The 49,516-nt window shown below is 53.5% G+C and carries 48 protein-coding genes, 2 tRNA genes, 1 pseudogene and 1 other annotated feature; of the genes and pseudogenes, 26 read left to right on the top strand and 25 right to left on the bottom strand.

The window, feature by feature from the left end; translation table 11 throughout:
- Positions 1 to 902: efflux RND transporter permease subunit (locus IM290_RS18510; protein ID WP_193354487.1), on the top strand; the 902-nt coding region annotated here is incomplete at its 5' end.
- Between the two features lie 55 nt (positions 903 to 957).
- Here IM290_RS18510 and IM290_RS18505 read toward each other — a convergent pair.
- Positions 958 to 1,377 carry an Rrf2 family transcriptional regulator gene (locus IM290_RS18505; protein WP_109231158.1) on the bottom strand — a complete coding sequence of 140 codons (420 nt, stop codon included), beginning with the start codon at positions 1,375 to 1,377 and terminating at the stop codon, positions 958 to 960.
- 29 nt (positions 1,378 to 1,406) lie between these two features.
- Here IM290_RS18505 and IM290_RS18500 point away from each other — a divergent pair, with 29 nt between their 5' ends.
- On the top strand, positions 1,407 to 1,862 hold the full coding sequence (locus tag IM290_RS18500) for a hypothetical protein (RefSeq protein WP_306344578.1): 456 nt from the start codon (positions 1,407 to 1,409) through the stop codon (positions 1,860 to 1,862).
- Between the two features lie 327 nt (positions 1,863 to 2,189).
- Here IM290_RS18500 and IM290_RS18495 read toward each other — a convergent pair whose 3' ends face one another.
- Complete coding sequence (locus tag IM290_RS18495; RefSeq protein WP_022065304.1) at positions 2,190 to 3,134, bottom strand: AraC family transcriptional regulator; 945 nt, start codon at positions 3,132 to 3,134, stop codon at positions 2,190 to 2,192.
- Positions 3,135 to 3,331: 197 nt separating this feature from the next.
- On the opposite strand from IM290_RS18495, the gene IM290_RS18490 reads away from it, so the two are divergent.
- From IM290_RS18490 to IM290_RS18475, 4 genes are read left to right on the top strand one after another with little or no spacing between them, the layout of a single operon-like run.
- Complete coding sequence (locus IM290_RS18490; protein WP_177332130.1) at positions 3,332 to 4,075, top strand: SDR family oxidoreductase; 744 nt, start codon at positions 3,332 to 3,334, stop codon at positions 4,073 to 4,075.
- Between the two features lie 34 nt (positions 4,076 to 4,109).
- Positions 4,110 to 4,877: an SDR family NAD(P)-dependent oxidoreductase gene (locus tag IM290_RS18485; protein WP_193042602.1), complete on the top strand. Its 768-nt coding sequence runs from the start codon at positions 4,110 to 4,112 to the stop codon at positions 4,875 to 4,877.
- 35 nt (positions 4,878 to 4,912) lie between these two features.
- The gene (locus IM290_RS18480) at positions 4,913 to 5,770 is read left to right on the top strand and encodes an SDR family oxidoreductase (protein WP_117108903.1); all 858 of its coding nucleotides are present in this window, start codon (positions 4,913 to 4,915) and stop codon (positions 5,768 to 5,770) included.
- 58 nt (positions 5,771 to 5,828) lie between these two features.
- Positions 5,829 to 6,386 (top strand): flavin reductase family protein, encoded by a 558-nt coding sequence (locus IM290_RS18475; protein WP_193042603.1) that lies wholly within the window; start codon positions 5,829 to 5,831, stop codon positions 6,384 to 6,386.
- Positions 6,387 to 6,548: 162 nt separating this feature from the next.
- Here the strand turns inward: IM290_RS18475 and IM290_RS18470 are convergent, their stop codons facing one another.
- On the bottom strand, positions 6,549 to 7,454 hold the full coding sequence (locus tag IM290_RS18470) for a LysR family transcriptional regulator (RefSeq protein ID WP_193042604.1): 906 nt from the start codon (positions 7,452 to 7,454) through the stop codon (positions 6,549 to 6,551).
- Between the two features lie 143 nt (positions 7,455 to 7,597).
- Here IM290_RS18470 and IM290_RS18465 point away from each other — a divergent pair, with 143 nt between their 5' ends.
- A complete protein-coding gene (locus IM290_RS18465; protein ID WP_193042605.1) occupies positions 7,598 to 8,527 on the top strand; it encodes an aromatic alcohol reductase in 930 nt (309 codons plus the stop codon).
- Positions 8,528 to 8,548: 21 nt separating this feature from the next.
- Positions 8,549 to 8,755, top strand: coding sequence for a DUF1471 domain-containing protein (locus IM290_RS18460; RefSeq protein WP_193042606.1), 207 nt, complete (start codon positions 8,549 to 8,551; stop codon positions 8,753 to 8,755).
- Between the two features lie 361 nt (positions 8,756 to 9,116).
- Here IM290_RS18460 and IM290_RS18455 read toward each other — a convergent pair whose 3' ends face one another.
- Entirely contained in the window at positions 9,117 to 9,446 is a 330-nt protein-coding gene (locus IM290_RS18455; protein ID WP_193041878.1) for a YciI family protein, read from the bottom strand.
- 102 nt (positions 9,447 to 9,548) lie between these two features.
- On the opposite strand from IM290_RS18455, the gene IM290_RS18450 reads away from it, so the two are divergent.
- Positions 9,549 to 10,442: a LysR family transcriptional regulator gene (locus tag IM290_RS18450; RefSeq protein ID WP_193041879.1), complete on the top strand. Its 894-nt coding sequence runs from the start codon at positions 9,549 to 9,551 to the stop codon at positions 10,440 to 10,442.
- Between the two features lie 353 nt (positions 10,443 to 10,795).
- Here the strand turns inward: IM290_RS18450 and IM290_RS18445 are convergent.
- From IM290_RS18445 to IM290_RS18435, 3 genes and pseudogenes are all read right to left on the bottom strand, one after another.
- Positions 10,796 to 10,966, bottom strand: a pseudogene (locus IM290_RS18445) (L,D-transpeptidase); the annotation flags it as partial.
- A gap of 62 nt (positions 10,967 to 11,028) precedes the next feature.
- Complete coding sequence (locus IM290_RS18440; RefSeq protein ID WP_193041880.1) at positions 11,029 to 13,722, bottom strand: cation-transporting P-type ATPase; 2,694 nt, start codon at positions 13,720 to 13,722, stop codon at positions 11,029 to 11,031.
- A gap of 47 nt (positions 13,723 to 13,769) precedes the next feature.
- Entirely contained in the window at positions 13,770 to 14,201 is a 432-nt protein-coding gene (locus IM290_RS18435; protein ID WP_003859525.1) for a universal stress protein, read from the bottom strand.
- Between the two features lie 472 nt (positions 14,202 to 14,673).
- On the opposite strand from IM290_RS18435, the gene IM290_RS18430 reads away from it, so the two are divergent.
- The 3 genes from IM290_RS18430 to IM290_RS18420 are packed head-to-tail and all read left to right on the top strand — an operon-like array spanning position 14,674 to position 19,783.
- Entirely contained in the window at positions 14,674 to 15,759 is a 1,086-nt protein-coding gene (locus IM290_RS18430) for an efflux RND transporter periplasmic adaptor subunit (RefSeq protein WP_032104796.1), read from the top strand.
- Positions 15,759 to 18,821, top strand: coding sequence for an efflux RND transporter permease subunit (locus tag IM290_RS18425; protein WP_109937516.1), 3,063 nt, complete (start codon positions 15,759 to 15,761; stop codon positions 18,819 to 18,821). The genes IM290_RS18430 and IM290_RS18425 overlap by 1 nt, the downstream gene beginning before the upstream one ends.
- A gap of 38 nt (positions 18,822 to 18,859) precedes the next feature.
- Positions 18,860 to 19,783, top strand: coding sequence for an acyltransferase (locus IM290_RS18420; protein WP_026080612.1), 924 nt, complete (start codon positions 18,860 to 18,862; stop codon positions 19,781 to 19,783).
- On the opposite strand, the gene pagP is transcribed toward IM290_RS18420, so the two are convergent.
- Positions 19,780 to 20,355: a lipid IV(A) palmitoyltransferase PagP gene (gene pagP, locus IM290_RS18415; RefSeq protein WP_125183008.1), complete on the bottom strand. Its 576-nt coding sequence runs from the start codon at positions 20,353 to 20,355 to the stop codon at positions 19,780 to 19,782. The two genes, IM290_RS18420 and pagP, sit on opposite strands and share 4 nt — an antisense overlap.
- Positions 20,356 to 20,611: 256 nt before the next feature.
- Here pagP and shiA point away from each other — a divergent pair, with 256 nt between their 5' ends.
- Positions 20,612 to 21,928: a shikimate transporter gene (shiA, locus tag IM290_RS18410; protein ID WP_017383305.1), complete on the top strand. Its 1,317-nt coding sequence runs from the start codon at positions 20,612 to 20,614 to the stop codon at positions 21,926 to 21,928.
- A gap of 76 nt (positions 21,929 to 22,004) precedes the next feature.
- Positions 22,005 to 23,459 carry an AMP nucleosidase gene (locus IM290_RS18405; protein WP_015572404.1) on the top strand — a complete coding sequence of 485 codons (1,455 nt, stop codon included), beginning with the start codon at positions 22,005 to 22,007 and terminating at the stop codon, positions 23,457 to 23,459.
- Between the two features lie 119 nt (positions 23,460 to 23,578).
- Here the strand turns inward: IM290_RS18405 and IM290_RS18400 are convergent.
- Positions 23,579 to 23,654 (bottom strand) — tRNA-Asn (locus IM290_RS18400).
- Between the two features lie 103 nt (positions 23,655 to 23,757).
- Positions 23,758 to 25,176: a multidrug efflux MATE transporter EmmdR gene (gene emmdR, locus IM290_RS18395; RefSeq protein ID WP_023294986.1), complete on the bottom strand. Its 1,419-nt coding sequence runs from the start codon at positions 25,174 to 25,176 to the stop codon at positions 23,758 to 23,760.
- Between the two features lie 226 nt (positions 25,177 to 25,402).
- On the opposite strand from emmdR, the gene IM290_RS18390 reads away from it, so the two are divergent.
- Positions 25,403 to 25,478 (top strand) — tRNA-Asn (locus tag IM290_RS18390).
- Positions 25,479 to 25,623: 145 nt separating this feature from the next.
- Here IM290_RS18390 and IM290_RS18385 read toward each other — a convergent pair.
- The 4 genes from IM290_RS18385 to dacD all read right to left on the bottom strand — a co-directional run bounded on the left by IM290_RS18385 (position 25,624) and on the right by dacD (position 29,021).
- Positions 25,624 to 25,959 (bottom strand): DUF496 family protein, encoded by a 336-nt coding sequence (locus IM290_RS18385; protein ID WP_000450410.1) that lies wholly within the window; start codon positions 25,957 to 25,959, stop codon positions 25,624 to 25,626.
- 147 nt (positions 25,960 to 26,106) lie between these two features.
- The gene (locus tag IM290_RS18380) at positions 26,107 to 27,165 is read right to left on the bottom strand and encodes an FUSC family protein (protein WP_017693112.1); all 1,059 of its coding nucleotides are present in this window, start codon (positions 27,163 to 27,165) and stop codon (positions 26,107 to 26,109) included.
- 91 nt (positions 27,166 to 27,256) lie between these two features.
- Positions 27,257 to 27,730, bottom strand: coding sequence for a DNA gyrase inhibitor SbmC (gene sbmC / locus IM290_RS18375; protein WP_017383302.1), 474 nt, complete (start codon positions 27,728 to 27,730; stop codon positions 27,257 to 27,259).
- Positions 27,731 to 27,848: 118 nt separating this feature from the next.
- Positions 27,849 to 29,021 (bottom strand): serine-type D-Ala-D-Ala carboxypeptidase DacD, encoded by a 1,173-nt coding sequence (gene dacD / locus IM290_RS18370; protein ID WP_047740833.1) that lies wholly within the window; start codon positions 29,019 to 29,021, stop codon positions 27,849 to 27,851.
- A 191-nt stretch (positions 29,022 to 29,212) separates the two neighbouring features.
- Here dacD and sbcB point away from each other — a divergent pair, with 191 nt between their 5' ends.
- On the top strand, positions 29,213 to 30,649 hold the full coding sequence (sbcB, locus tag IM290_RS18365; protein WP_370532105.1) for an exodeoxyribonuclease I: 1,437 nt from the start codon (positions 29,213 to 29,215) through the stop codon (positions 30,647 to 30,649).
- A gap of 127 nt (positions 30,650 to 30,776) precedes the next feature.
- On the opposite strand, the gene IM290_RS18360 is transcribed toward sbcB, so the two are convergent.
- The 4 genes from IM290_RS18360 to IM290_RS18345 all read right to left on the bottom strand — a co-directional run bounded on the left by IM290_RS18360 (position 30,777) and on the right by IM290_RS18345 (position 34,202).
- The gene (locus IM290_RS18360) at positions 30,777 to 32,135 is read right to left on the bottom strand and encodes an APC family permease (protein ID WP_006811203.1); all 1,359 of its coding nucleotides are present in this window, start codon (positions 32,133 to 32,135) and stop codon (positions 30,777 to 30,779) included.
- Complete coding sequence (gene yoeI / locus IM290_RS18355) at positions 32,125 to 32,187, bottom strand: membrane protein YoeI (protein WP_099458931.1); 63 nt, start codon at positions 32,185 to 32,187, stop codon at positions 32,125 to 32,127. The genes IM290_RS18360 and yoeI overlap by 11 nt, the downstream gene beginning before the upstream one ends.
- A 219-nt stretch (positions 32,188 to 32,406) precedes the next feature.
- Entirely contained in the window at positions 32,407 to 33,336 is a 930-nt protein-coding gene (locus tag IM290_RS18350) for a LysR substrate-binding domain-containing protein (protein ID WP_193041881.1), read from the bottom strand.
- Between the two features lie 41 nt (positions 33,337 to 33,377).
- Positions 33,378 to 34,202 (bottom strand): SDR family oxidoreductase, encoded by an 825-nt coding sequence (locus IM290_RS18345; protein WP_017383300.1) that lies wholly within the window; start codon positions 34,200 to 34,202, stop codon positions 33,378 to 33,380.
- Positions 34,203 to 34,374: 172 nt separating this feature from the next.
- Here IM290_RS18345 and hisL point away from each other — a divergent pair, with 172 nt between their 5' ends.
- The 9 genes from hisL (at position 34,375) to hisIE (ending at position 41,591) form a co-directional block, all read left to right on the top strand.
- The gene (hisL, locus tag IM290_RS18340; RefSeq protein WP_099516347.1) at positions 34,375 to 34,425 is read left to right on the top strand and encodes a his operon leader peptide; all 51 of its coding nucleotides are present in this window, start codon (positions 34,375 to 34,377) and stop codon (positions 34,423 to 34,425) included.
- Positions 34,401 to 34,524 (top strand) — a sequence feature (His leader region). It overlaps the preceding gene by 25 nt.
- 45 nt (positions 34,525 to 34,569) lie before the next feature.
- The gene (gene hisG / locus IM290_RS18335; RefSeq protein ID WP_000886595.1) at positions 34,570 to 35,469 is read left to right on the top strand and encodes an ATP phosphoribosyltransferase; all 900 of its coding nucleotides are present in this window, start codon (positions 34,570 to 34,572) and stop codon (positions 35,467 to 35,469) included.
- Positions 35,470 to 35,474: 5 nt separating this feature from the next.
- Entirely contained in the window at positions 35,475 to 36,779 is a 1,305-nt protein-coding gene (gene hisD / locus IM290_RS18330) for a histidinol dehydrogenase (protein WP_023294991.1), read from the top strand.
- A complete protein-coding gene (gene hisC / locus IM290_RS18325; protein ID WP_193041882.1) occupies positions 36,776 to 37,837 on the top strand; it encodes a histidinol-phosphate transaminase in 1,062 nt (353 codons plus the stop codon). The genes hisD and hisC overlap by 4 nt, the downstream gene beginning before the upstream one ends.
- On the top strand, positions 37,834 to 38,901 hold the full coding sequence (hisB, locus tag IM290_RS18320) for a bifunctional histidinol-phosphatase/imidazoleglycerol-phosphate dehydratase HisB (protein WP_193041883.1): 1,068 nt from the start codon (positions 37,834 to 37,836) through the stop codon (positions 38,899 to 38,901). The genes hisC and hisB overlap by 4 nt, the downstream gene beginning before the upstream one ends.
- Positions 38,901 to 39,491: an imidazole glycerol phosphate synthase subunit HisH gene (gene hisH / locus IM290_RS18315; protein WP_015572396.1), complete on the top strand. Its 591-nt coding sequence runs from the start codon at positions 38,901 to 38,903 to the stop codon at positions 39,489 to 39,491. The genes hisB and hisH overlap by 1 nt, the downstream gene beginning before the upstream one ends.
- Positions 39,491 to 40,228, top strand: coding sequence for a 1-(5-phosphoribosyl)-5-[(5-phosphoribosylamino)methylideneamino]imidazole-4-carboxamide isomerase (gene hisA / locus IM290_RS18310; protein WP_015572395.1), 738 nt, complete (start codon positions 39,491 to 39,493; stop codon positions 40,226 to 40,228). Before hisH ends, hisA begins: the two co-directional genes overlap by 1 nt.
- Positions 40,210 to 40,986: an imidazole glycerol phosphate synthase subunit HisF gene (hisF, locus tag IM290_RS18305; protein WP_003859481.1), complete on the top strand. Its 777-nt coding sequence runs from the start codon at positions 40,210 to 40,212 to the stop codon at positions 40,984 to 40,986. The genes hisA and hisF overlap by 19 nt, the downstream gene beginning before the upstream one ends.
- A complete protein-coding gene (gene hisIE, locus IM290_RS18300) occupies positions 40,980 to 41,591 on the top strand; it encodes a bifunctional phosphoribosyl-AMP cyclohydrolase/phosphoribosyl-ATP diphosphatase HisIE (RefSeq protein WP_193041884.1) in 612 nt (203 codons plus the stop codon). The genes hisF and hisIE overlap by 7 nt, the downstream gene beginning before the upstream one ends.
- 39 nt (positions 41,592 to 41,630) lie before the next feature.
- On the opposite strand, the gene wzzB is transcribed toward hisIE, so the two are convergent.
- Entirely contained in the window at positions 41,631 to 42,611 is a 981-nt protein-coding gene (wzzB, locus tag IM290_RS18295) for an LPS O-antigen chain length determinant protein WzzB (RefSeq protein WP_193041885.1), read from the bottom strand.
- A 191-nt stretch (positions 42,612 to 42,802) separates the two neighbouring features.
- Between wzzB and IM290_RS18290 the strand changes: the two genes are divergently transcribed.
- Positions 42,803 to 43,807, top strand: a complete 1,005-nt coding sequence (locus IM290_RS18290) for an NAD-dependent epimerase (RefSeq protein ID WP_032619359.1) — start codon at positions 42,803 to 42,805, stop codon at positions 43,805 to 43,807.
- Positions 43,808 to 43,855: 48 nt separating this feature from the next.
- On the opposite strand, the gene ugd is transcribed toward IM290_RS18290, so the two are convergent.
- The 6 genes from ugd to pssD form a co-directional block, all read right to left on the bottom strand.
- Positions 43,856 to 45,022, bottom strand: a complete 1,167-nt coding sequence (ugd, locus tag IM290_RS18285) for a UDP-glucose 6-dehydrogenase (RefSeq protein ID WP_003859477.1) — start codon at positions 45,020 to 45,022, stop codon at positions 43,856 to 43,858.
- 239 nt (positions 45,023 to 45,261) lie between these two features.
- The gene (rfbA, locus tag IM290_RS18280) at positions 45,262 to 46,143 is read right to left on the bottom strand and encodes a glucose-1-phosphate thymidylyltransferase RfbA (protein ID WP_017693099.1); all 882 of its coding nucleotides are present in this window, start codon (positions 46,141 to 46,143) and stop codon (positions 45,262 to 45,264) included.
- Entirely contained in the window at positions 46,144 to 47,229 is a 1,086-nt protein-coding gene (gene rfbB, locus IM290_RS18275; protein WP_193041886.1) for a dTDP-glucose 4,6-dehydratase, read from the bottom strand. It lies immediately after the preceding gene.
- Between the two features lie 89 nt (positions 47,230 to 47,318).
- A complete protein-coding gene (gene gndA / locus IM290_RS18270; protein WP_023303973.1) occupies positions 47,319 to 48,725 on the bottom strand; it encodes an NADP-dependent phosphogluconate dehydrogenase in 1,407 nt (468 codons plus the stop codon).
- 128 nt (positions 48,726 to 48,853) lie between these two features.
- A complete protein-coding gene (pssE, locus tag IM290_RS18265; RefSeq protein ID WP_193041887.1) occupies positions 48,854 to 49,312 on the bottom strand; it encodes a PssE/Cps14G family polysaccharide biosynthesis glycosyltransferase in 459 nt (152 codons plus the stop codon).
- A partial coding sequence (gene pssD, locus IM290_RS18260; RefSeq protein ID WP_255517538.1) for a PssD/Cps14F family polysaccharide biosynthesis glycosyltransferase occupies positions 49,309 to 49,516 on the bottom strand: 208 nt, incomplete at its 5' end. The genes pssE and pssD, both read right to left, overlap by 4 nt.

The following is a 49,516-nucleotide window of genomic DNA, read 5'->3' as shown; positions in this document are numbered from 1 at the left end:
ATATAAATGATTTCAATATAATAGGTCGTGTATATCAGGTAAGAATGCAGGCCGACGCAGAGTTCAGGGCGACCCCGGAGGATATACTGAAACTACAGACCCGAAATGCCGATGGCAATATGGTACCGCTGTCTGCCATAGCCCATATTGAGCCGACACACGGTCCTGAGCTGGTTACCCGTTATAACGGTTTTACAGCAGTCGATCTTAGTGGCGCTCCTGCTCCAGGCTATTCTTCAAGTCAGGCGATGGAAGAGATTGAACGTATAGCGATGAAAACACTTCCACCCGGCGTAGAGTATGAGTGGACAGACCTGACCTACCAGCAAATTCTTGCAGGCAACAGTGCCGTCTGGATTTTTCCACTCTGTGTATTATTGGTATTCCTGGTACTGGCTGCCCAGTATGAAAGCCTTACGCTCCCTTTGGCTGTCATTATGATTGTCCCAATGAGTATCCTTTCTGCACTTACCGGGGTGTGGCTGACTCATGGGGACAATAATATCTTTACGCAAATTGGATTTATCGTCCTGGTCGGGCTCGCATCTAAAAATGCCATTCTTATCGTTGAATTTGCCCGTGAACTTGAGCTTTCAGGTAAGTCTGCCGTTAACGCGGTGAAAGAGGCATGCCGTCTCAGGCTGCGTCCAATTCTAATGACCTCACTGGCTTTCATCATGGGTGTAATCCCCCTGATGGTATCGCATGGAGCAGGCGCTGAGATGCGTCAGGCAATTGGGATATCAGTATTCTTTGGCATGCTCGGCGTCACCCTTTTTGGCTTGTTTATGACCCCCGTGTTCTACCTCTTAGCCCGACAAATATCAGGGAAAACACTGCACTCGGCCACTTTACCGGACGCACCTGAGGAACGGCCGGTAACAGAACAGGCTTCAGACTAAAAATTCATGATGACCTTTCAACAGCCGGACACTATATGATGCCCGGCTGTTGAATTTATTTATGTTTAAGGACTTCCGGCACAAGCTTATCAAGGGTAAGTTCAGCAAAGCGGTTCGTAATCAGACGTCTCGCCTCTTCAAGCGTATCACTTATTTCATTGTTAACTGCATCCTCTATCAGGCATTTGTCATGCTCAGTCGCCCAGCCTATTGAAAAAAGTTCAGTGCTGCCAATAGCGTGGAAAACCTGAAGGAGAGTGATGTCTCCGAGAGGTTTCTGGAGTGTCCAGCCACCTCCATGCCCTTTTTCAGAATGAATGATACCCGCCTGTTTGAGCCCCTGGAAAAGGCGTCTGACCACAACCGGATTCGTATTAATCATCGAGGCTATATCTTCGGAGGTAACGGGATCGCGGATTTTATCCATATGTATCAGCACGTGTAATGCACGGGACAGCCGATGGTCTTTTCTCATTTTTAATCCTGTTTGCTGCGGAATTTCTTATGAAACTTTCGTTGTTGCATAAGTGGTGGGATATCATGTATCTTATACTATTACATGATATCCATACAGAGAGTATTTTTATGTCATTCGAAAATGTGTCAGAACAGTTATGGGTCTGCCTCGTCATTGCACTGATGTCCAGTTGCATTTCAATCACCGTCACACAGCAGGAAATGTTTCGCCCGTTGCGTGAATGGATGGTCAAAAAAAATGCCATGATAGGCTACCTTTTCAGTTGTTTTTATTGTTTTAGTCACTGGGTGGTTTTTGCCGGTGTTGCAATTTACAGGCCCGTTCTTGTTCATTCAGGCTTCTGGTTAATTGACCTTGCGGTTACGGCATTCTTTACCATCGGTTTAACGGCCATGTTCAGCGGGATCATTCTGAAAGTGATGAGAAACGCTATTGCCAAGGCGATTGAAGAAAAAGAAATGAAAGACAAGCTGGGTTTGTAACTCGAATGGAGCCTGAAAACCTGGTGATGAAAGCAGGACGGTTAGCCCGGCAATCTGCGCATATAAATGGCAGGACTGCTTTACGCTTTCACACCAGGTTTTGCGATGTTTTTACATTCGTCTTCCACGCAGCTCACAGATGTACAGGTACAAACTGGTTCTGGCTGCCGGTGTTGATGTGCCGGCAGGTGTTGCTGACATTTTTGTTACGAACGAAAATCCCACAGGTTATTCAGATAAACTTAATATCAGCATGAACTGTTAGCGTCCTGGCGTCTCAGTCCGGTTTGCAGTGAACGTTTGCGCATGAATATCGACAGTTGCAGATTAGTGTGTCGACGTCGCTGCTTCGAGTTGCGCAGGTTCCATCAGTGCGAATGCTGTGCGCATTTTACGCGTCTCCTCTCCGGGGCTGCGACCAAACAGTCTTTTGAACTCCCGATTGAACTGCGACGCACTTTCGTAGCCGACCCGCGCTGCTGCCCCTGCTGCAGTAACGTTGTCCCGTATCATCATCAGTCGCGCCTGATGAAGACGCACTGACTTGATGTACTGGATGGGAGAAGTCGCCGCAACGGCTTTGAAATGCGCATGAAAAGCCGGTACGCTCAGGCCAGCTTCGTGCGCAAGTGAAGCCACATCCAGTGGCCGGGCGTAATCGAGGTGGATACGCCGTAACGTACGCGCAATACGTCCAAAGTTGCCATGACAGGCCAGCGCAGCACGAATGGCTCCGCCCTGTTCACCCAGCAGAACACGAAAAATCAGCTCTCGCACAATCCCCGGCCCCAGAACCCGCGCTTCAAGTGGTGAAAATAATACCTTCAGAAGACGAACTGTCGTATCTGCCAGCGTGTCGTCAAGTGGTGTGGAGACAATGCCAACGGGTGAACCTGATGCAGTGGCATGGTGATCGACAGCCATAACCAGGTCTGCCACCGCTGTCATATCCAGACGAATGGACACAGCAAGCAAAGGCTCTGCCGGGCTGGCATCTGTCTCGCTTGAAAATGGCAGAGGTACTGACAGCACCAGGTAGTGCAATGGGTCGTAGTGGTAAACCCTGTCAGCCAGGTAACCTCTTTTGTGCCCCTGACAGACAATAACAATGCCTGGTTCGTACAACACGGGGGTACGCCCCAGTGCGCCGTCAGCACGCATCAGACGCACGCCATCCAGCAACGTACGGGTGTGACCTTCATGTGGGGCGAGCTGGCAAATCATAGCCGCCATTTCGGACTGTTGAGATATGGAGGGCAATCTTTCTGGCATACAGCAGACCTGCTAATTGAATTTAATGATTATATTTTCACTCCCTGCATGCTTAAAAATCAATAAAGAAAATAGGATTAGGCAATGATGCAAGAGAGTCAGGCCTGTCGTCGTATATGTCCTCTCTTTATGATACCAGCCTGTTTGATATTCCAATGACATTCCCTGTCCCGCCCGGTGACAGGCAAGGAGGAGTGATGAAAACAGTGGTATCAGAAACGTCTAAAGTGGTCATTCTTACCGGTGCCAGTAGTGGTATAGGTGAGGCCACAGCCCGTCATCTTTCCCGGAAGGGGCATCATTTGTTTATCGGTGCCAGACGTATTGAAAAACTGACCGCACTGGCGACAGAGTTGCGGGCAACGGGGGGTAATGTTGATGCCATGGCAATTGACGTCACACGACCAGAAGATTTGCAACGCATCGCAGCCAGGGCGCTGGAGAAGCACGGACGCATTGACGCGCTCATAAATAACGCTGGCGTTATGCCACTCTCACCGCTGGCAGCGTTGAAGGTCGAAGAGTGGAACCGCATGCTGGATGTCAATGTTCGGGGCGTTCTGCACGGGATAGCCGCCGTCCTGCCGATCATGCAGGAGCAGGGTTATGGTCACATTATTAACATTGCCTCTACAGGCGCGTATACGGTCTCGCCCACAGCCGCTGTCTATTGCGCCAGCAAGTTTGCCGTGCGCGCTATTTCTGACGGGCTTCGGCAGGAGACCGACGCGATCCGGGTGACGCTGGTCAGCCCGGGAGTGGTCGAGTCAGAACTTGCCGATCATATTACGGACGAAACAGCCCGGGCTGCCATGCGCGAATTCCGGCGCATCGCCTTACCTCCGGAGCCCGTGGCGCAGGCAATTGCCTATGCCATCGAACAACCCGCTGGCGTTGATATCAGCGAACTCATCGTCCGTCCTGTGGCCAGTCCTCATTAACCGTAAACATGTTTTCATTTATTCAGGAGTGTTCATGTCAGAGTCAGGCTCTTTTTCCAGGGCTATGCCCTTTGCAGGCCGTGTTGCGATCGTCACCGGTGCCGCCAGCGGTATCGGCCTGGCGACCGTCGAACTGTTGCACCGCCAGGGTGCTCGTATCGTCGCAGTTGGCCGGGGGGATAATGTCAATGCGCTAGCACGTGAAGGCATTGTCCCCGTTGTCGCCGACGTGACTCAGGAAGCCAGTGCGGAACTGGCTGTGCGGACTGCAACAGAACAGTTCGGTCGCCTCGACGTATTAATCAACAATGCTGGCATCATCATCAACCAGCCGGTGGCAGAAATGACGCTCAGGGAATGGAACCAGGTCATGGCTGTTAATGCCACGGGCGCATTCCTTTTCTCAAGGGAAGCCATGCGCCCAATGATGGCGGCAAAATCGGGTGCAATCGTTAATATTGGTTCTTACGCCTGTTATCAGTCTTTTCCCGGTATCGCCGCCTATGCAGCTTCCAAGGGGGCGCTGGCACAGTTAACCCGTACACTCGCGCTGGAAGCTATCACTCACGGTATTCGTGTTAATGCAGTCGGCTCCGGAGATGCGGTGACAAACATCACGAATACAATCCAGCCCGACGGGCAGGCATATCTGGCAGAGCATGGTCGTAAAGCGCCTGTTGGTCGTGCAGCCCACCCCGATGAAATCGCAGAAGTCGCCGCCTTTCTGGCGTCAGACAGTGCCAGTTACATTGTCGGCGCAGTAGTTATGGCCGACGGTGGCATGAGTGTCGCCATTCAGTGATGCAATTCATTTTTCAACAACAGGAGTCTTCATCAATGCAACAACAAACCTCCCCTGCAAAAGTCTGGTTTATCACCGGCGCTGCTCGTGGTATTGGTCTTTCGCTGGCACGCCAGTTACTGGCGCGAGGCGATGCCGTAGCCGCAACCTCCCGCACCCTGACCAGTCTGCGTCAGGCATTCGGCGACGATAACGCGCGACTGCTGGCGCTGGAGGTGGACCTGGTGAACGAAGCCAGCGTTCAAAAAGCCATCGACAGCACCATTACCGCCTTCGGGCGCATTGACTGTGTGGTCAACAACGCAGGCTACGGCCAGCAGGGCACCATTGAAGCATTAACCGACAGCGAATTGCGTCGCAATTTTGATGTTAACGTGTTTGCTCCCCTGCATGTTCTGCGCCATGCCCTGCCGCATATGCGTACGCGGCGCAGCGGCCATATCTTCAACGTGGCGTCGATCGTGGGCTTTCAGGGCGGTTACGCGGGCTGGGGCAGCTATGTCGCCAGCAAATTTGCACTGGCCGGTCTGACCGAAACCCTGGCGGCCGAACTGGCCGAGCTGAACATCAGAGCCACAGTGGTCTATCCTGGACCGGTGCGCACCGGGTTCCTGTCGAAGGAGACGCTGGTCGTGGCCCAGCGCACAATCGCTGACTATACCGAAGCTCAGGCCTCGCTGGACCTCCATCTGAACGGTCTGGACGGCAAACAGGCGGGCAATCCTGATAAAGTCGCTTCTCTGATACTGCAGGCGGCCAGTGCTGACGCCCCACCCGTGCATCTTTTTGCAGGTAAGATTGCCAACACCCTCGCTGAACAAAAAATGCATGCAGTGAGTCAGAACCTTGATGTCTGGCGAAGCGCGTCAGACGCCACGGATTTTGAAGAGTAATAACCCCCGGGGACATGTGAACCACACTGTCCCTGATTTTCTTTCTGGAGGATATCTCATGCATGACAGCCTGCCTGCGGAAAAAGCGTACCGTATTCTTGAAGCTGGTCCCGTTATTCTGGTGTCCACCAAGGGGACAGATGGCCGGACAAATCTGATGACCGCAGGTTTTCACATGATGATACAGCATGCCCCACCGCTGGTCGGTGTGATTATCGGCCCCTGGGATTACAGCTATCAGGCGCTGTCAGATACCGGGGAATGTGTTCTGGCTGTACCGCCAGCCGCGATGGCAAAGGCCGTTGTGGACATCGGTAATTGCTCGGGAGAAACAGACGACAAATTTGCGCGTTTCGGCCTGACGCCTATTGCCGCGCAATCGGTCAGTGCGCCTCTGGTAGATGAATGCCTGGCTAACCTGGAGTGCAGAGTGGTGGATGACAGCCAGGTGCGGCGCTATAACCTGTGGGTGCTGGAAGTTCGGCGGATTTGGCTTGACAGCGCATGGCAGGAACTGCGCCTGCTCCACCATCAGGGCGATGGCTGTTTCAGTGTCGACGGAGAGACGCTTGACCTCAGTGACAGGATGGTAAAATGGCGCGACCTGATGAACTGAATTTTATTCCATTCTGACTACTAGTGCTTGCTGGTAATACATTACCGGGAAAAGCCGGTAATGTATTACCATGAAAAAGGACGCACGACTGGTGATCCATCCTGTATCAGCAGGTGACGGCCAACAGAATGAAAATGTACGCTAAAAAAGTTAACTCTCTTTTTACGGACGATTATCCTGATGACTTAACGTTGCTCTGCTCCAGTCATAAAAAGCGCGAACCGAGGGCGGTATATACTGGCTATACGGATATACCAGGGACAGAGGTAACTCAAAGGTATAATTCTCAAGACAGGAAACCAGCTCCCCGCTTTGCAGGTAAGGAGTGACCAGATAACTGGCAACACGGATTAACCCAACCCCAAGTATTCCGGCCTGAATATAAGCATCGGTATCGTCAACAACCAGTGTTTCTTTCATACGGATCGCCCGGTCCCCCTCCTCAAGCGTAAAAAACCATTCAGTGGTGCGCCCGGTGCGGTGATTCAGATAGCCAACCGCGTGATGCTTTTCCAGTTCATCCAGTTTTTGCGGTTTTCCAAAGGTGTCAATGTAAGCAGGCGCGGCCAGAACAACCCAGGTAAAGTTGGGCAGTGGGCGGGCAACCAGAGTAGTTGAATCTTCGATCCTGCCGGTGCGGATCACGCAGTCATATCCTTCCTGAATGATATCTTCGACATTATCGCTTGAGCACAGAATCACTTCCAGTCCGGGGTACTGGCGGAGAAACACCGGGAGTTCAGGGATAATGCAATGCCGGGCGAGGGATTGGGGCATCCCGACTTTGAAACGACCGCTGGGCTGCTCAGAACGGATGGAAAAAGACGACTCCATGGCAGCAATATCTGTCAGTATCCGTTTGCATTCATTATAGTAGCGCTTCCCCCCCGCCGTGACGCTGAGCTTGCGGGTGGTACGCTGTAAAAGCTGGATCCCAAGCCAGGATTCCAGTTCCCGGATAACCCTGGAAACCGTTGAACGTGGCAGGCCAAGCACTTCTGCTGCCTTTGCAAAGCCATGCGAGTCCACCACACTGACATAAACCTGCATTGCTCCCAGTTTATCCATCCCATCCTCTCTTGCCTGTACACGTTTATTATCCCATAACAGCGAATAGTCTAACCCGGTTCCGTGATCTTATCGAAGGTACATCGCTGCCTTACACTTACTCCCACACAATGAACAAGTCTGAAAGCGTATAAGGAACCAATATGGCAGAGCATAAATTACACTCAGGTGAAAAAGTACTGGTGCTGGGCGCCGGACAACTCGGGGCGGCTGTACTGCAGCATCTGCTCCCGGTAGTCACTCAGCGCGAGGGCACTGTGTGCGTTATCGTTTCGCCTCGTGCCTGGGATGAACAAGGTCAACTGAGAGCTTCCACGCATCAAAAATATGTCGATGCCGGTGCAAAATTAATCCCTCTGGATATCGCCGCCTGCACGACGGACTCCCTGAAGGATCAATTTAAAGAGTTTGATACCGTTATCAATTGCATGGGGTTTGTTGCAGGCGCAGGTACTCAGATAAAAATCACCCGCGCAGTGCTGGAAGCCGGAGTTAACCGCTACTTTCCATGGCAGTTTGGTGTTAACTACGATGTCGTTGGCAAAGGCAGCGGCCAGCCGGTCTGGGACGAACAGTATGATGTAAGAACCTTACTGCGAGAACAACACAATACCGAATGGATCATTATCTCCACCGGTATGTTTACCAGCTTTCTCTTCGAGCCTGCATTCGACGTGGTGAATTTATCCGCACGCACTATCAATGCGCTGGGGGGATGGGACACACAGGTTACAGTAACTTCTCCGGAAGATATCGGCCGACTCACCACCGATATTTATCTACATCAGCCGCGTATTGCCAACGAAGTAGTTTTTGTTGCCGGAGAAACGACTTCCTATGGTGAACTGGCAGAAACGGTCGAGCGAGTGACACAACAAACCTTTGCAAAAAAGGTTCTGACCCTGCCAACCCTGCTGGAGGAATTACAGGCCAACCCGGATGACCAGATGCTTCGCTATCGTGCGGCCTTCGCCCGAGGAGACGGTATGTGGTGGCCGATGAACGACACCTGGAACGTGCAGAACAATATTCCCACGCAGAATATCGCAGCCTGGCTTAAGTCATCCATTTAATTATTAATGAAGGGATTATCAATGAAAAATATCATGACGTTATTCCTCTCTATAATCCTGCCTTTTTCAGTCTGTGCTCAAACCGTGACGGCAACAGGCGATACACTGGAGCAGACGGAAGAAAAAATTCGCCAGCAGGCCGACAAGCTGGGTGACAGGGGGTATAAAATCACGGAAGCCCGCATGGGAAATAAAGTACATATCACAGCAGAAATCCTGCCGGAATAAATCGAACTGGATGATACAGCCCTCTTGAATTTACCTGGTAAGACTGTCGGCGTAATCAAGGATATTTATATCTGTATTACATACTGAAGGTTTTTATTTTGATTCATCAATAAATTTATAAAGTATAACGGGGGGTTACTGAGAGTTTTCCCGTACGTATCAGGTAAAACTCCCCACCATCGTGTACAGCAGCGCCAGTCTCCCCCTGGCAGCGGCGGATACCTGGTCCGGAAAAATGCGTATAATTTATATCCCCGGCATTTCTGAATGACCTGTTCTGAATGCCAGGGGGCTACTTACCTCATACCCGGTATATGAATACTCCAGGATACTGATAGTATTTTTCTCGGGGCTCAAATTTTCAGCCAATTAAGTCCTGCAACTCACTGACCGTATTGTGGCTTGCGTACCTGTCAAGCTGACCAAACAACGGGTCCCATTCATGGATTTCAAGCTTATCTATGAGTCCTTCACGTGCAAAAGGGTCCGCACTGATCATGGACTGGACTTCATCGCGCGTTTCAGCCCTGAAAATAAGAAATCCCGCCCGCAGTGGCGTATTTTTGAGCGGACCGGACGCTAACAGTTTGCCCTGTTCTATCAGACCCTTCAGATAAATCACATGCTCGCGCACAAAGGTATTCCACCCGCTGCCGTCCGGATGGTCCATTCTGACAATATAAATGTGCATCGTTTTCGCTGTCCTGTTCATGAGACAAAAAATAAGCATAATAAGTATTAGCAGTTTTTAAAATTCGCCAATATTGAGTTCTGAAACAACCAGGAGTAGCGAATGCTTGATAAACTTACCGGAATGCGGGCCTTCGTGGTTGTGGTTCAGACAGGCTCTTTTGTCGCGGCCGCAGACAGACTCGGTATGTCGCCTCAGATGGTGGCCCGCCATATCGCCACACTTGAGAAGCAGCTTGAAACGCGCCTGCTTAACCGAACGACGCGCAGGCAAAGCCTGACGCCGGCAGGATCGCTGTACTACAGGCGTTGTGAAACAATTTTACAGGCCATCGACAGCGCTGACCGGGAAGCAAGCAGTACGAGCGGAGTTCTTGCAGGTACGCTGCGGCTGAATGCGCCGGTAACGTTCGGCCGTTATGTCCTGGTGGATTTTTTGAGCACATTTCTTGAGCGCTACCCGAAAATGCGTATTGAACTTGTTCTTACTGATGACGTCATTAATCCTGCTTCAGAAGATTTTGACCTGGTGATACGAATCGGCGAGCTTGATAAGAAACTCCGGCTTGCGGCAAAACCGTTGCCTGCATACCGATTTATTGCATGTGCTGCTCCTCAATACCTGACAAAGTACGGTCATCCAGAACAACCTTCTGATCTGAAACATCATGAGTGTCTGGTTTTTGCACCCTGGTCTGCGGGGTTAACCCATTACTGGCCTTTTGCCAGCACTGAAGGTCCTGCTGAAGTGATGGTAAACTCTCGCCTGGCGATTAACGACTGGGGAGCAATCCTTGAGGCGGCATTAAGAGGTACTGGCTTGCTATTTGGTTATGAAAAGGGACTTGAACGATTTATTAAAATGGGAAAACTCGTTCCTGTTCTGGAAGATTTTAATATTCCCCCTCGGGAAATGCATTTATTGTATGACCCTTCTCGGGCTAAAGAAAACCGGTATAAAGTTTTTATTGACGAATTGTATGAACATCTTAGCTAATTATTCCGCTAAGCCTTTTAATAACAGCAATCTCACTTAGGCATCACTGCTGTCAGTCAATTTCACTGCAGATGCGCAATAGCCTATCTCATTGGGCTATTTATTTTGCCATTAGGAACGAACATTCACCTGAAATCTGAGATGAAATTTCTTTTTTATTTAAGACACCTGACTTGTCTTGAAGTAAGGCTATCTCCTCTGTTCAGGTGGTTAAATTCAATCTGCCATTACAAAACCAGCAGAACGGTGTTAGAAGTGAGGGATTTTTGAAGTGCCCCCCTCCCTGGACATTCTCAGAATGGGCAGTACCTGCAATTTTATCCGTTGGAACAGACATCTGACTTAAACCGGTGTCCGTGCTGCGCTGCAAACGCTTCGAGCGGCAGAGTATTGCCCTCAGGCACGGTGATGGTGATCGGCGCCCCCACCAGACGGCTGCCCTCGGGAGGGAGGGGGTAGGTTACAGCAGATGCAGCGGGAACCAGAATACCAAGCGTAAAAACGAACGAGGCAAATCGAATCATAGTGTTCTGTACTCAGTCAAAGAGAAAGCCTGCCGGTGGGCAGGCTTAGCCTACTCATTCAGTCATCTTTTCGTCGTCCGCCATCTCCGGGTAAGGACTTTTTCTGCTTCAACAATCATGAACATCGCAAACCCAATCAGGAAGGTAATGATCCAGTAGCGGAACGGTAGCGCTTCGGTACCGAACAGCATTTGCATGAACGGCGCATAGATGATCAGAAGCTGAAGGGCCAGAAGTACGCCGCTCACGATCCATATCCCCTTGTTAGCCAGCAGACCTTTACTCAGGGAGAAGCCGTCGGTGACGCGGCAGTTGAGCATGTAAAACCACTGGGCGGTGACCAGCGTTTGCAGCAACACGGTGCGGATGAACTCCGGTGAGTAGCCGCGTGGTTGCAGCCAGGCCTCCAGCACAAAGGCGCTGATGGCAATCATCAGGCCGACAAACACCACTCGCCAGATGGCATAACCGTCCATCACATGCAGGTTTGACTTACGCGGCGGCCGGTTCATGATGTCCTTCTCACCCGCTTCAAACGCCAGGCCAAACGACAGCGTTGCCGAGGTTGCCATGTTCATCCACAGGATCAGTACCGGCGTTAGTGGGATCAGGTTCCCCGCCAGCAGGGCAATAATGATCAGCAAGGCCTGGGCGATGTTGCTCGGGATAACGAACAAAATGGTCTTTTTCAGGTTGTCGTAGACCCGACGCCCTTCATGGACCGCCCGGGCAATGGTGGCAAAGTTATCATCCGTTAACACCATATCGGCGGCTTCTTTGGTGACTTCAGTACCTTTGATCCCCATCGCGATGCCGACATCCGCCCGCTTCAGCGCCGGCGCATCGTTCACCCCGTCCCCGGTCATTCCGACCACTTCCTGCTTACTTTGCAGCGCCTGCACCAGGCGGAATTTATCTTCCGGGCTGGTGCGGGCAAAGATATCGTATTTTTGCGCCGCCTCGCTCAGCTGGTGATCGTCCATCGCCTCCAGCTCGCGCCCGGTAATGGCGCTCGCCGCGTTGCCAATACCCAGCATCTGTCCAATGCTCATCGCCGTTTGTGGATGATCCCCGGTAATCATTTTCACGCGAATGCCCGCCTGCAAGCAGTCGGCAATGGCCGAAATGGCTTCCGGGCGCGGGGGATCCATCATGCCCGCAATGCCGAGCAGTATGACCCCTTCTTGCAGATCCGCATGCGTCAGCTCGCGCTGCCCGCTGGCGGCCGGTTTCCAGGCCGCAGCCACCATGCGCAATCCCTCGCGCGCATACTTTTCAATCTTCTCTTCCCAGTAGTGCAGGTTGAACGGCTCCAGCCCGTTTTGGGTCTGCTGGTGCTGGCAAAGACGGAAAAGGACGTCCGGCGCACCGGTGATTAACATCACCTCTTCGTCGCCCAGGCGATAGAGGGTGGACATGTATTTATATTGCGAATCAAATGGGATTTTACTGCGCAATTCGGCGTCAATTGCCGGAAGCGGGATTTTGGCCGCCAGCACCTTCAGCGCGCCTTCGGTTGGACCGCCGGTGATTTTCCACAGCCCCTGCTCATCTTTGATCAGCTGGCTGTCATTACAGAGATCGACTGTGCGCAGATAGCGCTCCAGCACAGATCCCGGGTTCACGGTGACCGGTGTCGGATCGTCAACGGGGTGAATAGTACCCACCGGCTCGTAGCTGTCTCCGTCCACGCGGTAGGTGGTGTCCGCGGTAATCACCGCTTTTACCGTCATCTCATTCATGGTCAGGGTGCCGGTTTTATCCGAGCAGATAACCGTCATCGCCCCCAACGTTTCCACGGTAGGCAGCTTGCGAATAATCGCCTTGCGACGCGCCATCGCCTGCACGCCCAGCGAGAGGATGATCGAGATAATGGCCGGTAATCCTTCCGGCACCGCCGCCACCGCAAGGCTAATCAACGACAGCACCAGCTCTGATACGGGCATATCACGGAAGATAAGACTGAAAACGAACAGCGCCAGCATCATCACCAGAATGGTGATAAAAATGGTCTTGCCGAGCTTGTCCATTTGCACCATCAACGGGGTACGGTGTTTTTCAATGTCTGACATCATCTGGTTGATATGGCCGAGTTCGGTCTCCCCACCGGTCGCCACCACCAGCCCTTTTCCCGCGCCGGAGCTGACGGTGGTGCCAGAATAAAGCAGGTTGTAACGGTCGCCTAACGGCAACTCCCCGTGGAGCGCATCGCTGCTTTTCTCCACTACCGTGGATTCGCCGGTGAGAATAGCTTCTTCCACCCGCAGATTGTGCGCCTCTGTCACGCGAAGATCGGCAGGAATGCGATCCCCGGCGCGTATCACGACGATATCTCCGGGCACCAGCGCTGTCGTCGGGATAGTTTCATGGTTGCCCTGCCGGATGACCACAGCCTCGCTGGAGAGCATATTGCGAATACTTTGCAGCGATTTCTCCGCATTGCTCTCCTGAATATGGCCAATCAGGGCGTTAATGATGGCTACCCCAAGAATGACAAACATATCCACCCAGTGTCCCATTATCAGCTTCAGCAGCGCCGCCGCCAGAAGGACGTAAATAAGGACATCGTTGAAATGGGCCAGAAAGCGCAGCCAGCCAGGTTTACCCGGTTTTTGCGGTAAGGCATTTTCACCGTATTTTTCCAGCCTGGCGGTGGCTTCTGTACTGCTAAGTCCGTCGAGGCTGGATTGGATATTTGTCAGGGTTTCATCAACGGTCTGTTGATAATACGGACGGTGAGGCTTTTCTGTTATCATCGTTCCTTCCTCAGGTTCTTTTCAGAAATCACCTTGCTTTCATGACATTAACGAATAACGAAAACAGGAACATGCGCGTAACGAACGATACTCGCCGCCTCTGACCCTAATAAATGAGTTTGAATATTTGGATTACGCGATCCCACAATAATCGCACCGACGTTAAGCTCATCCGCCAGTTTGATTACCTCATCACGTATATTCCCGCTGCGAACATGTAGATGGACATTTGCTTCCGGCAGGTTGATTTTTTTTACCAGCGCAGCCAGTTTTTCTTTAGCATTATTAATCATATATTCATCCATCTTTCTCGCGTCTGCAATAAAACCGCGGGTCAGTTCCGCCGAGAACTTTGGCATAACGTACAGCAGATGGACATTACCCGATGCGCTTTGCGCCAGGAATTGGGCATGCTGTAGCGCTTTATCAGACAATGCTGTTTCGTATACATCCACCGGCACCAGAATCGTTTTATACATATCAAGCATCCTTTTTATAACCAACACAACAGTGAGTGAATCATGAGAGATCGCATCAAACCCATGGGTACAGGCGTGAATGCCTTTTACGGAAAAAAGGAATGGATGCTATTAAACGTAGCACAGGAATATCAGGATGTTATTCAAAGGGGATACACCATCGTAACGCTTGTTTCGCCTGAGTATGTCACGCCACTAATAATGGTTATTTAACATTTATTTATTCACCGACTATGCTCATAGTCAGGCATGCAACACGTTTATTCTCTTTATCCCGCGCCACCTTCAACCTCATGGAGGAATGCATGTACGGTTTAAGCCTGATTCGCCTTGGTTTGTTTATTGCGCTCGCCATTATCGCCAGCACAGCAATCGGTTTATTTACCTATGTGGTCGTCTCGGCCCTGGCAGAATAGCGCCACCCCAGCATTGATGACGAAATAAATAAAACAATTATTATCAGGGGAATACTGTGAAGCGCTACCTCTCTCTTCTGCCTGCTGTTTTATTGCTGCTGACGGCGTGCGATCCGAAACCCGACCGCGCCGCGCCCCTGCCGAAAATGGTAAAAGTCGCAGAGGTGGTCAAGGCCGGCAACGCGCAGCAGCGCGTGTTTCCCGCCCGTATTGAATCCGGCGATGCCACGGATCTCGCGTTCAAACGAGCCGGGCAGATTGAGACCCTGGACATTCGCCAGGGTGCCGTTGTCAAACAGGGGCAACGGCTCGCCAGCCTCAACGCCCGTGAAGCCCGGCAGCGCCTGAACGACAGGCAAACGGCGGCGACCCTGGCTCAGCGGCAATTCGACCGCTTCCAGACCCTGGCGGGACGCCAGGCCGTGTCGAAAGCCGAGATGGATGTCCAGCGCGCCAACCGCGATTCAGCAAACGCCGCGCTACAGATTGCGCGCGAAGAATTAAGCCAGATGACGCTCGTCGCCCCCTTTAGCGGGACAGCGGCCAGCGTCCATGTGCGAAATCATCAGGTCGTCTCCGCCGGCCAGCCCGTCGTCACTTTGACCCGTACCGATCTGCTGGACGTGGTGTTCAGCCTTCCAGAGAACCTGTTTAACACCTTCGATATTCGCAATGCGCAGTACAAACCGGTAGTGAGGATCAACGCCCTGCCCGGTCGCGAGTTTACCGCTGTGTACAAAGAGCACTCAGGCAGTAGCGACAGCAACACATTGACCTGGCAGGTGATTTTAACCATGCCCCGCCCGGATGATTTTCCCGTCGTGGGCGGCGTCAGCGGAACGGTCACCATCAATTTAACCAACCTTCCGGCTGGTGTGGGCAGTGAGGCGCTGGTAGTGCCGGTTGAAGCGGTCTTTAACCCGGATAACCGCCCGCGCAATGAGCCACATGTCTGGGTGGTGACGGGCGAAGGCGATACGTTGCACCTTGAAGATCGTAAGGTCAGCGTGGGGCAAGTCAGCGCTGAGGGGGTCGTCATCGTCGGTGGGCTTAAGGCCGGTGAACGCGTGGTGGCCGCAGGCGTTGGGGAGCTACATCCCAACCAGCCGGTACGTATCTGGACGCGTGAACGGGGACTGTAATGGATATCTCTCGTCAGTTTATCAGCAACCCGGTTCGCGTCTGGCTGACTATTTTGCTGCTGGGCGTAGGCGGCATTATTGCCCTGTTGAACATTGGCAGACTGGAAGATCCGGCGTTTACCATCAAAACGGCGGTGGTGATCACCCATTATCCGGGCGCGTCGGCGCAGCAGGTTGAGGAAGAGGTCACCCTGCCGCTGGAAAATGCGCTTCAGCAGTTACCTTATCTGGATAACGTCAGCTCCATCTCCTCCAGCGGCCTGTCGCAGATCACGGTCAATATAGCCTCGCGCTACCACTCAAATGCACTGCCGCAAATCTGGGATGAACTGCGTCGCCGGGTGGGAGATGCCGCCAGACAGTTTCCACCCGGCGTAGTGACCCCGTTTGTGAATGACGATTTTGGCGATGTGTTCGGCTTTTTCTTTGCCATTTCCGGAGATGAATTCAGCAATCCGGAACTGGTCCGGTATGCCGAGCAGCTGCGCCGGGAGTTGGTCCTCGTGCCAGGCGTGGGCAAAGTGGCCATCGGCGGAGCCCTCACTCAGCAGATTAACGTGGACATTTCTCTGAGCAAAATGGCCGCGCGCGGGATAACGCTGAACCAGCTTTCTGCCCAGCTCAGCAGGCTGAACGTGGTCTCCAGCGCGGGAGAGATCCCCTCCGGTACCGAGTCAATTCGTCTGCATCCTACCGGTGAATTCGAAAGTATTGACGAGCTGGCCGATCTCATCGTGACCCCGCCCGGCGTTGGGGCGGCTACCCGCTTACGGGATATTGCCACCCTGTCACGCGGGCTGGATGCGTCCCCTGCCAGCATCTACCATGCCAACGGCAGAAAAGCCGTCACCATGGGCGTCTCCTTTATCCCCGGCGTTAACGTGATCGACGTGGGACATGCCCTGGAGGCGAAGCTAGAGCAGATGTCAGCCGAGAAACCAGCAGGTATCCATATCGACCTGTTTTACGATCAGGCGGCGGAGGTCGGGCATTCCGTTAACGGATTTATCATTAACTTCCTGATGGCGCTGGCGATTGTCATCGGCGTGTTGTTGATCTTTATGGGCTTACGCAGCGGGATCATTATCGCCTTTTCCCTCGCCCTCAACGTGCTGGGCACGCTGCTGATCATGTATCTCTGGGGTATTGAACTACAGCGCATTTCACTGGGTGCGCTGATCATCGCCCTCAGCATGCTGGTCGACAATGCCATTGTTATTGTCGAAGGGGTACTGGTAGCCCGGCAGCAGGGCTCGTCCCTGATGAACGCCATTAGCGACATTATTCGCCGTTCTGCGCTGCCGCTGCTGGGTGCAACGGTCATCGCCATCCTGGCCTTTGCGCCCGTCGGGCTGTCACAGGATTCCACCGGCGAATACTGTAAGTCGCTGTTTCAGGTCCTGCTGATTTCGCTCATGCTGAGCTGGTTCTCAGCCCTCACCATTACGCCAGTGCTGATTAAGTGGTGGCTGTTTAAACGAGATGCTGCACCGCCAAAGGCCGACGAAACGGATCCCTATGACAAACGCATCTATCGGATCTATCAGGGTGTGCTCAACGCGCTGTTACGGCGTAAAGCGCCAACGCTGGTAGTGATGGCCGCACTGCTGGCCGCCGCCATCTGGGGCTTTGGCTCGGTGCGGCAGAACTTCTTCCCCTCCTCCAGTACGCCAATTTTCTTTGTCGACCTCTGGCTCCCTTACGGTACCGACATTAACTGGACCGAGAAGATGACCGGTGATATCGAGAAAACCATTAACGGCCAGCCAGGCGTGGAAACTACGGTCTCGACGATTGGTCAGGGAAGTATGCGATTTATTTTGACCTACAGCGGACAGCGGCAGTACAGCAACTATGCGCAAATTATGGTGAGAATGGACGACCAGCGTAACATCCCCGCCCTGACCCGCCACATGGATGAATACATCGCACGGAACTATCCGCAGGTTAACGCCAGCACGAAGCGGGTGATGTTTGGCCCCTCCGGCGACAGCGCCATTGAAATACGTATTAAAGGCCCCGATCCGGACAGGCTGCGTCTGATCGCCAGCCAGGTAGACAACATCCTTACGCGCGATCCGGCGACGGACAGCGTCAGGAACGACTGGCAAAACCGCAGCAAAGTGATCCGCCCGCAGTACGTCACCGCGCTGGGACGTGAGCTTGGCGTGGATAAGCAGGACGTCGATAACGCACTGGAGATGAATTTCTCCGGCAGTCGGGCAGGACTGTACAGAGAAGGCAGCGACCTGTTGCCCGTGGTGGTGCGCCCGCCGGAAAGCGAGCGGCTGGACGCCAATCACCTGAATAACGTTCTGGTCTGGAGCCAGACCCGGCAGCAGTATATTCCGCTGAGCAACGTCATCAGCGGCTTCGCGCTGGAGTGGGAAGATCCGCTGATCCTGCGCCGTGACCGCTCCCGCGTGCTGACCGTGCAGACCGACCCTGACCCGCTAAGCCAGCAAACCTCCGGCGATATTCTCGCCCGCGTGAAGCCGCAAATTGATGCCCTGCCCCTGCCCCACGGCTACAGCATTGAGTGGGGCGGTGACGCGGAGAACTCCAGCGAAGCGCAGCAGGGGCTATTTACCACGCTGCCGCTCGGCTATCTGGTGATGTTTGTGATCACGGTGCTGATGTTCAGTTCGGTGAAAAACGCCGTCGCCATCTGGCTGACCGTGCCGCTGGCGCTGATCGGCGTGACGCCGGGGTTTTTAATTACCGGCATCCCTTTTGGCTTTATGGCGTTGATTGGCCTGCTGAGCCTGAGCGGGATGCTGATCCGCAACGGCATTGTATTGGTGGAAGAGATAGAACAGCAGAAAGCGCAGCAGGATCAGCACAGTGCGATCGTTTACGCCGCCACGTCGCGCCTGCGTCCCATCCTCCTCACCGCCTTTACGACCGTACTCGGCCTCGCCCCTCTGCTGCTGGATGTGTTCTTCCAGAGCATGGCCGTTGTGATTATGTTTGGGCTTGGGTTTGCTACAATCCTGACGCTGCTGGTACTCCCCGTAATTTACGCGTGTTTCCATCGTAAGGACAAAGCTGAACAACAATGAATGCGACAGGGCTGAATATCATCAAGACGCTGGGGTGTATGACGGCGGTTACCTTTTTCACCATCTACAACACCTGGGATCATTACGATTATGACTATCACTGGATCCTCGGTTTTTTAACCTTCATTTCGACCATCGCCACGCCGTTATTTTTTGTGGTTGCAGGGTATCTGGACGGGCAATCCCGACACGGCACGCGCTGGCAGCTGGATAAGATCAAAAGCCTGGTGATCGTCTTTCTGTTCTGGGTAACGATTTACTACCTGTGGGAGCCCTATCAGCGCGGATATCTGATCCAGCCCTGGTTCGTGTTCGCGTTTATCGTGATTTACACGTTTCACCCGGTGGTGGAGTGGCTCAGCCAGCGACGAACGCTCTTTTGCGGGGTAATTGCCGCCCTGCTGCTTTTCTCATACGGGTACGATTTACTGTCAGCCCTCTATCCTGATGCCCATGTCCTTTCATTGTCGCCGCAGTATCGCCTGTGGACGTGGCTGCTGTTTTATCTGACGGGGCAGCTCTTTTGCGATCCGCAGATCGCGGCGTGGATCGGCCGCAAAAATGTGGTCAGGGCAGCGGTCATCGCCATACCGTTTATTTATCTCTTCACGTGGTTTTACGAACGGCACTTCTTTTTTGCGCTATTTAAAGCAGACAGAAACGCCTTTATTCTCACCGGATCGCAAATCTACATTCTGATTATTGCCCTGGTGATTGCGGCCAACGGCGTGCGTTTTCGCCGCAATGCGGAGTTTAAAGAGTCCGTGCTGGCCGCCATTAGCAAAACCATGACCGGGGTCTATATTATGCACTACTCGGTGTTTCACCTGCTGACCGCGCTCATTCCGGTGACGTCCCTGAGCACCAAACTTGCTCTGATTGTGCTTACGTTTGTTACGTCGGTCCTGTTTTCGCTGCTGATCCTGTCCAACGCAGTGGCCAAAAAAGTGATCACCCTCTAAAAGCCCAGGCACAGCCAGGCAAACAGCACGTTGCCGTTGTTGTAGGTCCCGGGAATATAGGTGAACTGGACGGTGACGCGCTTATATCCGGCAGAGAAAAGCGGGAAGATAAACGGCAGCGGGACATAGTTGGCAAAGTCGTCGCGTGCCGTGATCCCCGCAGCGGCCCCCAGCCCCAGACGGAAATCTTTTGCGTTATCCAGATACCAGCCTTTCTCCCAGCCGTAGCCCATCGCAGGCTGCCATTCGTTATGTGAATCTTTGAACATCATGGCAAAGAGCGCGCTCCAGTTGCCCTCGTCGTTGTAGCGGGACACGCCCAGCCCCCCGCCCCACGGCATTTCGTTGTAGTTGTCGGTTTTCTCTTTGTCATACATGAATCGAGCATGCCAGCTCAGAAACGGAAGGTAGAGATCGTAACGATCCGGCTGTTCCCAGGTTTGCGCAATATCGTCCGTTACTGCATCCCACCAGCGGTGAATACGCTGTTCGCCATAGACTTTCGGCTCCGCATGCAGCGGAGATACGACTAAAAACAGGACTACCCACAGTGCAGGAAAGAGGCGTTGCATCGTTATACCCTCAGCTTACGTTACGCAGCGATCGTTATTACTGTAAACCATTCAGCCCTAACCGGAGCCAAACAGGCTGATTTATGTTGTCGCCCGATAAGATGAAATTTATTTATTCTGCGCTTTCAGGAAAGATAAAAACGTTTTCTCAGGCCGCCTGTCGCGGTAGTCTCATACATTCCGTCAATATGACGGCCGTGATGTGAGTGACCTTTTCTTATACCAATAATTAAAAATCAGTACAGACAGGACAACTATGGACTCCACCCTTATCTCCGCTCGCCGCAACGAGGAGACACCTTCGCTTAACCGCGCCCGCCGCGCCGCTTTAGGTAGCTTCGCAGGCGCCGTCGTCGACTGGTATGACTTTCTGCTCTACGGTATTACCGCTGCGCTGGTCTTTAACCGTGAATTCTTTCCCCAGATCAGCCCCGCCATGGGCACGCTTGCTGCGTTTGCCACCTTCGGCGTCGGTTTTCTGTTTCGTCCTCTGGGCGGGATAATTTTCGGCCACTTCGGCGATCGCCTTGGCCGGAAACGTATGCTGATGCTCACCGTCTGGATGATGGGCATTGCCACCGCGCTGATCGGTATTTTGCCCTCCTTTGCCTCGATTGGCTGGTGGGCTCCGGTGTTGCTGGTGACGCTGCGCGCCATTCAGGGCTTTGCCGTCGGTGGTGAATGGGGCGGCGCGGCATTGCTGTCCGTGGAAAGCGCGCCGAAGAACAAGAAAGCGTTTTACAGCAGCGGCGTGCAGGTGGGTTATGGCGTGGGTCTGCTGCTCTCCACGGGCCTGGTGTCGCTAATAAGTCAGCTCACGACAGACGAGCAGTTCCTGAGCTGGGGCTGGCGTATTCCGTTTATCTTCAGCATTGTGCTGGTCGTGGTGGCCCTGTGGATCCGTAACGGCATGGAAGAGTCGGCTGAGTTTGAGCGGCAGCAGCGCGAAAAACCGGTCGCGAAAAAACGGCTGCCGGTGATGGAAGCGCTGGTGCAGCACCCTGGCGCTTTTCTGAAAATCATTGCCCTGCGCTTGTGCGAACTGCTAACGATGTATATCGTCACCGCCTTTGCCCTGAACTACTCCACGCAAAACCTCGGCCTGCCGCGGGAATTGTTCCTGAATATTGGCCTGGTGGTGGGCGGGATCAGCTGCCTGACCATCCCCTGCTTCGCCTGGCTGGCGGATCGCTTTGGCCGTCGACGGGTGTATATCACCGGGGCGCTCATCGGCACACTCAGCGCCTGGCCATTCTTTATGGCGCTGGAGGCACAGTCGGTCTTTTGGATTGTCTTCTTCGCGATCATGCTTGCGAACATCGCTCACGATATGGTGGTCTGCGTGCAGCAGCCAATGTTCACCGAGCTGTTTGGCGCAAGCTACCGTTACAGCGGCGCGGGCGTGGGATATCAGGTGGCGAGCGTGGTCGGCGGTGGGTTTACGCCGTTTATCGCCGCCGCGCTGGTAACGTTCTCCGGCGGTAACTGGCATAGCGTGGCGATTTATCTGCTGGCGGGTTGCCTGCTTTCTGCCGCCACCGCCCTGTTGATGAAGGAAACCGCGCACAGCTGATCTCCTCACTTTTGTTTCACAGGCGTGTGACATACTATCGGGTAAAGCCGCACACCTGTGGAACAAGGAGACAGACATGAATAATAAGGGCTCCAGCCTGACCCCGGCTCAGGCGCTGGAAAAACTCGACGCACTGTATGAACAGTCCGTCAATGCACTGCGCAGCGCCATCAGTGACTATATCGAAACAGGGAAACTTCCCGATGAAAAGGCCAGAACCCAGGGCCTTTTTGTTTATCCATCGCTCTCTGTCACCTGGGACGGCAGCGCCAGCAGCAATCCGAAAACCCGCGCCTATGCGCGTTTCACCCACTCCGGCTGTTACAGCACGACCATCACGCGACCTGCGCTGTTCCGCCCCTATCTGGAAGAGCAGCTTACCCTGCTGTATCAGGATTACGGCGCGCATATCAGCGTTGAGCCGTCCCTGCACGAGATCCCTTACCCGTACGTGATAGACGGCTCAGCGCTGACGCTGGATCGCTCCATGAGCGCGGGGCTGACCCGCCACTTCCCGACCACTGAGCTGTCGCAGATTGGCGATGAGACGGCGGACGGGATCTATCACCCGGCAGAGTTTTCACCCCTGTCGCACTTTGATGCCCGCCGTGTCGATTTCTCGCTGGCACGCCTGCGCCACTACACCGGCACCCCAGCCGAACATTTCCAGCCGTTCGTGTTGTTTACCAATTACACCCGCTATGTGGACGAATTTGTCCGCTGGGGCTGTAGCCAGATCCTCGATCCGGACAGCCCTTACATCGCCCTATCCTGCGCGGGCGGGATCTGGATCACCGCCGAAACCGAAGCACCGGAAGAGGCCATCTCCGACCTGGCGTGGAAAAAGCACCAGATGCCAGCCTGGCACCTGATCACCGCCGACGGTCAGGGCATTACGCTGATTAACATCGGCGTTGGCCCGTCGAATGCGAAAACCATCTGCGACCATCTGGCGGTACTGCGCCCGGACGTCTGGCTGATGATCGGCCACTGCGGAGGCCTGCGTGAAAGCCAGCTGATTGGCGATTACGTCCTCGCCCACGCTTATTTGCGTGACGACCATGTCCTTGACGCGGTTCTGCCGCCAGATATTCCTATCCCGAGTATCGCGGAAGTGCAGCGCGCCCTTTACGACGCCACCAAAGAGGTGAGCGGCATGCCGGGTGAAGAGGTGAAGCAGCGCCTGCGTACCGGTACGGTCGTCACCACCGACGATCGTAACTGGGAGCTGCGCTATTCCGCCTCCGCCCTGCGTTTCAATCTCAGCCGTGCGGTCGCAATCGATATGGAAAGCGCCACCATTGCCGCGCAGGGCTATCGCTTCCGCGTCCCTTACGGCACGCTGCTGTGCGTGTCCGATAAACCGCTGCACGGCGAGATCAAACTGCCGGGCCAGGCGAACCGTTTTTACGAAGGGGCGATCTCAGAGCATCTTCAGATTGGCATTCGCGCCATCGATTTACTGCGTGCAGAGGGCGACAAACTGCATTCCCGCAAGCTGCGCACCTTCAATGAGCCACCGTTCCGCTGATAACAAGGACCCACTCACCCGGCCTGGGATTCCGTAGGTCGGGTAAGCGGAGCGCCACCCGACAATTTCACGAACGCAGAAAAGCAAAAAGCCTGCTTTAAAAGCAGGCTTTTTAAATTTGGCTCCTCTGACTGGACTCGAACCAGTGACATACGGATTAACAGTCCGCCGTTCTACCGACTGAACTACAGAGGAATCGTGTGAACGGGGCGCATATTATCGATGCGCCCTGAGGATGTCAAAGGGTGAATGCAGATTTTCAATCGTTTGCCGATTTATTCTCCACTTCGCACATTTGTCAGGCACTTGCCGTTTCCGAAACCTCCTGCTCCGGTTTTTTTCGCGGATATTTCCACAGCCAGCGCCCGCTCACCATGCGCCAGTAGAACAGCGCCCCGCGCACGGCCCAGTCAAGGAACATCCCCAGCCAGACGCCGACAACGCCCATACCCAACATTACCCCCAGCGTGTAGCCCGCCACAACGCGACAGCCCCACATGCCGAGCATGGAGACCCACATCGCAAACCGGGCATCGCGCGCCCCTTTCAGCCCGGCAGGAAGTACCCAGGACGCGGCCCAAATTGGCATAAACGCCGCGTTGAGCCAAATGAGCACCTTCACGACCTCTTTCACGTCATTTTCATGCGTATAGAACGAGGCCATCAGCCCGGCAAAAGGCGCAGTTCCCCACGCAATCGCCGTCAGTCCAATAGTTGAAAGCCAGAAGACGTGCCGAAGTTGCCGTTCCGCCTGCCCTATCTGCCCCTTTCCGAGACGTCTGCCGGTGATGATCGTCGACGCCGACCCCAGCGCGTTTCCCGGCAGGTTAATGAGTGAGGCGATGGAGAAGGCAATAAAGTTGCCGGCGATGACGTCTGTTCCCATCCCGGCAACAAACATCTGCGTCAGCAGTTTCCCACCGTTAAACAACACGGATTCGATGCTGGCCGGAATCCCGATCCCCATCACTTCCCAGATAATGGCGAAGTTAAGCGGACGGAAATAGCTTTTCAGCGTCAGGCGCAGCGATGGCGTAATTCCCGCCATCAGTACGCCAATTATCGCCGCCGCACCAATGTAGCGGGAAATGGTCAGCCCTAAACCCGCGCCGACAAAGCCCAGCCCCTCCCATGAAAAGACGCCGTAAATCAAAACGCTGCTGATAATGATATTCAGGATGTTCATGCCGCCGTTAATCAGCAGCGGAATTTTGGTATTTCCTGCTCCACGAAGCGCACCGCTACCAATCAGCGCGATGGCAGCCGCAGGATAACTCAGCACCGTCATTTCCAGGTAGGTGAGAGCCAGATCCTTCACCTCGCTGGTCGCTTCTCCCGCGACAATGTCGATAATTTCTTTGCCGTAATAATGGATAACCGCCGCAAGGATGATCGAAAAGAGGGTCATGATCATCAGCGACTGTCTGGCCGCTTCGCGGGCACGCTTCGGATCAAGCTTGCCCAGGCTAAACGCCACCACCACCGTCGTACCGAGATCGATAGCGGCAAAGAAGGACATCACAACCATGTTGAAACTATCCGCCAGCCCTACCCCGGCCATGGCTTCTTTACCGAGCCAGCTCACCAGAAAGGTGCTCAACACGCCCATCAACAGGACGCAGGTATTCTCCAGGAAAATAGGCACGGCAAGGGGGGTGATTTCACGCCAGAAGAGAACTCGATAACTCTTACGTTTTGCATACCAGGGCGTGCGCATAATCGCCTGGCGTAGGGGTGCGGTGACGTTCAAAATGGACCTTAGCGAGAAAGTTGAAACTCCATTTCAAATGATGGGGCAGAAATGCGTATCCTGCAAAGTATTTTCCATAAAATTATGTTTGGATTTACAACAAAATGACGACAGAATCATCAAACAAACGCTTTTGCCTGAGATCAGGTTTGACAAAAGTTTTTTCGCCGCTAAGATAAGCCTCCACAACGATTCCTCTGTAGTTCAGTCGGTAGAACGGCGGACTGTTAATCCGTATGTCACTGGTTCGAGTCCAGTCAGAGGAGCCAAATTTAAAAGCCTGCTTTTAGAGCAGGCTTTTTGCTTTTTTGCGTTCGTGAAATTGTCGGGTGGCGGCTTCACCTTACCCGACCTACGTGATAACAGTCCTGTAGGCCCGGTAAGCGCAGCGCCACCGGGCAACAGAGTGTGCGATTACTCGCCTTTAGCGTCGACGTTTTTGATTTCGCCCATCACTTTCAGCTTCTTGGAGATGTCGCGACGCTCTTTGGACAGCTCAGCGTTTTTGATGATGTAGTCATCAACGCGATCTTCATAATCGCTCTTCATGCTGGCGATGATGCCCTGAATAGCTTCAACGCTCATACCTGGCTTGATGTAGTCGCTCAGGTTGTCCAGCAGCAGGACACGTTTCTGGTTGTCACGGATCTTCTTCTCTACGTCCTGGATTTCGCGCTGTAGCTTGTTTTTGCGGCGGAACAGGCGGACGAACTCCAGAACATCCTGGAACGAAGGCTTGGTAGTTTCCATTTTTACACCCCTGATAATGTGAGATTCGGATTCGTTAAAGCAACCGTTTTAACAGACAGCGGCTGCGAATGACAATGAGTATATCGTTTAAAACCATCATAACCCTAATTGTTGCTGAATCGAAGCAGCAGGCATCACATACGCTTTTTATTTGCGCAGCGCCCGGCAAATCAGCTGCGATAACAACTCCAGCTGTCGCGCCAGCTCCATACTCAGCCAGACATAACCATGGATGGGCGTTTCCGCCACATTGTCTCCCTGGCGCTCATTCATCAGCTGTTTAAGCTCGGCGACGATTTCGTTCAGCCGCTCGCTGTTCGCCCGTATCGGCTGTGGGTTACCTTCGTAGAGCGCATGGGCGATGGTCAGCAGGGTTTGTTGCGTCATCTGCTGCGTCTCTTTCAGCGTATGCGCGTTGAGCATCAGAAGATGGCTGGGGCGTGAGGCCCAGTGGGCATTGATTTGCAGTTCAAGCATACAGACCAGATTACGGCTGACCGTCTGAATAGCTTCAAAAATGGCTTTCTGGATATGGGTTTCTTTGCTTGCCGGGGTAATCAACCCGCGCATTTTAACCACATCATTGAGGATTTTTTGCAGGTGCTTTTCCAGACGCGGGCGCTCAATCAGATTCGGCGAAAACCCGGCCTGGTAGACCCGGTTAAATGCCGTGACGTAGTTTGCCATCTGAATGCGCCAGTGCAGGAAGGCGCGCTGCGGCCAGATGCCGGTAAACAGCATGGCGAGCAACGAGCCGAGGATCACGTCCCCGCTTCGCCACAATGCGGTGGTCATATCGCCCGCCGGTGCGCCGACCACAACCGCGAGCGTAATGCCAATCAGCAGCGCCTGATACGGTTTCTTGCCGAGGGCCAGCCACCCGCAAAGAAACATCGCCACCGCGCACCACAGCAACATGACCGGAAACGAAATCAGCTCCAGCTTCAGGGCGATAAGCCCAAGCGCTGAGCCTAAAACGGTGCCGCCTATGCGTTCGAAAGCGCGCGGGACCACGTTCCCCCAGAATGAGATCGGCCCCATCACCACCACCAGCGTGATCAACGGCCACGTCCCTTCCGGGATATCCAGCAAACGAACCAGTACGAAGGTCAACACAAACGCCAGCGCAATGCGGCAACCGTGCACCACGCGATAATGTTTGTATAACCGAATTTCAAAAGGGGTTAATGACTTGTCGGGGCGCACACCCGTCTCCAGCTCTACGGCAAACCACAATTGTACTGTGTTTTCAGCCGGGTGGATCGCGCCCGGCTGAAAAACCCTGCATTCCGCAGGATTATCCCACTTTGTGCTCTACCGGTACAAACATCTCAATATCCCAGTAGCCGTCAGCATTGCCATCGTTCAGATAGCGTTCGAAGCAGGGTTTTGCCGCGATCTGGAATTTGTTGTCTTCCAGCAGGGAGTTGAAGAACTGATACCATGGAGTGGCGAAATCATGATTTTCGACGCGCGCGGCGGCAATAGCATACTCTCCGGCAGCAATTTCGGTCATCATCACCCCTTCGCTGTTCTCAGGGATAGTGAAATCGTCCGTTACCGTTACGGCGGTAACGCAGCGGAGCTTTTCTGCCGGCACGTCATCCGGATTGTCATAATAAACGGCCACCCACTCCTGCGGCTGAATATGACGCCCGTCTACCCACATGACCAGCTGTTCAAATCCCTGCTTGACCGTCTTTTCCCACGGTCCCACGAGATGAAAGCCAGCGATCGTACGTTTCTGTTGCTGCCTGATGCTGTAGTCCATGCTGCCTCCGTTTATTACTGTATATATATACACTGTAAAGCAGAATCGAGATTATCGGCAAACCAGGAGTGTTTATTATGTGAGCAGACTCGCAACACTGCCAGTCTGCCCAAAAAGGTCAGAGTTTATGATGCAGATAATCGCCGAGGCGGGAGAAAAGGCCGCCCTTTTCAACGCTTTCCAGCGTAACCAATGGCCAGTGCGCTACCACCTTGTCACGATCGTACAGCTGGATCTCCCCTACCCGCTGATGCGCGGCGATCGGCGCTTCCAGCTCTTTTTTATCCATCACGTATTTCGCCTTGATGTTCGGCACTTCCGATTTGGGTAATGCCAGCCAGAAGTCCTGATCCGTGCCCAGCGCGATCTGCTCTTTATCGCCGTACCAGATGCGCTCGGTTCCCACTTTTTTACCGTTATGCAGGATCTGCACCGTATCAAAATTTTGCTGTCCCCAGTGCAGCAGCTTGCGCGCCTGATCTTCACGTCCTTTCGGGCTGTCTGCCCCCATCACCACCGCAATCAGTCGACGCTGACCGTCCACCGCGGAGGCAATCAGGTTAAAGCCCGCGCCCGAGGTGTGACCCGTTTTCAGGCCATCCACGTTCATGGTCTTATCCCACAGCAGGCCGTTGCGGTTCTGCTGGGTGATGCCGTTCCAGGTCAGGCTCTTTTCGCTGTACATGTGATAGAACTCAGGCTCGCCGTGAATGATGGCCCGGGAAAGCACGGCGAGATCGTAAGCGGAGCTGTGCTGGCCCGGTGCATCCAGCCCGTGTACGGTTTCGAAGTGGGTATCGCGCAGGTTCAGCTTTTCAACGTAGTCATTCATCATCCTGACGAACTGCGGCTGACCGCCCGCCACGTGATCCGCCAGCGCCACGCAGGCGTCATTGCCGGAATCAACAATCAGGCCGCGGCTGAGATCGCGCACGGAAACCCGATCGCCCTCCTTCAGAAACATCAGCGACGAACCGTCAAAGACCGGATTGCCTTTTGCCCATGCGTCACGTCCGACCGTCACAATGTCATCGGGGCTGATGCGGTGGCTATCAATGGCACGATCGACAACGTACCCCGTCATCAGTTTGGTCAGGCTCGCCGGATTACGCTGCTGATGTTCGTTGCCCGCCGTTAAGATTTGACCCGTGGTGTAATCCATCAATACCCAGGAGCCAGCCTGGATGGCAGGCGGCTGAGGTGAAAAATCCAGCGGCTCGGCAGCCAGCGCGGATGAAATACTCGAAGCGAGTAAAGAAACAGCAATAAACAGACGGCGTTTCAACGGTATATCCTCAGGTCAGTAAAAATCGATGACCTTTTTACGGGAGTTCTGATGTCGTTACCTGCCTTAATTGCAAAAAAATGTGACAGCACGCAGATTTTTTCGGAACAAATCTCGCAAATTTCTTGCCTGACGGTGCTTTTTATTCGGACTGCTCACCCCAATCGTTTACCATAGAGACGTCAATTTTTAACAGGATGAGATTACTGGTGTCTGACTCTGCCGCGCGCCCGACTTTTTTGTTCCACGATTACGAAACCTTTGGCACCCATCCGGCGCTGGACCGACCGGCGCAGTTTGCGGCTATCCGTACCGATGACGAATTTAACGTCATCGGCGAACCCGAGGTGTTTTACTGTAAGCCCGCCGATGACTATCTGCCGCAGCCGGGCGCGGTAATGGTGACGGGCATCACGCCTCAGGAAGCGCGGGATAAAGGCGTTAGCGAAGCAGAATTTGCCCGTCGCATCCACGACCTGTTCACGGTGCCCAATACCTGCGTGGTGGGTTACAACAACATCCGTTTTGACGATGAAGTGACGCGCAATATCTTCTATCGCAACTTCTACGATCCGTATGCCTGGAGCTGGCAGAACCGTAATTCACGCTGGGATTTGCTGGATATCATGCGCGCCTGCTATGCGCTGCGCCCGGAGGGGATTAACTGGCCGGAGAACGACGACGGCTTGCCGAGCTTCAGGCTCGAGCACCTGACGCGGGCCAACGGCATTGAGCACAGCAACGCCCACGACGCGATGGCAGACGTTTACGCGACCATCGCTATGGCGAAACTTGTAAAAACTGCGCAGCCGCGCCTGTTTGAGTATCTGTTGAGCCATCGCAGCAAGCAAAAGCTGATGACGCTAATTGACGTGCCGCAGATGAAACCGCTGGTGCATATTTCAGGGATGTTCGGTGCGTGGCGCGGGAATACAAGCTGGGTGGCGCCGCTTGCCTGGCATCCGGACAACCGTAACGCCGTCATCATGGTGGATCTCGCCGGAGATATCTCCCCGCTGCTTGAGCTCGACAGCGACACCTTACGTGAACGGCTCTATACGCCGAAAGAGGCGCTGGGTGACCTGCCAGCCATACCGGTAAAACTGGTGCACATCAATAAGTGCCCGGTGCTGGCGCAGGCCAACACGCTGCGCCCGGAAGACGCCGACCGGCTGGGGATTAACCGTCAGCACTGCCTCGATAACCTGAAAGTGCTGCGCGACAACCCGCAGGTGCGCGAGAAAGTTGTCGCCATTTTTGCTGAAGCAGAGCCGTTCGTGCCGTCTGAGAATGTGGATGCGCAGCTTTATAACGGCTTCTTCAGCGACGCCGATCGCGCGGCGATGAATATCGTGCTGCAAACCGACCCGCGTAACCTGCCCGCGCTGGATATCACCTTCGCAGATAAGCGCATTGAGAAGCTGATGTTTAATTATCGCGCGCGCAACTATCCCGGCACGCTGGATGAAGCAGAGCAGGAACGCTGGTTACAGCATCGGCGCAACGTGTTTACGCCGGAGTTTCTTAATAGCTACGCCCAGGAGCTGGAGATGCTTTACGGTCAGTATGAAGGGAATGCTGAGAAGCAGGCGCTGCTGAAAGCGCTGTTCCAGTATGCGCAAGAAATTGTCTGAGTAGCGGGTACAAAAAAGCCGGAGGCGATGTCTCCGGCTTTTTTTTTTGCCGGGTGGCGCTAACGCTTACCCGGCCTACGGTTTAGAAGTCCGTAGGTCGGGTGCGTAGCCGTCACCCGACACAGTCTTACGCGACGTCTTCGTACTGAGGAACCGGGTTGCGGAAGCTTCTGGTCACGCAAGCCAGGTAAATCAGACCGATTGCACCCCAGATCAGACCCAGAACCATTGAGCTCTCTTCCAGGTTGATCCACAGGGCGCCCACCGTCAGGGCACCACACACTGGCAGCACCAGATAGTTGATGTGGTCCTTCAGCGTCTTGTTGCGCTTCTCACGGATCCAGAACTGCGAAATCACGGAGAGGTTAACGAAGGTGAACGCCACCAGCGCACCAAAGTTAATCAGCGCCGTGGCCGTTACCAGGTCGAATTTAATCGCCAGCAGGGCAATAGCGCCCACCAGCAGCACGTTCCACGCCGGGGTACGCCATTTAGGATGCACGTAACCGAAGAAGCGGGTTGGGAACACACCGTCACGGCCCATCACGTACATCAGACGAGAAACGCCCGCGTGCGCAGCCATACCGGAAGCCAGTACGGTGACGCTGGAGAAGATCAGCACGCCCCACTGGAAGGTTTTACCCGCCACGTACAGCATAATTTCAGGCTGTGATGCATCCGGATCTTTAAAGCGAGAGATATCCGGGAAGTACAGCTGTAAGAAGTAAGACGCACCGATGAAGATCAGGCCGCCAATCAGCGCGGTCAGGAAAATCGCTTTCGGGATCACGCGCTCAGCGTCTTTGGTCTCTTCAGACAGAGAAGAGATACCGTCGAAGCCCAGGAACGAGAAGCACAGGATAGTTGCACCGGTGATCATCGGCACTACGTGAGCGCCTTCAGACCAGAACGGACGGGTGCTGGTCAGCGTACCTGCGCCTTCACCGTGGGAAACGCCGTAGATGATCAGCCCAACGATAACCGCAACAATCCCCATCTGAAGGATCACAATCAGGGTGTTGAAGTTAGCCACGGTCTTGATGCTGCGCAGGTTAGAGATGGTCATAAAGGCCACCAGCGCCACAACGAAGATCCACGACGGCACGGAAGGCACCAGCGCTTCGAAGTAAATTTTTGCCAGCAGAATGTTGATCATCGGCATGAACAGGTAGTCCAGCAGTGATGACCAGCCCACCATAAAGCCAACCGCCGGGCTAATGGATTTCTGAGCATAGGTGTACGCAGAGCCTGCGGACGGGAAACGGCGAACCAGTTTACCGTAGCTCAGCGCTGTAAAGAGGATGGCGACCAGCGCAAAGGCGTACGCCGTTGCAACGTGACCGTCAGTAAGGCCTGATACGATACCGAATGTATCGAACAGCGTCATCGGTTGCATATAGGCAAGGCCCATCATAACAACCGGAATCAACGTAAGCGTTTTACGTAATTCCACGCGAGAGGTGTTTGGAGTTGCGTTATGCGACATAGTTATTCTCCTTTACGGTGATAACCGCCACGTAAGCGAAAAATTGCCCCATTTCTTTCTTCCTCAGCGACAACAACTGTCGGATTTTAGTAAATATCTATCCGGTACGAAGCCCGGCCTCTTGGTTTTTAGTTTCGTTTCGTACATGCAAAAAAAAATAACCGACGCCTTTTATATCGTCGATTATTCATTTGTTTGCAGCGGCGGCATTTTGCCCTATTCCAGATACAAAAGGCAATACATTGAGAAACCTGCCCATAAATTAATTTTACTAACTGATTGATTTCCCATCATCTGCCTGAGCGTAAACTGTGGCGATAGCACTATTTGCTAAAATTTCGTCTCGCCACCAGGCGCTGGCAAGTCCGGCGGTCTGTTCATTCCAGCCCACCCATACCGATTCGTTACTGCTCTGCGCTAAAACTTGTTTTTCCACCAGCGCTCCGCTGTCAATAAACCGCTGCGCTAAATAACGGGGAAGGTAACCGCACCCCAGGCCGCTTATTTGCAGCTCCAGCTTGGTTTTAAAATCAAAAACGGTGATGGCCTCCTGCTCATCCAGCAGCTGCGATGAAATGCCGCACTCGGGGCGAGAACTGTCTCCAACCACAATGGCGCGATAGTTTTTAATGACGCGTCGGGTAACAGGCTCCGGTTCATTCGCCAGCGGGTGATGAGGCGCAACGGCAAAAACCTGCTCCAGAACGCCGAGCTGCGCAAAACCAAATTCACTCAACTGGGGAGGCTCATGCAGCGCGCCAACGATGATATCCGCCCTGCCCTGCGTCAGGGCCTCCCAGGAACCGCCCAGCACGCCATTGATAAAAACCAGCCGGGTGACGCTGTGGCGCTGATAGAACGCCTCAATAAGCGGGGTAAGCAGGGAGAAAGGGAATGTATCATCAACCCCAATCACCAGTTCATTTTCCCAACCCTGGTGAAGTTTGACGGCCTGTTTTTCCAGCTCGCGAACCGTATGCAGCACGTCACGCCCTTTTTCCAGCAGCATCTGCCCTGTACGGGTGAAACGCGCGCGATGCCCGGTGCGGTCAAGGATTTGGATATTAAGATCGCTCTCGAGCTTTTGCACGGTGTAGCTCAGAGCCGAAGGGGTTTTATAGAGCTTCGCCGAGGCGGCGGCAAAGCTCCCCTCTTTTTCCAGCGCATCCAGAATAACAAGAACATCCAGCAGCGGTTTCATCTTCGCCCCCTTGCGGTGTGCGATTGTCTACGCCGGCGCAATTATTCCATGGGCATAACCAGCGGATCGGGATACTGATATTCAAATCCCAGTTCATGGCAAATACGATTGCCATCAATAATTTTGCCTTTGCGTTCCCCCTGCGCCTCGCTGAATACCGGCGGCGCCAGACCCAGCTGGCGCGCCATCAGCGGATAAAAGGTACTGCGCGGCGGATGCGAAGGCGCACATATATTATAGATGTGCCCCCCTTTCGGAGCCTGCAAAAGCAGTTCTATTGCGCCGATAACATCCTCAAGATGCACAAGATTAACCCCGTGCTGGCCATCCGGCGCGGATTTACCGGCAAAGAAGCGCCCCGGATGACGCCCCGGCCCCACCAGTCCGGCCAGGCGTAAGATATCCACCTGCGTGCCAGGCAAATTGTGCAGCCAGTCTTCCAGCTCTTTCAGTACCCGGCCGCTGGCGGTCACCGGACGGCGCTCGGTGTTTTCTTTCGCCGTACCGTCGATATCGCCATAGACGGAGGTGGAGCTGGTGAAAATGATACGCGGGATATGGTGCGCCAGGGCGCTGTCGACGATCTCCTGCACTGCCTGCAAGTAAAAAGACTCACCCGGGCCGCTGCGCCGCGCCGGTAAGGTAATGACCAGCGCGTCCACATTCATCAGTTCATCCAGCTCGTCGGTATCGCAGATAAGCTCGGGTTCGAGACGCAGCTCGACACCATCAATGCCGCACATGCGTGCCGCTTCAACCCCATCTCGGGTGGTCTTACTCCCTGTCACCTGCCAGCCTTTCGCGGCTAATGACATCGCCAGTGGCATTCCTAACCATCCTAACCCGACAATCGCGACCTTTTTCATTACATTCTCCGCTTAACGATGCCTGTTATAAGGCTACGCCAGCCTGGTGGAACGCACAATTCATACCATCAATATGAAATGAATTAATGATCAAAAAAAGCCCTTGCTTTATGGCGTACAACTGGTTTAGGTTAAAAGACATCAAATGCATAAGCATTCAACGAGAATTTATATGACACGCGTTCCTTTTAAAAACCACCATCATCACCATCATCCTGACTAGTCTTTCAGGCGATGTGTGCTGGAAGACGTTTGGATCTTCCAGTGGTGCATGAACGCATGAAAAAGCCCCCGGAAGATCTTCTTCCGGGGGCTTTTTTTTGGACCGCATTCAGACAGGTTAAAACAGGTTAACGAGGAACACAGAATGTTAGATAACTCACGTTTACGCATAGCTATTCAAAAATCAGGCCGTTTAAGCGACGATTCACGCGAACTGCTGGCCCGCTGCGGGATTAAAATCAACCTGCACACCCAGCGCCTGATCGCCCTGGCTGAAAATATGCCGATCGACATTCTGCGCGTACGTGATGACGATATCCCGGGCCTGGTGATGGATGGCGTCGTTGATCTCGGCATCATCGGCGAAAACGTACTGGAAGAAGAGTTATTAACCCGCCGCGCGCAGGGCGAAGATCCGCGCTACTTTACCCTGCGTCGTCTGGACTTTGGCGGTTGCCGCCTGTCGCTGGCTACGCCGGTCGATGAAGCCTGGGACGGCCCGGCCGCGCTGAACGGCAAACGTATCGCCACCTCTTACCCTCACCTGCTGAAGCGTTACCTCGATCAAAAAGGCGTGCAGTTTAAATCCTGTCTGCTGAATGGCTCTGTTGAAGTGGCGCCGCGTGCGGGCCTGGCCGATGCCATCTGTGACCTCGTCTCCACCGGCGCCACGCTCGAAGCGAACGGCCTGCGCGAAGTGGAGGTGATCTACCGCTCCAAAGCCTGCCTGATTCAGCGCGACGGCGAGATGGCCGACGCCAAACAGCAGCTCATCGACAAGCTGCTGACCCGCATTCAGGGCGTGATTCAGGCGCGTGAATCCAAATACATCATGATGCATGCGCCGACCGAGCGCCTGGACGAAGTGATTGCCCTGCTGCCGGGCGCTGAGCGCCCAACCATTCTGCCGCTGGCGGGCGACCAGCAGCGCGTGGCGATGCACATGGTCAGCAGCGAAACCCTGTTCTGGGAAACCATGGAAAAACTGAAGGCGCTGGGCGCAAGTTCCATTCTGGTGCTGCCAATTGAGAAGATGATGGAGTAACGACCATGAGCTTTAACACAATCATCGACTGGAATACCTGTAGCGACGCGCAACAGCGCGAGTTGCTGATGCGCCCGGCAATTTCCGCCTCGGAGAGCATCACCCGCACCGTGGCGGAGATCCTCGATAACGTCAAAGCCCGCGGGGACGATGCGCTGCGCGAGTACAGCGCGAAGTTTGATAAAACTGAGGTCGACGCGTTACAGGTTACCGAGCAGGAAATCATTGATGCCAGCAATCGTCTGGGTGATGACATCAAACAGGCGATGGCCGTCGCGGTGAAAAATATTGATACCTTCCACACCGCGCAGAAATTGCAGGCGGTGGATGTGGAAACCCTGCCCGGCGTACGCTGCCAGCAGGTGACACGCCCGGTGGCGTCCGTCGGCCTCTATATTCCCGGCGGCTCTGCCCCGCTGTTTTCGACCGTCCTGATGCTGGCCACCCCGGCACGTATTGCCGGTTGTCAGAAGGTGGTGCTCTGCTCTCCTCCACCGATCGCCGATGAGATACTGTACGCGGCGAAGCTGTGCGGCGTGCAGGCGATCTATAAAGTGGGCGGTGCGCAGGCGATTTCTGCCCTGGCGTTCGGAACAGTATCCATTCCTAAGGTCGACAAAATCTTTGGCCCGGGCAATGCCTACGTGACCGAGGCGAAGCGCCAGGTCAGCCAGCGTCTGGACGGCGCGGCGATTGATATGCCTGCCGGTCCGTCTGAAGTGCTGGTGATTGCCGACAGCGGCGCTACACCGGATTTCGTGGCCTCTGACCTGCTCTCGCAGGCCGAGCACGGCCCTGACTCGCAGGTGATTTTACTGACGCCAGATGCCGACATGGCAAAACGCGTGGGCGACGCCGTTGAGCGTCAGCTGGCTGACCTGCCGCGTGCGGAAACGGCGCGTCAGGCGCTATCCGCCAGCCGCCTGATTGTGGCCCGCGATCTTGACCAGTGCATCGCCATCTCCAACCAGTACGGTCCTGAGCACCTGATTATTCAGACCCGCAACGCGCGCGATCTGGTCGACAGCATAACCAGCGCAGGCTCAGTGTTCCTCGGCGACTGGTCACCGGAATCCGCCGGGGATTACGCCTCCGGCACCAACCACGTACTGCCCACGTATGGCTATACCTCAACCTGCTCCAGCCTGGGGCTGGCGGATTTCCAGAAGCGCATGACCGTGCAGGAACTCTCCCGCGAGGGATTTGCCTCGCTGGCGTCGACCATTGAAACCCTGGCCGCCGCCGAGCGCCTGACTGCCCACAAAAATGCCGTGACGCTGCGCGTTGCCGCCCTGAAGGAGCAAGCATGAACATCGAAGAATTAGCCCGCGAAAATGTCCGTCTCCTGACGCCCTATCAGTCTGCGCGTCGTCTGGGCGGCAACGGCGACGTCTGGCTGAATGCCAACGAATATCCCACGGCGGTGGCCTTTGAGTTCTCGCAGCAGACGCTGAACCGCTACCCGGAGTGTCAGCCGAAAGCGGTGATCGAGAACTATGCGCAGTATGCAGGCGTGAAGCCTGAGCAGGTGCTGGTCAGCCGTGGGGCTGATGAAGGGATTGAGCTGCTGATCCGCGCCTTCTGTGAGCCGGGTAAAGACGCGGTGATGTACTGCCAGCCTACCTACGGGATGTACAGCGTCAGCGCCGAAACCTTTGGCGTAGCCTGCCGCAACGTGCAGGCGCTCGACAACTGGCAGCTGGATTTGCAGGGCATCGCCGATAACCTTGACGGCGTGAAGGTGGTGTTTGTCTGTAGCCCGAACAACCCCACCGGGCAGATTATTCATCCGCAGGATATCCGCACCCTGCTGGAGATGACGCGCGGCAAGGCGCTGGTCGTCGCTGATGAAGCCTACATTGAGTTCTGCCCGCAGGCGACGCTGACAGGCTGGCTTGAGGAGTATCCGCATCTCGTTGTGCTGCGTACCCTTTCCAAAGCCTTCGCCCTCGCCGGCCTTCGCTGTGGATTTACGCTGGCAAATAAAGCGGTTATCGACCTGCTGCTGAAAGTGATCGCCCCGTATCCGCTCTCAACGCCGGTTGCCGATATTGCGGCACAGGCGCTGGCCCCGCAGGGCATCAGCGCGATGCGCGAGCGTGTGGCGCAGATCCTGGAAGAGCGTCAGTATCTTGTTGATGCCCTTAAAACGATTCCGTGCGTGGAGCAGGTGTTCGACTCGGAAACCAACTACATCCTGGTGCGCTTCACCGCCTCAAGCGCGATATTTAAATCGTTGTGGGATCAGGGCATTATCTTACGAGACCAGAATAAACAACCTACCCTGAGCGGCTGCCTGCGTATTACCGTCGGCACCCGTGCAGAGAGCCAGCGCGTGATTGACGCCCTGAAAGCGGAGAAAGTATGAGTCAGAAGTATCTCTTTATCGATCGTGACGGCACCATCATCTCGGAGCCACCCAGCGATTTTCAGGTCGATCGTTTCGACAAGCTGGCCTTTGAACCCAATGTGATCCCGGTGCTGCTGAAGCTTCAGAAAGCAGGCTATAAGCTGGTGATGATCACCAACCAGGACGGTCTGGGCACCGACAGCTTCCCGCAGGGAGACTTTGACGGCCCGCACAACCTGATGATGCAGGTGCTGACCTCGCAGGGCATCGCCTTCGACGAAGTGCTGATCTGCCCGCATATGCCTGCCGACGAGTGCGACTGCCGCAAGCCAAAAGTGAAGCTTGTTGAACGTTATCTGGCGGAAGAGGCGCTGGATAAAGCCAACAGCTATGTGATCGGCGATCGCGTCACGGATATCACGCTGGCGGACAACATGGGCATTGCGGGCCTGCGCTATAACCGCGACACGCTAAACTGGGCGATGATTGGCGAGCAGCTCACCCGACGCGACCGCTATTCCCACGTTGAACGCAACACCAAAGAGACGCAGATCGACGTGAAGGTCTGGCTCGACCGCGAAGGCGGCAGCAAGATCCACACCGGCGTCGGTTTCTTTGACCACATGCTGGATCAAATCGCCACTCACGGCGGCTTCCGTATGGAGATCGCGGTGAAGGGCGACCTGTATATCGACGATCACCACACCGTGGAAGATACCGGCCTGGCGCTGGGCGAAGCCCTGAAGCTGGCGCTCGGCGACAAGCGCGGTATCAACCGCTTCGGCTTTGTTCTGCCGATGGACGAGTGCCTGGCGCGCTGCGCGATGGATATCTCCGGGCGTCCGCACCTGGAATATAAAGCCGACTTTACCTACCAGCGCGTAGGCGATCTCAGTACCGAGATGGTGGAGCACTTCTTCCGCTCGCTCTCTTACACTATGGGTCTGACGCTGCACCTGAAAACCAAAGGCAAAAACGATCACCACCGCGTCGAGAGCCTGTTCAAAGCCTTTGGCCGTACCCTGCGCCAGGCGATCCGCGTGGAAGGTGACGCCCTGCCCTCGTCGAAAGGAGTGCTGTAATGAACGTGGTGATTCTGGATACCGGATGCGCCAATCTGAACTCCGTACAGTCGGCGATTATGCGCCACGGCTACGAGCCGGTGGTGAGCCGCGACCCTGACGTGGTGCTGCGTGCGGATAAACTCTTTCTGCCGGGCGTTGGCACCGCCCAGGCGGCGATGGATCAGATCCATGAGCGCGAGCTGGTGGATCTCATCAAAGCCTGTACTCAGCCGGTGCTGGGCATTTGCCTCGGCATGCAGCTGCTTGGCCGCCGCAGCGAAGAGAGCAACGGCGTTGATCTGCTGGGCATTATTGAAGAAGACGTGCCGAAAATGACCGACCACGGCCTGCCGCTGCCGCACATGGGCTGGAACCGCGTTTATCCGAAGGCGGGCAACAGGCTGTTCCAGGGTATTGAAGACGGCGCGTACTTCTATTTTGTTCACAGCTACGCCATGCCCGTGAATGCCTACACCATCGCCCAGTGCAATTACGGCGAGGCGTTCACCGCCGCCGTGCAGAAAGATAACTTTTACGGCGTGCAGTTTCACCCGGAACGCTCCGGCGCCGCCGGTGCGCAACTGCTGAAAAATTTCCTGGAGATGTGATGATAATTCCCGCTTTAGATTTAATTGACGGCACGGTTGTTCGTCTCCACCAGGGCGATTACGGGCAGCAGCGCGACTACGGCAACGACCCGCTGCCGCGGTTACAGGCTTACGCCGCCGAGGGCGCTGAGGTGTTGCACCTGGTCGATCTGACCGGCGCGAAAGATCCGGCCAAACGCCAGATCCCGCTGCTTAAAACACTGGTGGCTGGCGTGGACGTCCCGGTGCAGGTGGGCGGTGGCGTGCGTACGGAAGCCGATGTTGCCGCCTTACTGGACGCCGGCGTGGCGCGCGTGGTAGTCGGTTCGACCGCTGTGAAAGATCCTGAGAGTGTCAAGGGCTGGTTCCGCCGCTTCGGTGCGGATGCGCTGGTGCTGGCGCTGGATGTGCGCATTGACGCGCAGGGTAACAAGCAGGTCGCGGTCAGCGGCTGGCAGGAAAACTCCGGCGTAACGCTGGAAGAGCTGGTCGGGATGTATCTACCCGTAGGGCTGAAGCACGTCCTGTGCACGGATATTTCACGCGATGGTACGCTCGCAGGCTCTAACGTCTCGCTGTATGAAGAGGTTTGCGCGCGTTATCCGCAGGTGGCGTTTCAGTCCTCTGGCGGTATCGGCGACCTGGCGGATATCGCCGCTCTGCGCGGAACCGGTGTACGTGGCGTGATCGTGGGTCGCGCGCTGCTTGAAGGCAAATTTACGGTGAAGGAGGCGATTCAATGCTGGCAAAACGGATAATTCCCTGCCTGGACGTGCGTGATGGTCAGGTTGTAAAAGGCGTGCAGTTCCGCAACCACGAGATCATTGGCGACATCGTTCCGCTGGCAAAACGCTATGCCGAAGAAGGCGCAGACGAACTGGTATTTTACGATATCACCGCCTCCAGCGATGGCCGCGTGGTGGACAAAAGCTGGGTGGCGCGCGTGGCAGAGGTGATTGATATTCCCTTCTGCGTGGCGGGCGGGATTAAATCTGCTGACGATGCGGCGAAAATTCTCTCTTTCGGTGCGGACAAAATTTCGATTAACTCCCCTGCGCTTGCAGATCCGGAGCTGATTACGCGTCTGGCGGACCGCTTTGGCGTGCAGTGCATTGTCGTGGGGATCGACACCTGGTTTGATACCGCGACGGGCAAATATCACGTTAACCAGTACACCGGCGATGAAAGCCGCACGCGCGTCACCCAATGGGAGACGCTGGACTGGGTGCAGGAAGTACAAAAACGCGGCGCGGGTGAGATCGTGCTGAACATGATGAACCAGGACGGCGTACGCAACGGTTACGACCTCGAGCAGCTGAAAAAAGTGCGCGCGGTGTGCCAGGTTCCGCTGATTGCCTCCGGCGGCGCGGGCACCATGGAACACTTCCTTGAAGCCTTCCGCGATGCGAACGTGGACGGCGCGCTGGCGGCCTCCGTGTTCCACAAACAGATTATCAATATTGGTGAGTTAAAAACGTACCTGGCCGACCAGGGCGTGGAGATCAGGGTATGTTAACAGAGCAACAACAGGCGCAGCTGGACTGGAAAAAAACTGACGGATTACTGCCGGTGGTTGTACAGCATGCCGTTTCAGGCGAAGTGCTGATGCTGGGATACATGAACCAGGAGGCACTGGCAAAAACGATCGACAGCGGCAAGGTGACGTTTTTCTCGCGCACCAAACAGCGCCTGTGGACGAAAGGGGAAACCTCGGGTCACTTCCTGAATGTGGTCGGCATTACGCCAGACTGCGACAACGACACCCTGCTGGTGCTGGTCAACCCGATTGGGCCGACCTGCCACAAAGGCACCAGCAGTTGCTTTGGCGAGGCGAGCCACCAGTGGCTGTTCCTCTATCAGCTGGAACAATTGCTGGCAGAGCGTAAATCAGCGGATCCCGAGAGCTCGTACACGGCGAAGCTGTACGCCAGCGGCACCAAGCGTATTGCGCAGAAAGTGGGTGAAGAAGGTGTTGAAACGGCGCTGGCGGCCACCGTTCATGACCGGGAGGAGCTGACGAACGAAGCGTCGGATTTGATGTATCACCTGCTGGTGCTGCTTCAGGATCAGGAGCTGGATTTAACGACGGTGATTGAGAATTTGCGGAAACGACATAAATAAAAAAAGACCGGGGAGACCCGGTCTTTTTTTGTGTGTAAATCAGGCTCTTGGCTTGTAGTTTCTCAGCGCGTTACGGCCGAGGACGACACCAGAACCGATAATTCCGCCGAGCAGTACGGCAAGGATGAGGGTAATAGCAATTTTCGGGCTGTCGCGTCGGATAGGCAGGTTCGGCTTCATGACGTAACGATAGACGTGAATAGTGTCTGGGTTAACGTTGAGGTTCTGAATATCCAGTAAATTTTGTTTGGTTTGGTAGTAAGCGCCTGAGAAGACCAGCGGGCGAGACGCTTCGTTATCAACCATTGACTTGAGCGCTACGGTACCCAACAGGAACATGGTTTCCTGAGTAACATCCTGAGTCTGTTGAAGCTGCGGAGTGGTGATCTTAGCGGCTTCTGCGTTCTTCAGCGCCTCAGTAATCTGCTTGATGCGTAGATCTTTCTGCTCCTGAGCAACTTTCTCCTGATTCTGGAGGGAGTCGTTCAGGGTTGTGATCTGCTGCTTGAGGTTATCTCTGAGATCAAGCGTCAGTTCTTTTGCCGTCTGCTCGTCAACCTGCTGAATGTACTGAGCTAATTGCTTTTGAGCTGCTTCAGCGGATTCGCCCTGATAGCTTACGGTTAAAGGCAAACTTTGTCCTTTAACGGTAGGCTCAATAGTCAGTTTTTCCGGATCTTCCTGATTCTCCAGCGCCTGAGCTAATGCCGAGAAGGAGGAATTGAAACGTCCAATAGCACGATTCTGAATGTCTAACATGGAGGGAGCTGCCCCGCCATAGAGGATATTCAATGCATTGGAATAGGTGGCGATTTGTGCCGCATCAGGCTGGGCTATGATGGCTGATGACGTCCATTTCTCTTTGGCTACAGTGATGTAAACGCCAGCAAGAACGATAAAAGCAGCAATAAAAGCCCCTATTACCCACTTACCACGCCACAGCTGTAGCACTAAATCCAGTAAATCAATTTGCTCCGGGTCATTGTTGCGTGTGACCAGGTTATTGTTGTTTTGCGTCATACAATCCCTAACAGATGAAAAAGGGCAAAAATAATCTTGTTTCCTTAGTGTATCTGTTGCTGGCGATTTTTCTATAAGAATCCGATGAGTTATATCGGAAAGATGGGTTATGTAAGTGAAGTACGACGCGCTATCATAGCCGGATTCTGATGTCTGGGGCATCAACAAGAACACTGTAAATGAGGGAAGCTATGAAATTTCTGGTAACGGGCGCGGCGGGCTTTATCGGTTCTCATGTCAGCAAGCGCCTGCTTGATGCAGGGCATGAAGTTGTTGGGCTTGATAATCTGAATGATTACTATGACCCTAACCTCAAGCTCGCTCGTCTCGAACTGCTCAAATCCGAGAGTTTCACCTTCCACAAGCTGGACTTAGCGGACCGCGAGGGCATGGCTGCGCTCTTCGCCAATGAGAAATTTGACCGCGTGATCCATCTTGCCGCGCAGGCGGGCGTGCGTTACTCGCTGGAAAACCCGCATGCCTACGCAGATGCTAACCTGGTAGGTCACCTTAACGTGCTGGAAGGCTGTCGCCACAACAAGGTTCAGCATCTTCTGTATGCTTCATCCAGCTCTGTCTACGGCCTCAACCGTAAGATGCCGTTTTCTACCGACGACTCCGTAGACCATCCGGTATCCCTGTATGCGGCAACCAAAAAAGCCAATGAGCTGATGTCGCATACCTATTCGCATCTGTATAACCTTCCGACCACTGGCCTGCGCTTCTTTACCGTCTATGGCCCGTGGGGGCGCCCGGACATGGCGCTGTTCAAATTCACCAAAGCCATGATTGAAGGCAACAGCATCGACGTATACAACTACGGCAAGATGAAGCGCGACTTCACCTATATCGATGATATTGCGGAGGCGATTATTCGCCTACAAGACGTCATTCCTCAGGCCGATGCCGACTGGACAGTCGAAACCGGTTCGCCAGCAACCAGCTCTGCCCCGTATCGCGTGTATAACATCGGCAACAGTTCACCTGTCGAACTGATGGATTACATCACCGCGCTTGAAGAGGCGCTGGGCAAAGAAGCGGTGAAAAATATGATGCCGATCCAGCCGGGGGACGTGCTGGAGACCAGTGCGGACACCAAAGCGCTGTATGACGTTATTGGGTTTAAACCACAAACCTCAGTCAAAGAAGGCGTGAAAAACTTCGTCGACTGGTACCGCAACTTCTATAACGTTTAAAAACAAAAAACCCGGCAGATTGCCGGGTTTTTTATATCACGATATTAATCAGTCGCTGCCGAACAAATCGCGGGTATAGACTTTATCTTTCACGTCCGCCAGCTCTTCCGCCATACGGTTGGAGATAATTACATCCGCTTCTTTCTTGAATGCATCCAGATCGCGAATGACGCGAGAGTGGAAGAACTCGTCTTCCTGCATGGCCGGTTCATAAATAATGACCTGAACGCCTTTCGCCTTAATACGCTTCATGATCCCTTGAATGGAAGAGGCGCGGAAGTTATCGGAACCGCTTTTCATGATCAGACGATAAACACCCACCACTTTCGGCTGACGCGCCAGAATGGAATCCGAGATGAAGTCCTTACGCGTGCGGTTGGCATCCACAATGGCGGAAATCAGGTTGTTCGGCACCGCCTGATAGTTTGCCAGCAGCTGCTTGGTATCTTTTGGCAGGCAGTAGCCACCGTAACCGAAGGACGGATTGTTGTAATGGTTACCGATACGCGGGTCAAGACACACGCCCTCGATGATCTGACGGGTGTTCAGACCTAAGCTCTCGGCATAGCTGTCAAGTTCGTTGAAGTAAGCCACACGCATCGCCAGATAGGTATTGGCGAAAAGCTTAATGGCCTCTGCCTCGGTAGAATCGGTGAACAGGACCGGAATATCTTTTTTGATTGCGCCTTCCTGAAGCAACGCAGCAAAACGCTCCGCACGCTCGGAACGCTCGCCAATCACGATACGGGATGGGTGCAGGTTATCGTATAACGCCCTGCCCTCGCGGAGAAATTCCGGCGAGAAGAAGACATTATCAATACCCAACTCTTCTTTAATCGATTTGGTGAAACCCACTGGAATTGTCGACTTGATGATCATCACTGCGTTCGGGTTGATTGCCGTAACGTCTTTAATCACCGCTTCAACGGTTGATGTATTGAAGTAGTTAGTTTTAGGATCGTAGTCGGTTGGGGTGGCGATGATGACGAAATCCGCATCGCGGTAAGCATCTTCTTTGTCCGTGGTAGCGCGGAAGTTCAGCGGTTTGGTCGCGAGGTATTCTTCAATCTCTTTATCGACGATCGGGGACTTCTTCTGGTTAAGCATGTCCACTTTTGCCTGCACGATATCCAGCGCAACCACTTCATGGTTTTGTGCAATCAGAATACCGTTTGAGAGACCAACATAGCCTGTTCCGGAGATGGTTATTTTCATTTGTTTGACTTCTACACGTTTGAGTTTTTGATGACCATAACATAGTCACCACAATGATTAACTAAGCGTTTTTTATCGCTAACCTTCATTCGCTGTCAAGGTTTCAGGTTTTTTGAAAAATGTTTTTGCTCAACAAAAAGACCTGTCGTTACACTAAGCAAAGCACCTGTTTTACAGCGACAATAAGACGTTAAAGGGCAGTCGAGAGTAAGTAGAGGAAAACTGCTTACTTCGTCAAATCAGACTAATCCCTTGGTCAGATTCAGCAGATACTGACCATACCCGGTCTTTTTCAATGGTTCAGCAAGTACCCGAAGTTGTTCGGCATCAATAAAACCTCGTCGGAACGCAATCTCTTCAGGACATGATACTTTTAGCCCCTGTCGCTCTTCAATTGTGGCGATAAAATTGCTTGCTTCGATCATACTCTGATGCGTTCCGGTATCCAGCCAGGCGTAACCGCGCCTCATCATCGCGACAGACAATCGTCCCTGCTGCATATAGATGCGGTTGATGTCGGTAATTTCGAGTTCACCTCGCTCGGACGGCGTTAAACTTTTGGCCATCTCAATCACATCGTTGTCGTAAAAATAAAGACCGGTTATTGCGTAATTACTCTTGGGTTGCTGAGGCTTCTCCTCAAGGCCAATTGCAGTACCGTCTTTATCAAACTCAACGACGCCATAGCGTTCCGGGTCGCTGACATGATAGGCGAATACGGTCGCACCCTCTTGCTGGCTTGCTGCGCCTTCAAGCAGTCTGGGGAGATCGTGTCCGTAGAAAATATTATCGCCTAATACCAGCGCACAATTATCCTCACCGATAAACTCTTCACCCAAAATAAACGCCTGGGCAAGGCCATCCGGGCTCGGCTGCACTTTGTACTGGATATGCAATCCCCACTGGCTACCGTTTCCGAGCAGTTGTTCAAAACGGGGAGTGTCCTGAGGCGTGCTGATAATCAGAATATCCCGTATACCTGCCAGCATAAGCGTAGAGAGCGGATAATAGATCATTGGCTTATCGTAAATTGGCAACAATTGCTTACTTACGGCCATAGTCACGGGATAAAGACGTGTACCCGATCCGCCAGCTAATATAATCCCTTTACGTTTCGTCATTTACTTACGCTCCCCATAATTTTGCTCAATCCAGCTCTTATAGGCGCCGCTTTTTACATTCGATACCCACTCCTGGTTATTCAAATACCATTCAACCGTTTTACGGATGCCGCTTTCAAAGGTTTCCAGGGGAGTCCATCCGAGCTCGTCGCTAATTTTATGAGCATCAATTGCATAACGTCTGTCGTGTCCAGGACGATCCGTGACATAAGTAATTTGTGCGCGATAGGATGTTTCTTTCGGTACCATGTCATCGAGCAGATCACAAATGGTCTGAACGACTTCAATATTTTTCTTCTCGTTATGGCCGCCAATATTATAGGTTTCGCCCGGCTTACCCGTGGTCAGAACCGTATACAGTGCACGAGCATGGTCTTCAACGTATAACCAGTCACGGATTTGATCGCCCTTACCGTAGATCGGCAATGGTTTATTATCCAGCGCATTGAGGATAACAAGAGGAATCAGCTTTTCAGGAAAGTGGTATGGGCCATAATTATTCGAACAATTTGTCACAATCCCAGGTAAACCATAGGTGCGTATCCAGGCTCGAACTAAATGGTCGCTGGACGCTTTTGACGCTGAGTAAGGGCTACTTGGCTGGTACGCTGTTTTCTCGGTAAACAGCGGTAACGGGGTGGAGTCATAATGTTCATCGGGATGAGGCAGATCGCCGTAAACCTCATCAGTTGAAATGTGATGGAAACGGAAAGTAGATTTTGCTGCCTCATCCAGTGAAGACCAGTAAGCACGGCTTGTTTCTAACAGGATATAGGTGCCAACAATATTGGTTTCAATAAACGCAGCGGGACCGGTAATAGAACGGTCGACATGGCTCTCGGCAGCCAGGTGCATTATCGCATCAGGCTGATGGGTAGAAAAAATACGCGCCATTGCCTCTTTATCACATATATCGGCATGCTCAAAAACATAGCGTTCGCTATCGCTTACTTCACGCAAGGATTCCAGATTACCGGCATAGGTCAATTTATCAACGTTAACAACGCTATCCCGAGTATTGCTAATAATATGTCGGATAACCGCGGAACCGATAAAACCGGCACCGCCAGTAACTAGAATTTTCACGCAATCTATTCCATTAAACAGTAGGTGGATCGGGCAAGATAAAAAAGCCCGGTATCTCTACCGGGCTTGATGGCATGGCTAACCGTATATTAATCCAGCCATTCGGTGTGGAACACACCTTCTTTATCCGTACGCTTATAGGTATGCGCACCGAAGTAGTCACGCTGTGCCTGAATCAGGTTCGCTGGCAGAACGGCAGCACGATAGCTGTCGTAATATGCCACCGCAGCGGAGAAGGTCGGAACCGGGATACCATTCTGCACCGCGTACGCAACAACATCACGCAGCGCCTGCTGATATTCGTCAGCAATTTGTTTGAAGTAAGGTGCCAGCAGAAGGTTTGCGATACCCGCGTTTTCAGCATAGGCATCTGTGATTTTTTGCAAGAACTGAGCGCGAATGATACAGCCGGCACGGAAGATCTTCGCGATCTCACCGTAGTTCAGATCCCAGTTGTTCTCGTCTGATGCCGCACGCAGCTGAGAGAAGCCCTGCGCGTAAGAGACGATTTTACCCAGGTACAGTGCACGACGGACTTTCTCAACGAACTCAGCTTTGTCGCCGGCTGGTTTAGCCTGTGGACCAGACAGCACTTTAGATGCCGCGACGCGTTGCTCTTTCAGAGAAGAGATATAACGTGCAAATACAGATTCGGTGATCAGGGACAGCGGTTCACCCAGATCCAGAGAGCTCTGGCTGGTCCATTTACCGGTGCCTTTGTTAGCGGCTTCATCCAGAATCACATCAACCAGGTATTTACCCTCTTCATCTTTCTTGGTGAAGATATCTTTGGTGATGTCGATCAGGTAGCTGTTCAGCTCGCCTTTGTTCCACTCGGTGAAGGTCTCTGCGAGCTCCTCGTTGGAGAGGTTCAGGCCACCCTTCAGCAGAGAGTAGGCTTCAGCAATCAGCTGCATGTCGCCATATTCAATGCCGTTGTGAACCATTTTCACGTAATGACCAGCGCCATCAGGACCGATATAGGTCACGCACGGCTCGCCGTCTTCAGCAACGGCTGCGATTTTAGTCAGGATTGGCGCAACCAGTTCGTACGCTTCTTTCTGACCGCCAGGCATGATGGATGGACCTTTCAGGGCACCCTCTTCACCGCCGGATACGCCGGTACCAATGAAGTTGAAGCCTTCAGCAGACAGTTCACGGTTACGACGAATGGTGTCCTGGAAGAAGGTGTTGCCGCCATCAATAATGATGTCGCCTTTATCCAGATACGGTTTCAGTGAATCGATAGCTGCATCGGTACCTGCGCCCGCTTTCACCATTAACAGGATACGACGAGGTGTTTCCAGAGACTCAACGAACTCTTTAACCGTATAGAAAGGAACCAGTTTCTTGCCTGGATTCTCAGCGATGACTTCTTCGGTCTTATCACGGGAGCGGTTGAAAACGGAGACGGTATAACCACGGCTTTCGATGTTGAGCGCCAGGTTGCGCCCCATCACTGCCATACCGACAACGCCGATCTGTTGCTTGGACATTACATACTCCTGTCAGGTGTGGTCGCCGCGACTATACACGGCTTGTAAGTATAAATATCTTAACTTAGGTTTTATTTTGAGTATATACAAATTTTGGCGTACTATAAAGACCACAACAAACAATATGGTTATGGCAATGAGTTAATATAATCCGCTATTGCTTCATACTTATTGAAAGGGATCTTTTGATATTTATTTGGTACAAAGGTTTCGATCCTCTTCATTAAATCTTCAAAGTTAGTGTAATCCCACCATACTAAAAGATAACCGAGCCTCTCCATATAAGACGCTAGATCAATCTGATGTTTATCTATTCTTTCCAAATTAGGAACAGCTATTATTTTCTTCCGTTGCTCAACCAAGGAATAAATTGTACCAGCTCCGGAATGGGTTATTATTAAATCGGAATTGATATAGTAACTTTGGATATCATCAGTGAAACTAAAGCTTTCACCGCTACGAGGTATATATTTTCCATCAGCCTTCTGGAACGTTACCTCGTAGTCTTTTCGTCCTATAAAGTACTCATCAATACGTTTAATCATTGAATCAAAAGAAGTTGTACCTACAGTTACAAAAACCTTCATAATCTTCCTGAAAAAATAGCTTTAGGGTATAATTCCAACAACGACTCATTTTGAACATAAAATTTTGAAGCCAAATGATACATAATTCTTCCGGAAAATGAGCGTGTTGTAAAGCGTGACCATGTTTCAATATGGATGATTTTAACATTTAGTATTTTCGCTGCAATTGCAGCAGAAATCGCAATACCCGGACCTGTAGTAATA

The organism is Enterobacter cloacae complex sp. S1 (genome assembly GCF_014930525.1).
Classification (GTDB): Bacteria; Pseudomonadota; Gammaproteobacteria; order Enterobacterales; family Enterobacteriaceae; genus Enterobacter; species Enterobacter hormaechei_C.
The sequence above is the reverse complement of the archived record's forward strand: the minus strand, read 5'-3'. Positions and strand labels throughout refer to the sequence as shown.

What these genes read in the sequence shown, in the direction of transcription:
- IM290_RS18505 (WP_109231158.1), bottom strand. Translation starts at nt 1,377, where the DNA reads ATGAGAAAAGACCATCGGCTGTCCCGTGCATTACACGTGCTGATACAT.
- IM290_RS18500 (WP_306344578.1), top strand. Translation starts at nt 1,407, where the DNA reads ATGAAACTTTCGTTGTTGCATAAGTGGTGGGATATCATGTATCTTATA.
- IM290_RS18495 (WP_022065304.1), bottom strand. Translation starts at nt 3,134, where the DNA reads ATGCCAGAAAGATTGCCCTCCATATCTCAACAGTCCGAAATGGCGGCT.
- IM290_RS18490 (WP_177332130.1), top strand. Translation starts at nt 3,332, where the DNA reads ATGAAAACAGTGGTATCAGAAACGTCTAAAGTGGTCATTCTTACCGGT.
- IM290_RS18485 (WP_193042602.1), top strand. Translation starts at nt 4,110, where the DNA reads ATGTCAGAGTCAGGCTCTTTTTCCAGGGCTATGCCCTTTGCAGGCCGT.
- IM290_RS18480 (WP_117108903.1), top strand. Translation starts at nt 4,913, where the DNA reads ATGCAACAACAAACCTCCCCTGCAAAAGTCTGGTTTATCACCGGCGCT.
- IM290_RS18475 (WP_193042603.1), top strand. Translation starts at nt 5,829, where the DNA reads ATGCATGACAGCCTGCCTGCGGAAAAAGCGTACCGTATTCTTGAAGCT.
- IM290_RS18470 (WP_193042604.1), bottom strand. Translation starts at nt 7,454, where the DNA reads ATGGATAAACTGGGAGCAATGCAGGTTTATGTCAGTGTGGTGGACTCG.
- IM290_RS18465 (WP_193042605.1), top strand. Translation starts at nt 7,598, where the DNA reads ATGGCAGAGCATAAATTACACTCAGGTGAAAAAGTACTGGTGCTGGGC.
- IM290_RS18460 (WP_193042606.1), top strand. Translation starts at nt 8,549, where the DNA reads ATGAAAAATATCATGACGTTATTCCTCTCTATAATCCTGCCTTTTTCA.
- IM290_RS18455 (WP_193041878.1), bottom strand. Translation starts at nt 9,446, where the DNA reads ATGCACATTTATATTGTCAGAATGGACCATCCGGACGGCAGCGGGTGG.
- IM290_RS18450 (WP_193041879.1), top strand. Translation starts at nt 9,549, where the DNA reads ATGCTTGATAAACTTACCGGAATGCGGGCCTTCGTGGTTGTGGTTCAG.
- IM290_RS18440 (WP_193041880.1), bottom strand. Translation starts at nt 13,722, where the DNA reads ATGATAACAGAAAAGCCTCACCGTCCGTATTATCAACAGACCGTTGAT.
- IM290_RS18435 (WP_003859525.1), bottom strand. Translation starts at nt 14,201, where the DNA reads ATGTATAAAACGATTCTGGTGCCGGTGGATGTATACGAAACAGCATTG.
- IM290_RS18425 (WP_109937516.1), top strand. Translation starts at nt 15,759, where the DNA reads ATGGATATCTCTCGTCAGTTTATCAGCAACCCGGTTCGCGTCTGGCTG.
- IM290_RS18420 (WP_026080612.1), top strand. Translation starts at nt 18,860, where the DNA reads ATGACGGCGGTTACCTTTTTCACCATCTACAACACCTGGGATCATTAC.
- pagP (WP_125183008.1), bottom strand. Translation starts at nt 20,355, where the DNA reads ATGCAACGCCTCTTTCCTGCACTGTGGGTAGTCCTGTTTTTAGTCGTA.
- shiA (WP_017383305.1), top strand. Translation starts at nt 20,612, where the DNA reads ATGGACTCCACCCTTATCTCCGCTCGCCGCAACGAGGAGACACCTTCG.
- IM290_RS18405 (WP_015572404.1), top strand. Translation starts at nt 22,005, where the DNA reads ATGAATAATAAGGGCTCCAGCCTGACCCCGGCTCAGGCGCTGGAAAAA.
- emmdR (WP_023294986.1), bottom strand. Translation starts at nt 25,176, where the DNA reads ATGCGCACGCCCTGGTATGCAAAACGTAAGAGTTATCGAGTTCTCTTC.
- IM290_RS18385 (WP_000450410.1), bottom strand. Translation starts at nt 25,959, where the DNA reads ATGGAAACTACCAAGCCTTCGTTCCAGGATGTTCTGGAGTTCGTCCGC.
- sbmC (WP_017383302.1), bottom strand. Translation starts at nt 27,730, where the DNA reads ATGGACTACAGCATCAGGCAGCAACAGAAACGTACGATCGCTGGCTTT.
- sbcB (WP_370532105.1), top strand. Translation starts at nt 29,213, where the DNA reads ATGAGATTACTGGTGTCTGACTCTGCCGCGCGCCCGACTTTTTTGTTC.
- IM290_RS18360 (WP_006811203.1), bottom strand. Translation starts at nt 32,135, where the DNA reads ATGTCGCATAACGCAACTCCAAACACCTCTCGCGTGGAATTACGTAAA.
- IM290_RS18350 (WP_193041881.1), bottom strand. Translation starts at nt 33,336, where the DNA reads ATGAAACCGCTGCTGGATGTTCTTGTTATTCTGGATGCGCTGGAAAAA.
- IM290_RS18345 (WP_017383300.1), bottom strand. Translation starts at nt 34,202, where the DNA reads ATGAAAAAGGTCGCGATTGTCGGGTTAGGATGGTTAGGAATGCCACTG.
- hisG (WP_000886595.1), top strand. Translation starts at nt 34,570, where the DNA reads ATGTTAGATAACTCACGTTTACGCATAGCTATTCAAAAATCAGGCCGT.
- hisD (WP_023294991.1), top strand. Translation starts at nt 35,475, where the DNA reads ATGAGCTTTAACACAATCATCGACTGGAATACCTGTAGCGACGCGCAA.
- hisC (WP_193041882.1), top strand. Translation starts at nt 36,776, where the DNA reads ATGAACATCGAAGAATTAGCCCGCGAAAATGTCCGTCTCCTGACGCCC.
- hisB (WP_193041883.1), top strand. Translation starts at nt 37,834, where the DNA reads ATGAGTCAGAAGTATCTCTTTATCGATCGTGACGGCACCATCATCTCG.
- hisH (WP_015572396.1), top strand. Translation starts at nt 38,901, where the DNA reads ATGAACGTGGTGATTCTGGATACCGGATGCGCCAATCTGAACTCCGTA.
- hisA (WP_015572395.1), top strand. Translation starts at nt 39,491, where the DNA reads ATGATAATTCCCGCTTTAGATTTAATTGACGGCACGGTTGTTCGTCTC.
- hisF (WP_003859481.1), top strand. Translation starts at nt 40,210, where the DNA reads ATGCTGGCAAAACGGATAATTCCCTGCCTGGACGTGCGTGATGGTCAG.
- hisIE (WP_193041884.1), top strand. Translation starts at nt 40,980, where the DNA reads ATGTTAACAGAGCAACAACAGGCGCAGCTGGACTGGAAAAAAACTGAC.
- wzzB (WP_193041885.1), bottom strand. Translation starts at nt 42,611, where the DNA reads ATGACGCAAAACAACAATAACCTGGTCACACGCAACAATGACCCGGAG.
- IM290_RS18290 (WP_032619359.1), top strand. Translation starts at nt 42,803, where the DNA reads ATGAAATTTCTGGTAACGGGCGCGGCGGGCTTTATCGGTTCTCATGTC.
- ugd (WP_003859477.1), bottom strand. Translation starts at nt 45,022, where the DNA reads ATGAAAATAACCATCTCCGGAACAGGCTATGTTGGTCTCTCAAACGGT.
- rfbA (WP_017693099.1), bottom strand. Translation starts at nt 46,143, where the DNA reads ATGACGAAACGTAAAGGGATTATATTAGCTGGCGGATCGGGTACACGT.
- gndA (WP_023303973.1), bottom strand. Translation starts at nt 48,725, where the DNA reads ATGTCCAAGCAACAGATCGGCGTTGTCGGTATGGCAGTGATGGGGCGC.
- pssE (WP_193041887.1), bottom strand. Translation starts at nt 49,312, where the DNA reads ATGAAGGTTTTTGTAACTGTAGGTACAACTTCTTTTGATTCAATGATT.